Consider the following 57,671-nt stretch of genomic DNA (forward strand, 5'->3'; position numbering starts at 1 on the left):
CGGCGACGGCATGGTTTTGCTGGTTCACCCTAACGGCTCCAAATATTGGCGGCTTCGTTATCGCTTTGGCGGTAAAGAAAAGATGCTGGCGCTGGGCAAATACCCTGAAGTATCGCTGGCTGATGCCAGGGCGTGGCGGGATGAGGCGGGGATGAATAGCGCAAAAGGGTAGTAGCGAGGTAGGGTGATTTCTAAGGCCGCTTCTTTTGTCATTGTCAGTTTTTAGCTGTTTTCGAGTTAATTAAAAGAGCAAGAAAATTTAAATTTACCTTAAGTTTAATTTATTTCTGAAATTGGATGGCGTGATTTTTTGATGTTCCATACAGGCAGATATGAGAAAGGTTTCTAGCGAGGTTTTTTTAATCTTATTCTTGACTATTTTGCTATTTTTTAAATTTAGAATAATAGCTTTTAGATTGATTTATTCGTCTTGTAGGGATTTTCCTACAGCGTTATGAGAAAATTCATATATCAGATGTAGGATATTTCATTTATTATTATACGCCATTTCATTTTTATTGGTTTTGATCAAATAAGATATATCGCTATTAAATTAAAAACATTTAGCACTTAAGTATGACAATCTTTACTTTATGGATACGAAACACCATATTTAACTGTGTTTTGCAGGATAAATATCTATTTAATTTAATTAAAACGATCTTTTAATCGGAAAAATCACAATTTACTAGATAAAAAGATCGTGTATAGTTCGTTCGTGTTGTTCGGGGTGAAATTTAAGGAAAGTTGATAATTCAGAGTATTTAGAAAAATCTGTTAACTATGACATATAGTGTAGGCATAAAGAAAGTCATAAGATGGGTATCTTCTTAATTATCCTCTATTTGTCTGCCTATAAAAAAATATTATCGGTTTTGCTATTCTGTCTTTTTAGAAGGTTTGTACCTTTTAATAATTATTTTGTTTTCTTATTTAATTTTTAATGGCTATTCAATTGCGGTGTTTTCAGCTAAGAATTTGAATTTATCGCACAATCATATCTGTATAAAAATATTATCTAATCAAAGGTCTTTATTATGTCTAATTTCAAGAGAAGTGTATTGGCTACAGCATTTATTTCTTCTGCGTTTATTTCTCAGGCATTTGCTGCCGATGAAGGTAATGGGCGAGTCCATTTTACTGGTACAGTAATTAATGCTCCTTGTTCGATTGCGCCAAATTCTACCGATATTAATGTCGATTTGGGACAGGTATCAAATAAGGTGCTGGAAACCGGCAATAAACATTCCGAGAACGTTAGCTATAACATCGATTTGCAAGATTGCGATCTGAGTGAGCAAACGGCTGGTTCAGTAACTTATCCGGCAATGTCTAAAGTTAGCGTGACCTTCGGTGGGGTTTCCGATGCCTCTGCTGTGGCTTTGCTGGCTAACACCGGTAGCGCGACTGGCGCGGGTATCCGCCTGATCGATGCTAATGGCGCATTACTAAAAGTTGGCGATACCAGCGCTGATATCAATCTGATCTCCGGTATTAACCAAATTGCTTTTGCAGCTCGTGTTGAGGCAACTGGTACAGCAGTGAAGGCCGGTACTATTGTTTCTCAGGCTACCTACGCACTGAACTATAAATAATCTCTTTTTTTATCACGTCGATTTAAGGGGAGGCAACTCCCCTTTGTTCATTTGTGCCAAAAAAGAAACGCTCTAAATCGATATAAATAATTATTTATACGCCATAAGACAGTGATTTATTTATGCAGAGTAATTCTAAAAGAAAAGCAATGATCTTTCGAATGATGCCAATATTATCGTTGGCAGGCATAGGTTTATTCCTGCCTGAGTGTGCTACGGCGGTAGAATTTAATACCAATATTATTGACGCTCAAGACCGTAATAATATTGATCTTTCTCGATTTGAAATTAATGACTATACGCCACCAGGTGATTATCTTCTGGATATTATGGTCAATGGCAGGTTATTACCTGATTCATCTCTGATTACCTATTTGCCTATTGATGAAGGGAGGTCAAGTAAGGTTTGTTTAACGCCTGAATTGGTCAATTCTTTAGGTCTTGCTCCAGCAGTGCGTAATTCAATGGGGTTATGGGATAACGGTCGATGCGTTTCTATCGATGATAAACAAGAAATAACGGAAAGTTACGATAAAGAAAAACAGCATTTGATTATTTCTATTCCGCAAGCCTGGCTAGCGTACAGCGATCCAAATTGGGTTCCGCCATCGCAATGGGATGATGGCGTACCCGGCGCTTTGCTGGATTACAACCTGTTTGGGAACTATTACGCACCTAATTCAGGGAGGAGTACGACAAATATCAGCAGCTACGGTACCGCAGGCGCCAATATGGGGTCTTGGCGTATTAGGGCCGACTACCAATATATTAATAGTGACAATGAAGGTACGCATTACAGTAATTTTGACTGGTCGCAGGTTTATGCTTTTCGTGCTATTTCGTCGATAGGTGCCAAATTTGTCGGTGGGCAGACGTACCTCAGCTCCAGTATTTTTGATTCTTTTCGTTTTTTGGGGGCTTCCCTCGCGACTGATGAGCGGATGTTGCCACCTACGCTGCGTGGCTATGCGCCACAAGTTATGGGAATTGCCCGTACCAATGCGCGTGTCGTTTTGAGCCAGAATGGCAGAACCCTTTATCAGACTAACGTTGCTCCAGGCCCATTTGTTATTCAAGACATTAGTGAAACGGTGCAGGGAAATATTGATGTGAGAGTAGAAGAAGAGGATGGGCATACCACTTCTTTTCAGGTCAGCGCTGCTAGCGTGCCATTTTTAACTCGTAAGGGTTCAGTGCGTTATAAGACCGCTTTGGGGCGGCCAATGCATGGCAGCCATAATGCGCTGGGCGATCCGATTTTCTTTAACGGGGAATTTTCCTGGGGAGCCTTCGACGATATATCGCTATATGGTGGCCTGATTGCCACGTCGCAGGATTACACAGCGGTTGCGATGGGAATGGGGCAAAATTTGCATGAGTTTGGTGCTTTATCCGTTGATGCGACTCACTCACAAGCTCAATTACCTGAGCAGGAAAAACTGAGCGGGGAAAGCTATCGGATCAACTATTCCAAACGTTTTGATCAGACTAATAGCCAAATCACCTTTGCCGGATACCGTTTCTCCGAAAAAAACTTTATGAGCATGAATCAGTATTTGGATCGGCTGAGTGGCAATAACTATCTACAAAATGACAAACAGACTTATACCCTGACGGCCAACCAATATCTGACATGGCCGGATGTCACGATGTATTTATCCGCGACGCATAAAACCTACTGGAATGATGTTTCCAGTAATAACTATGGGATTTCGCTCAGCAAGCTTTTGGATATTGGTCCGTTTCAGGGCATTTCTGCGGCTGTTTCTGCCAATAGAGTGAAATACGAGAACGAAACTGAAAACCAGATTTTCTTCTCTTTTAGTTTGCCAATTGGCGCAGGGCAGAAAATTAGCTATGACGCGCAGCGAGATAAGACGAACGGCTACACGCAAAATATTTCTTACTTTAATAGCCTGGATGCCAAAAATATCTGGCGTGTCAGTGCTGGCGGCGGAAATCCCGAATTGCAGAAGGGTGATGGTGTATTTCGCGGCGGTTACCAGCACCGTTCGCCTTATGGAGAATTTGGTATTGATGGTAGCCATAAAAATAACCAATACAACTCGGTGAATGCCAATTGGTATGGCTCATTAACGGCGACTGCGCAAGGCGTAGCCGCGCATCAGAATCCGTCGGGTAATGAACCCAGACTGATGATTGATACCGGTAATATTTCTGGAGTGTCTTTCAATATTAACTCTACCGTAACTAACGGTTTTGGTTTGGCCGTTGCCAATGGAGTGACAAGCTACCAGCAATCGGATGTTCGGGTTGATATGCAAAGTTTGTCTGATGATATCGAAGTGTATAACACAGTGATTCAGAAAACCCTGACCGAAGGTGCGATTGGCTACCGAAAGATTCGGGTGGTGAGAGGTCAGCAACTGATGGCAGTCATTCGTTTATCCGACGGTAGTTATCCGCCATTGGGTTCTTCGGTAGTAGCAGATAAAACCGGCGCTGAAATCGGAATAGTTGGAGAGAACGGGCTGGCTTATCTGGCCGGATTGGAAGAAGCGGCACAGTTAACCGTGCAATGGGGGAAAAATCAGTGTCGTCTGACATTGCCAGAGAATAAGGGTATCAACTCCGGAAAAATTTTACTGCCTTGCCAGTAACCCAATGATTAATTGACCTTCAGATTGACCTGAATGGCTCAGGCAATTGGGCAATAGAGAGTACAGAACTGACAAAATTTAAAGTGAGTATTAATGATGAATTTAGAAAAAAAAATGAGACGTATGACGGCTAGTCAGTCTAAAAACATGTTGGTGGTGCTGGCGTTAATGCTGCTCGGCACTATGAATAGTCAGGCGGCAATAAATTTGGACCGGACACGGATTGTTTTCGATAGTAGCGATAAATCGGTCAGCATTATTCTTGAAAATAAGAGTAAAACTTCCCCTTATCTGGCTCAGTCCTGGCTGGAAGATGCGAAAGGGAAAAAGATTGAGCGTCCTCTCGTCGCCTTGCCGCCGATGCAACGTATTGATGCAGGTCAAAAAAGTCAGGTTCGTATTATGAAATTGCCTGATGCCAGCACGCTTGCTACGGATCGCGAAACGTTATTCTATTTTAACGTGCGTGAAGTTCCGCCAAAAAGTGAAATGGCTAACGTGGTTCAGATTGCTATTCAGAATCGGGTAAAACTCTTTTATAGACCAACGGCGATTAAAGCGGATTATAAAGAGTCCTGGCAGGACAAACTTCAGCTTACTAAACAACGTGAAAGTCTGAAAATCTATAACCCGACGCCTTATTACGTGACGCTGGGATATTTGAGTCAGGATAATCGAGGTAATTTCCCCGGTTTTGATAGTGTGATGATTGCGCCTTTCAATACTGAAATCGTGAAAACTCCGGGCTATAGCGGAGATCATTATAGCTTGGGATATATGGATGATTTTGGCGGCTTGGTGTTGCGCATATTTAATTGCTCATCGGTTGAGTGCCAGATCCAGCCTGCGGAAAAGAATAAATAATGTTTATTGCCGTTTCGTTAATGGCCAAGGATAAATAATGATTCCTTTTTTTCTAGCTAAATTGCGCCGCTTCTATGGCTCGCTGGTTCTTTTGAGCGCAACTTTGTTACTGGCTCCAACGGCATATGCCCTTGATTGTGTAGAAGCGGGCACCGGCATGGTTATAAAACCGGCAATTCCGATTGGTGCATTGGCAATTCCATCCAATGTCGCTGCGGGAACTAAGGTCTGGGAATCTAATGATATTACGGTGACGGCTTACTGCGATAATGTGCTGGGAAGTGTCCGGGATCAAGTATGGTTTTATTTTAACCCGTTGAATAACGCATTAGGTCAGGGTTTGCAGTTAGGCGTGAGTTATTTAGGTCAGGAGTTAGAAACTAACGGTAAGGGAATAAATACCAATACGGCACCTATCGTTAAAGGGCAGAGCGTAACCGTGACCGTGACCTTCAGACTTTATATTAAAGTGACAGGAAACCCGCCCTCCAGCGGCACTTATCCCGGGGCTAATACTTTTACGGTTTTCCAGTTGGATGGCTCCAATGGGCTTAACCTTACTCCAGCAGCGAAGAATCTAAGATATTCTCTATCTGGATTAAGTTCGACGCGCTTTATTGCCTGCGGTGCGGATTTAGTGGTTTATCCGGAATCACAGGTCGTTAGTTTTGGTTCGTTTAATAAATCGCTGTTATCAACGACGGGAAATGGGATTAGCGCGCCATTTGCAATTACTTCAGTGAAGCAAGGCTGTTTGTCCAACTTTTCTATTCAGGCACAGTTTTCAACTACCAATCCGTTAATTGGTGATAATGCCATCGATATGCAAAATGGTTCTAAATTGACCATTTATGATGATGCTAATCAAGCGGTAGTATTTAACCGTTATGCTGATTTTGCCGTGATGAATGATGTGAATCAGGTAACGAAAAATTATACCGCTAGCCTGAATGCCATTCCGGGGCAAGCCATAAAATTGGGGCAGTTTGATGCGACGGCAATAGTTAAGATTAACTATTACTAGGTTGAGACAGGCAAGTGAAGACTGAAAAGATGCAGCCAGACGAGGCTGCATTTATGGTGCACCCAGATTAATTGATCAGGAATGATTTACCTTGCTGGAGTACTAAATCACAGGCTTTAGTTTTAATTTTTTCAGTGAGTTGGGCAGTGCCCAGATTATTGAGATCCAGACTTTTACCTTCGCCGGTTTTCAGTAATCCCCCCAGGCCTTCCTGATAGTCCTGACTTTTGGCATTTTCCGTACTGGTAATGCCCAATTTACTCATCAGCTGATCTTTAATTGCCGAAGTGCCATTGGCCGATAAAACGTTATTTTGAACGCAGTATTGCAAAATACCTGCGGCATTCGTCATGGTACTCGCGCTGAGTGCTTTATCGCCGCCGTTAAGCAGCCCGGTAAGCGAAGATAATGATGAAGAGCTATCCCCCGATTTACTGTACTCGTCCGCTGCATTTTTTACCGAGTCGAATAAACTGTTGGCTTGAGCACTACCGGTTACCAGAGTGCTGGAAAAGGCCAAAGCCAGTAATAGACGATGGGTGTTATTCATAGAAACTCCTGTTTCACATTGTGGGCTATAGCCAAAAGCCTGAAGCACTGAAGCAGTTAGATAGACCGTTAGTCGTTAACTTCACGGGCAGCATAACGTAAAAATATAACTTAGGAGAGCGTGTGATTTTAGCTCTACTGCATATTTACAGATTTAGAATCCGCATATCAGGTTGTCCGAAAGCTGATAACTTATCGGGTTGGATAATAGAAACACACTGAGAATCATCGGAAATCTACCCCTGAGTGACACATTATGGGATGATCATGACAACAACATAATTTAGGGGACGTTATGGCTTCGCTGAAAGATGTGGCTAATTTGGCTTCGGTATCATTAATGACTGTTTCTCGGGCGATTAATAACCCGGAGCAATTGCGGCCTGAAACCTATCAGCGAGTGGCGCAGGCCATCGAAGCTCTTAATTATGTGCCTGATTTTTCTGCGCGGAAAATGCGAGGTAACACCACGAAAACCTCGACGTTAGGAGTTTTGGCTTTCGATACGGCCACGACGCCATTTTCCGTTGAAATGCTGCTTTCGATTGAGCTGACGGCGCGAGAGTGCGGCTGGAATAGTTTTCTGGTGAACCAAACTTCAGCGGAAGACAGTGAACGCGCTGTTAATCAACTGCTTTCCCAGCGTCCAGATGGCATTATTTTTACCACTATGGGGTTACGCAGTATCCAGATCCCAGCGCGCTTAATGGATAAAAAGTTAGTGCTTGCTAACTGCGTGAGCGACAATTCGGATGTGGCCAGCTATATTCCAGACGATTTTTGGGGACAATATCAGGCGATAAAACGACTGATTGAACGTGGGTATCGCCGCCCTTTGTGTTTTTATCTGCCTGAAAATACGCTCGCTGCTCAGGCTCGTCGCGCTGGCGCTGAAAAAGCGTGGCAGGATGCCGGTCTGCCTTTAAGTGATTTACGTCAGGAACACATGATTTGGGGGGATGAGCATTACCCGGATGTCGTTACACTGCTAAATGCACACTGTCCTAATGGAAAACTAGATTTTGATATTTTGGTTTGCGGCAATGATCGTATCGCTTTTCTCGCTTATCAGGTGCTATTAGCCAAAGGCATTAAAATCCCGCAGCAAGTTGGGGTGCTCGGTTATGACAATATGGTCGGTATCGGTGGGCTATTTTTACCTCCGCTGACTACGGTGCAATTGCCGCATAATGAAATCGGCCGTGCCGCTGCTTTGCATTTAATCCAAGGCAGAACGGACAGCGAAATTCATAAAATTCCGTGTCCTCTGCTAGAAAGATCCTCTCTCTGACTTTCCAATTAAACCGACTGCGGTATTCATCCGCAGCCGTTTAATCCTAAATTTTTCAACCTGTTTTTAGCGTCCAGTATTGCCCACTCGCCAGCAAGGCCTGGCCATTATCTGCAAAAAGTGAAAGCTGGCGCAGGCCTTCACTTGGATAAATTCGACTGGTCAGGCTAGCTTCGCCATTATTTACAAACACCTCTATTGATGATTTATCGATAAATATTCTAAATGATAAGGTGTCGCCAGCGGGGATTTCGACGCTGCGATAGCCGGAAAGACGGTGCTGCGGATAATGGCGATTGAGGATCAACCGTTGAGCCTGGTTGTCGATAAAGACAGATACGCCTTCATCTGCGCCCTCAATTCCCCCCAAACGTAGGCCGAAGCGTTCGGCGTTGCTATCGTTGAGATTCCATTGCAACTGGATTTCCAGCGCGCTGGCCTCGTCGACTATTTGTCGGGTAGCGTTTTCCAATGGCAACTTTTCTAACTCTACGTGCTGGCGACGCAGCGTTTCCAGCTCAGATATGGGCTGCATCCATAACTTCCCATTATCCTTAATACTTAATTCTCGCGGTAAAGTCAGGCAACCGGCCCAATATTCCGCTTTAGAAGGCATATTGGATTCCCACATATCCATCCATCCAATAACAATTCGGCGACCATCTTTTGCTGTGAATGATTGCGGTGCATAAAAATCATGTCCCAGATCCAGCTCGACAAAAGGTTGGGCACGATGAAAGACCGTGCCGGGTCGCCAGGAACCGCGTAAATAACCGCTCTGGAACCGATTCCGGAAACGGTAGCCTTCGGCTTTTATACCTTGCGGGGAAAACATTAAAACCTGCTCCCCTCCCAGAGTGAAGAAGTCCGGGCACTCCCACATATAGCCCTCGCCGGTATCCGCTTTGGCTAGAACCTGTTGAAAAGTCCATTGGTGCAGCGTTTCGCCGCGGTATAGCAACACATGTCCGCAATCGACATGATCTCGCGCACCAATCACCATCCACCAAACGCCGTCTTGTTTCCATACCTTGGGATCGCGAAAATGCATGATGCCGTTCGGTGGAGTCAGGATAACGCCCTGTTTTTCAAAATTGATTCCATCTTGACTGGTTGCTAGACATTGCACTTCGCGAATAGCGCCATCATCTCCCGGTTGATTGAGCCAAACGTGACCGGTATAAATCAGGGTCAGCGTGCCATTATCATCTACCGCGCAGCCGCTGAAACAGCCGTCTTTATCCCACTCATCGCCCGGCGACAGTGCGATCGGCTGGTGTTGCCAATTCACCATATCGGTGCTGGTGGCGTGCCCCCAGTGCATGGGCCCCCAGTTTTCGTCATAGGGATGATGCTGGTAAAAGGCGTGATAAAGGCCGTTATGATAAATCAGTCCGTTGGGATCATTCATCCAACCCGCCGGAGGAGCCAGATGATAATTGGGGTAAAAAGCGTCCCCGACCTGAGGAATTAATTGTTGCAGCGCATGGTTAGCGCGATCCAGTTGCGTTTTCATAATCATTCACTTGGTTGATAAGTTAAGAGATAAGTGCTGGTTTCGGGGATCAGCGCGTAGCAGGAAGCAGGAAAGCAGAGTCAGGCCCAGCACCATGCCGCCCATGATCATGTAAGTTGCAGCGAAGCCGCGTAGGTCATAGCTATGTCCCGCCAATGGCGACAACACGCTGGCGCAAACCTGAGTGACAAATTGGAAACCCACCAGATATAAAGTGGCGGAGAGGCGTGGATCGAACTGGCTGGTGATGTATTTGAACATGGCGATCAATAGGATCGGCAGTTCAACGGCGTGTAGCAGTTTCATTAGGGAAATGGTGACGGCATCATCAGCTAATCCTGAACCGATAATTCGCAGCGACATGATCATACCGCTTAGTAGCAGAGCTTGTTTGGCACCAATGCGATTAACCAAGAAGGGAGCCAAAAACATGCCGCCTGCTTCCAGGAATACCTGTAGTGAATTCAGAAAACCGTACATTTCATTGCCATGGCGCGGATCTGAAAATAGAGAAGAGAAATAGACCGGGAATTGTTGGTCATAAACGTTATAAATACTGACGCCCATAACAAATACGACCAAAGCCCAAAAACGTGGCGTTTTAAGCAGGCCTAGAGCATCTGATAGGGTTAATGCGCTAGATTTGCCATATTCCAACTGATTGAGGGCATCGGTTTTAACTTCCCGAAGACAGAGTAATAACAGCAGAAAGACCACTGCCGATGAGGATGCCATCCAAAAATTGATATTAGGATTAATGTTAAACAGCATTCCGGCAAAGAAAGTGGCGCAGGCCCAGCCTAAAGATCCCCACATGCGTGCTTTGCCAAATTCAAAGCCGACAATACGGCTAACGCGTTCGGTATAGGATTCCAGTGCGCCGATGCCCGCGAAGAAAGTGGCTCCTATATATAATCCGCCCACAATTGCGCCAGCCAGCATGTTAAGTCGCAATAACGGAGCATAGATAAAGATGAAGAAGGGGCCGCTGAGCAGCAATAAGCCGCCAATCGCCCACAACAGATTTTTCCGTAGCCCTAATTTATCCTGAATAAAGCCGTATAGCGGTTGGGCGCATAACGCAGTGAGCGCGATGGCTGAAAATGTAGTGCCCGTTTCTGCGCCTTTTAAACCGACACTTTGATTTAACCATATGGAAAATAAAGAGAATGCCGAAGACCAGGTGAAGAAAAAAGTAAACAGCAGTCCGCTCAAAATCAGATATTGGTTACGAATGTTGCCTTTCATAGCAGTACCCTGATGGCTTTGTATGGCGCTATTGTTAACGTTAACTTTTCATCATGAGAAGCTAGCGTCTTCTTTATTTGCGATGTTAATCACAAATGTTAACGTTAACATTAATGGGTTGTGAGCTGGATACCATAAATTAATTGGTGGACAAGAAAGCAGAGGAATACAGGAAAAAGAGATGTTGATTTGTTTTGGCGATGGTTATTAGCATATTGATATGCAAAAACGATTGCCATAGGGTAAATGGCTGATATAGCATAATTGCCCTTATCTTTTGTTGCCTAAAATGGCGCATCCCATGATGAATACGTCAAATAAGACACAATCCCTCGATGGGCAACGTTCAGCCTCATTATCTTCGTCAACACTTCCCGATGCTGTCCGGAATAAAGAAAGTGTTCAACGTATCCTGGTTATCAAACTGCGGCATTTTGGTGATGTTCTTTTAACCACCCCGTTGTTAAATACGCTGCGAGAAAACTATCCGAATGCGTTGATAGATGTGCTGCTTTATGGTGGAACAGAAGCGATGCTGGCGGCAAATAGCACCGTTAATCATGCTTATATCGTCGATCGAGATTTAAAGCATGCTGGTCTCAAGGCACAAATTTGTGGCGAAAAAGCGTTGTTTAGCGATCTGAAAAAACAGCGATATGATCTGATCCTCAATTTATCCGATCAATGGCGCGCCGGCGTTTATTGCCGTTTATTACAGCCTAAATTCAGTATCAGTATTCGTTTTCCTAAACGGGATAACGGGCTGTGGCGCTACTGTCATTCCCGACTGGTGGATATTCCGCGGGCAGAAGAACAGCATACGGTATTAAATAATCTGGCGATTCTTGAGCCGCTTGGGATTGAGAATATCAGTACTCAAGTCACGATGGCATTCAGTCAGGCTAATATCGATCGGGTCGTCGAGATCCGCCAACAGAATCAACTTGATAGCTATGTGCTGATTCAACCTTCTGCCCGTTGGCGATTCAAGACATGGTCTGCCAGTCATTTCAGTCAATTGATCGATTCACTGACTCAGCAAGGTCAGAAGATCTTGCTGACCGGGGGACGCGACTCCGCCGAGTTGGATTATATTGCCGAAATTATTGGCGGCTGCGCTCAGCCTGAGAAGATTATTAATCTGGCGGGGACGTTGGATTTACCTGAATTAGCTGTATTAATTGATCAGGCAAAACTATTTATTGGGGTAGATTCGGTAGCGATGCATATGGCCGCAGCTCTGCAAACGCCAGCCGTGGTGCTGTTTGGCCCAAGTAATCTGCAACAGTGGTATCCTTGGCAGGCGCCACATACATTGATATGGGCAGGGAACTATCGGACGCTTCCTCAGCCAAATGAAATTGATACAGATACAACCGAGCGTTATCTGGACGCTATTCCGGTGAATGAAGTGAAAATTGCGGTTGATGCCTGGCTTAACGGCTCAGATCATTAATCCATGGCCATTCATTCTCCCCTTAACCCGTCTGAATTGAGAGTACCATGACGACAACATTAAGCTCTCCGGAGGTTCGCTCCCCGGAAATATCTTTGGCCAATCGCTTAAGCGGTTTACTGGCCGGCTTTGCTGCTTTTCTGCTAGGGGTAGCTCTGCCGACTGCCACTTCTTTCGTGAATATTGCGTTGGTTCTGATTATTATTTGTTTGATTATTCAGCGCGACAGGCTGCAATTCAAAGTGTTGGCAACCAACCCAATTGTTTATTTACCCGCGGTGATGTTCTTGCTGCTGGCGGCGTCATTATTATTCCATCATAACGATTACGGTTCTGAGATGGTGGGTAAAATGAAGAAGCTGCTGTATGTACTACCGCTGGCTTTATTTTTCCTGCATCAGAATCGTTTGATTAAGCTATTTGGTGCCGGTTTCCTGCTGGCAAACGCGGTTATATTGGCAGGTTCACTATTGGTTGGCGTATTGCACGTACCGCTAGGCATGATCGACCCGGCGAATCCGACGATATTTAAACTGCAAATTACCCAAAACTTCTTTATGGCATTAGCGGCGGTATTGTGGCTGATGCTGGCGTTTAAAAGCAGCGGTTGGAAGCGTTTGGGATATGGCGTTCTGGTTGCAGGTGCTTGCTATAGCGTGCTGTTTTTAGTACTGGGTCGTACCGGTTATGTGGCTCTGGTCGTAGGGTTAGGATCTTGGCTATTTTTCTCATTGGGAAACCGCCAACGTCTTGGTCTGGTGGCTTTAGGCATTATTGCATTTGCTATTATCGCGCTGGTTCCTAACCGGGCAACTGATCGTATTATGCTGGGCGTTAATGAAATTAAAGCCTGCATGGCATCAACTTCCGGCGATGAATATCAGGCTTGTAACTCTTCTATGGGGCAGCGTTCCGCCTTTGCTATGGAGGCTGCACGACTGATTAAGCAGGCACCTATTATGGGCAACGGTGCGGGCGGTTTCTTCTATTCGAATCCGGAAACTGGCTATAAGATCAATAACCCGCATAACCAATATCTGCTGGAAACTATTCAGTCTGGTATTTTGGGCGTGGTGATATTTTTGGCCTGGGTAGTGTGCTGTTTCCGTGCAGCCTGGCAGCAGGAGCCGAAGTTACGCAATCTGCTGCTGGCATTACTCTGTAGCTATATGGCCTGTAATTTCTTTAACTCCTTCCTGCTAGATTATTCAGAAGGCCATCTGTTCATGATACTGGCTGCGATACTGGCGGGATATTCGGTATCAGCGAAGCAAAAAAGGCCTCAGACGCTATAAGTTAGCCCTGGCTGATCGACGATAAAACGGCTCTTTATTGGAGCCGTTTTGCGTTGTCGCTCTCCTAACCTATGGCTGGCTTCTGGCAACCTGCAAACTTGTCTGAGAGGGACTCAATCTGTTTTGTCGTGGATTCTGGCGGTCAAAATAGTCAGATATGCACTTTATCTGATTAGCTCGTAACTGCAAGCCAGGGGTAACTGAGCGCCCGTTTTTAGCAGTAATAAACCCAATTATATATTTCCCATTCAAATCATAAATCTCAGAATCTAGAAACCATTTTATTCTCATTCTACTCAGCCACGTTAAATAACCCGGAGCAGCGTTTTTTTTTCTTATTGGGTAAATAATCGCCATTATGGGTACAGCACCGGATTAACTACTCTGTTAATAAGGCTGCTCTTAGCAGGCATAGCGCACAGGTTTAATTCAGGCGTGGGCAGTATCTGGAATGGCATACTAGAACGAGTGCCGAAGTGGCGCTGTAGCTGGATCTGAGAGGTTTGATGCGGTGAGTTTGTAGATGCAGGTTTGCATTTATAGTGCAGAATTTTGGTGAGTAGAATAATAACTTGGTAGTATGAAATTTGTACTGTAAATAAGACTGTTTGATGACATATCTGAAGCTAACGGAATTACATTATATTCTGTCTCCGCTGTCTGTATATGGATTATTTTCTCAGAAAAAATAGAGGTTTGATCAGCTTAAAGTGTAATAGTTGAGTAGCTTTAGGAAAATATAGATAATTCATTAAATAATGCTAATAATTTATACAAAATAAACAGTAAAAAAATTAACAAGCCATCACGATCTCTATATTATCGGTTTTTTATTTGATTTTTTGTGAATAAAAAACAGGTGAAAAATAATTTAATTTACTTTTTTCTATCAAGATGGCGATATTTAAATGAATGAATCATGACTAAGCATTGGTGATGGATATATTGATAAATAATAATTAGTTTGTTTTCTGTACAGCCGAGTGAAAATGAATTTGTGGAAAATAAATACTCATTTTTTAGTTTATATATTTTAATTAGACGTTTGCGGTGGGTTTTTATGCTGCTTGATTTGCTTTTGACCGACTCCAATGTTGTGAGAATCTAATGCATAGAAAATGAGTATTTATTATTTATAAGTGGATAAATGTAACTTAAAGCACTTAACATGATAATAACATGTGTTATTGGTGTGCGGTTTTTTTCGAATTAACAGTCACTATCTGTTATAGGAATAATCCTATTATTGCCTGACTCTATTCATTTGCTCTTGGCAATAGAATGCTTATGAATATAGGAGTTTTAAGCAGGATGTTTTTATTTTTAAACACTCATAATAAGATTGAGTCTGTAGTGTGGTTATCACTACATTTTTAACGTTAAAACCTCAGGGATAGCAAGGATTAACAAAAATTTATTTTCCATGGTTTGTTTTTTATTAATTTATTGATTTTATTGTATTTTTATCATTTTGCTTTACCGATCTAACTATTAATCATAGATGGTGTAATACCTAATATCAAGGCGGGGTTTATTTGTTTTGAATTGGCAGAGTTATCTGATTCTTTGTCATTAAAATTTAATGCGCGGTGATTATAAGGAAATCAAAACACTGTGGTGAAATTGGCTAATAAATTTAATGTGATGCGTAATTCGTTGATTGATAGTAATCATAAATCATGATGTGGATCACTTTTGGCCATTTGTAATATGTGTGATAATTTTTTCAATGATTTACATTTTGAAAAATCCAGCCTACTTTCGGGATATTACGCAATAGTTTTAAATCTGACTATGATAAAGATGTATTTCTATTCCTGAGCTGGTTCAGGTTGATTCTGCTGATCGCCTAAACAGAATCTACATTTATTAACCTATCCAACGTCATTGAGAGAATCATGGCAAACTCATCAGCGAATAAACTATCGTTACCCGCACTGACTTCTCTTGTAGTTGGTTCGATGATTGGCGCGGGTATTTTCTCCCTGCCAGCGACATTCGGACGAGCAACGGGTGGATTCGGCGCCATTATTGCCTGGTGTATCGCCGGTGGCGGTATGTTAATGCTGGCTTTCGTTTTTCAAACGTTAGCGCAGCGCAAACCTAATCTGGATTCCGGCGTATTCATTTACGCTAAAGAAGGTTTTGGAGATTATCTAGGATTCGCCTCAGCCCTGGGTTTTTGGGCCGGTACCTGTATTGGTAATGTCTCTTATTTTGTGTTGATCAAATCTACCCTAGGCGCGTTTTTCCCAATATTCGGTGACGGTAATACTATTCCGGCGGTATTAGTCGCCTCGGTGATCTTGTGGGGCTTCCATATTCTGGTATTACGCGGAGTTAAAGAAGCCGCAGCGATAAATACCATTGCCACCTTCGCGAAAATTATCCCAATCTTTATCTTTGTTATCGTTCTGATTTTTGCCTTTAAAGGCGATGTCTTTGCGCTGAACTTCTGGGGAACGCCGGATGTCGTTAAAGGGGCTGATTTATCTCATCTTAATGATTATGGCTACGTTGGCCACGCGGCGGCGGCAATGAGCACCGTGGTAGCCGAGCCTGAATCACTATTCTCGCAGGTGCGCAGTACCATGCTGGTCACGGTATTTGTGTTCCTGGGCATTGAGGGTGCCAGCGTTTATTCACGTTACGCTAAAGAACGCAGTCACGTTGGTATTGCGACGGTTTTAGGCTTTATTGGCGTGCTGTGTCTGCTGGTATTAATCACCATGCTGTCTTACGGCGTCATGCTGCGACCTGATTTAGCCGCTCTGCGTCAACCCTCCATGGCCGGTGTATTAGAAGCCATAGTAGGACGCTGGGGCGCAATATTTATCAGCGTCGGACTGATTATTTCCGTGCTCGGTGCTTATTTATCCTGGTCATTGCTGGCGGCCGAAGTGCTTTTTTCTGCGGCCAAAAGTAACAGTATGCCAAGAATATTTGCGACGGAAAATAGTAATGCAGTACCCTCCGCTGCGGTGTGGCTGACCAATATTTTTGTGCAAATATTCTTAGTTCTGACGCTATTTACCGATTATGCCTTCCAACTGGCACTGGAGTTAACCAGTTCTCTAACTTTGATTCCTTATCTGCTCGTGGGTGCTTACGGTCTGAAATTAGCCTGGACCGGCGAAACCTACGAAACCAATGCTAAAGGCCATCGAAAAGATCTGATTTTTGCATTGATCGCCACCTTCTACGCGGCGCTGATGTTGTACGCCGGTGGCATGAAATATCTGCTGTTGTCCGCCATTATTTACGGTCCAGGTACCATCCTGTTCATTATGGCGAAACGCGAGCAGCATCAGAAAGTCTTTAATGGCGCTGAAAAAATCTTGTTTGCCATCGTGATTATCGCAGCGGCGGTCGCGCTGTATAGCATTTTCACCGGAATCATCACCATATAATTTACTGGAGCTATTATGTCGGATAAGAAAACCAAGAAGTCAGGCGCTTACGGCGTACATTCAGAGGTTGGTACTTTACGCAAAGTTCTGGTTTGCGCGCCGGGTAAAGCCCATAACCGTCTGACACCAAGTAACTGTGACGAATTATTATTTGATGATGTTTTGTGGGTAGAAAGAGCCAAGCGCGACCATTTCGATTTCATGACCAAAATGCGTGAAAGAGGCGTGGACGTAGTAGAAATGCACAATCTCCTGACTGAGACCCTGCATAATCCGGTGGCAAAAAAATGGATTTTGGATCAGCAAATTGTACCTAATGAAGTTTCGTTAGGCATTTTGCATGAAACCCGCAGTTTCCTCGAAGGTTTGGATCCGCGAACGCTGGCTGAGTTTCTGATTGGCGGTTTATCTACGCGTGAATTACACGAAGTGGGTAAGTGCGACAAAGAAGAATTGAAGCTGATTCGTGAAGCCGTCGGTATTACCGAGTATTTACTGCCGCCGTTGCCAAACACTTTATACACCCGCGATACCACCTGTTGGATATACGGCGGCGTGACGTTAAATCCGCTGTACTGGCCTGCTCGCCATGAAGAAACCATCCTGACTACGGCGATTTATAAATTCCATCCTGATTTCGCCAATGCCGATATCAATGTGTGGTGGGGGGATCCGACTCAGCACCACGGTTCAGCCACGCTGGAAGGCGGCGATGTGATGCCGATTGGGAATAAAACCGTCCTGATTGGTATGAGCGAGCGAACTTCCCATCAGGCGATTACGCAACTGGCAGCTTCACTGTTTTCCAATAAGAAATCTGGGGTTGAGCGCGTGATGATTGCGGCGATGCCGAAGCTGCGCGCTGCCATGCATCTGGATACGGTTTTCACCTTCTGCGATCGCGATGTGGTGACGCTTTACCCGGCGATTGTTAATCAGATCCAGACTTTCTCACTACGTCCGGATGATGGCCCGACTGGCATGAAGCTGAGCCGAGATAAAGGCACCTTTGTTGACGCGGTAGCCGGTGCGCTCAATCTGAAAAAACTACGAGTTGTGGAAACTGAGGGCAACGATTACGACACTGAGCGCCAGCAGTGGGACAGCGGCAATAATATGGTCGCCATCTCTCCGGGCGTGGTCATGGCGTATGATCGCAATACCAAAACCAACACTCAGCTGCGTAAAGAAGGGGTGGAAGTGATTGAAATTGTGGGCAGTGAATTAGGCCGTGGTCGCGGGGGCGGTCACTGTATGACTTGCCCGCTTATCCGCGATGCCGTTGATTTTTAATTGCTGATAACCGCCAGCTGCGGAACGGTTCTCGCCAGCTGGCGACAGTGCTCTTAAAAAATAGTCGAGAGTGGACAGTGTTATCACGCTGGTTTGCTGTCGGCTATCTGTATTTAAAATCGCCGAGTGTTTTGGGCGACGTAATAGATTTTTAGAAAAGGACGGCACTGTGAAATACGTTTATACGGTACTTTTTCTGTTAATTGTCACATTAACCACTCTTTTTGCCTTTCAGAACAGCGGCGCCGTTCAGGTATCGCTACTCTTTAATGAGATAACCTTGCCCTTGTCCGTGCTGATCGTCCTGATTTACTTTTTGGGCATGTTGACTGGCGGAGTTCTGCTAACGCTGATGAATAAGCTGATTCGCAAAGTGATAAAAAAAACCGATAACAAAACCGATAGCAAGAACGCAGTCAATGGGCGCTGAGATAAGGGATAAACAGAATGTAAATCTGATGATGTTAGGCCGTTTGTTTCTGTCGTTGCGAAGCTATCTGCGGCTAATCCTAACCACAATGTCATCATATTTTCACTTTTTAACCCGATTTTTGCTGGTGCGTTTCAACCGCTGTTGCGCAATTGCAACCCCAATATTTGATTGAACGAGATCTTTATAGTGAAGACAAAAATTGTAGTGACTCTGTTGGCAACGCTGTTATTGGCTGGCTGCGATAAACCTGCGCCTGAAGTGATGGAAAGCGTGCGCCCGGTAAAAATATTTACGGTTGAAGACAGCGGCCAGAACGGCGTGCGTTATTTCCCGGCGCGATTGCAGGCTGGGGATGAAACGCAACTGTCATTTAAACGTGCGGGACAGCTTCAGCAATTACTGGTGCGAGAAGGTGAACAGGTTAAGAAAGGGCAGAATATTGCGATGTTGAATAACACCGATCTGACCTTGAGAGTACGGGATCGCCAATCGGCGTTTAATCTGGCTCGCGATCAGTTCAATCGTTTTAATACCTTGCAAGGGCGCAATGCCATTTCTCGCGCTGAGCTGGATATTCGCCGAGCCGAGCTGGAATCCGCTCAGGCAGCGCTGGATATCGCTCGCAAAGAGCTGAGTGATGCCACCATCAGCGCGCCTTTTGACGGTGTGATTGCTAACGTTAGCGCGCGTAATCATCAGGTCATGGCCCCGGGGCAGGTGGTTGCGACCTTGAGCGCACTGGATACGCTGGACGTGGTATTTAGCGTGCCGGAACGTTTATTTACCGCATTGGATATTGGTAACAAGGATTATCACCCTACGGTGCGTTTAAACCATTTACCGGATCGGGAATTCCTGGCCGAATATAAAGAGCACACTACCTCCACCAGCGCTGGCTCCATGACTTTCCAGGTGACGCTGACCATGAAACGTCCGCCGGACTTACCGCTGTTGTCTGGCATCAGCGGTAGCGTTCGTATCAATACGCATAAATTAACTGGTTCGACGAACGCATCGATTATTGTGCCGGTAGAAGCGGTATTTAATCCCGATAGCACCCAGCTCAATGATGCGCGAGTTTGGGTAGTTAAAGAGGATAAAGGCCAGCTCCACGTTGAAGAACGGGAAGTGCAGGTCGGGCAGCTGATGGCCAACGGTATCCGGATTACTTCGGGTTTGAACGACGGTGAGCAGATTGTTGCCGCCGGTACCAGCGAGCTTCGTCCACAGCAGTTGGTGCGGGCGTGGGTCCGTGAGCGGGGTCTGTAATGAAGCTAACGGACAATTTCATCAACAATAACACGCGAATCTGGCTAACGATTCTGTTGCTAGGAATTGGCGGACTTATTGCCTATCTGAATATCGGCCGTTTGGAAGATCCGGCTTTTACCATTAAAACCGCGGTGGTAGTCACTCGCTACGAAGGAGCCTCGGCGCAGCAGGTGGAAGAGGAGGTGACGCTGCCGCTGGAGAATGCCATCCAGGAGCTGTCTTACGTCGATAACGTCAGGTCAATCTCCAGCGCCGGTTTATCGCAAATTACCGTCAACGTAGGTTCCCAATACGGGCCGAACGAACTGCCGCAAATCTGGGATGAGTTACGCCGAAAAATCAGTGATAACAGCGCCCGTTTGCCTCCTGGGGCCGGTACGCCGCTGGTTAATGACGATTTTGGCGATGTATATGGTTTCTTCTTCTCGCTATCGGGAGAGGGCTACACCAATCAGGATTTACGTAATTTTGGCGAGCAATTACGCCGCGAGTTGGTACTGGTTAACGGCGTTGGGAAAGTCGCTATTGCCGGCATTTTACCGGAAGAAATTCAGATTGATATTTCGCGGGCGCAGATGACCGCCGCCGGTATTACTCCGCAGCATTTATCGGATTTGCTGAGTCGCCAGAACGTGGTTTCCAACTCCGGGCAACTGTTGGTTGGCAGCGAATCGATCCGCCTGCATCCAACCGGTGAATTTAATAGCGTGCAGGAATTGGGAAACTTATTGGTCAGCCAGCCGGGCAGCCCGAAAAGCGTCTATTTGCGTGATATTGCCACCGTGACTCAGGGAGTGACTCATTCGCCTACAAATATTTATCGTGCGAATGGTCAGCCTGCATTGGGGGTGGGGATTTCTTTTGCGCCTAACGTCAACGTCGTCACGGTGGGGAATGCCGTTAAATTGCGGTTAGCGCAGCTAGAGCCTGAACGGCCATCCGGCATGCACATCAGTATTTTTTACGATCAGTCTCATGAAGTGGAAGGCGCGGTAAACGGCTTTATCCTCAACTTCCTGCTGGCGTTACTGATCGTGGTCGTTACCTTATTAATCTTTATGGGCGCGCGCAGCGGCATTGTTATCGCGCTCTCTCTGGCACTGAACGTGCTGGGGACATTATTGATTATGTGGTTGTTTAATATTGAATTGCAGCGTATCTCCCTTGGTGCATTAATTATCGCCCTCAGTATGTTGGTGGATAATGCCATCGTGGTGGTGGAGGGAGTGCTGGTTGGGCGCCAGCGGGGAGATAATATTTTCACCGCGATCAGTAAAGTGGTGAAGCGCTCGATGTTCCCGTTGCTGGGCGCCACGATCATCGCGATTCTGGCCTTTGCACCTATTGGTTTATCAAATGATTCCACCGGCGAATATTGCCGCTCGCTGTTTGAAGTATTACTGATTTCGTTAATGCTGAGTTGGTTCACGGCGCTGACCTTAACCCCGGTATTCGCCAAATGGGCCTTCCAAAACCAAAAATCGGCTCCGGTTGATGAAGATAAGCCGGTTAAGCAGCCTTATGACGGCTGGTTATTCCGTAACTATCGGGTGGTGTTGAATAAGCTATTGCAGCATCGCAGCATCACGCTGGTGGTACTGACTGCGATGCTGGTGGCGTCTATTTACGGCTTTGGTAGCGTGCGGCAGAGCTTTTTCCCGCCTTCGAATACGCCGATCTTTTTTGTCGACTTATGGCTGCCGTATGGCACGGATATTAGCTATACCGAAAGCATCGCGGCGGAAGTAGAAAAGCATATCAAGGAGCAGGAGGGCGTTACCGATACCGTTGGCACTATTGGTCAGGGCGCGATGCGCTTTATGCTGACCTATAACGGCGAGCGGCAATATGCTAACTATGCGCAAATTATGGTGCGTACCGATCGGTTGAATCGCATTCCCGGATTGATCGAAGAAACCGAACAATTTATGCAGGATGAATACCCGCAGGTGAATGCGCGGTTGAAGCGCATCATGTTCGGGCCATCCAATAACAGCGCGATCGAAGCGCGATTTAACGGGCCAGATCCGGACGTATTGCGATCTCTGGCTACGCAGGCCGAAAAAGTGATTGTGGCCGATCCTCTGGCTGATGGCGCGCGTCATGATTGGCAGGATCGCAGCAAAATGATCCGTCCGCAATTCTCAGACTATCTGGGGCGTGAACTGGGCGTAGATAAGCGTGAAGTGGATAGCACTCTGCGGATGAGCTTTGGCGGCTTGCCGGTCGGGTTGTATCGGGATGGTACGCGGTTGATGCCGATTGTCCTTCGGACACCGGACGCCGAGCGGTTGAACGCAGAAAGGCTCAACGATGTCATGGTATGGAGCCAAGCGCGTCAGGCGTTTATTCCTATCGATAACGTTGTCACCAGCTTTGAAACCGAATGGGAAGATCCGCTCATTATGCGTTTGGATCGTAAACGCACGTTAACGGTGCAAACCGATCCAACATCGGAAGGCGGGGAAACTTCCGCCGAGTTGTTACAGCGGATCAGGCCGAATATCGAAGCGATCAAACTGCCGTCGGGCTATGAACTGGAGTGGGGAGGCGATTACGAAAGTACGAAAGAGGCACAGCAGGGGATCTTCACCAGCTTGCCAATCGCCTTCATTATCATGTTTGTCGTTACAGTGCTGATGTTTAGCTCGGTACGTAACGCTTTGGCTATCTGGCTAACGGTGCCTTTAGCTTTGATTGGCGTGACCGTTGGTTTCCTATTAACCGGAATTCCTTTTGGTTTTATGGCGTTACTTGGTCTATTAAGTCTGAGCGGTATGTTGATTCGTAACGGGATCGTATTGGTAGAAGAAATTAGCCTACAGCGACAGGAAAAACCGCTGCGGGATGCCATTATTGATGCCTCGACCGCCCGTTTACGGCCAATTATGCTCACGGCCTTTACCACGGTTCTGGGGCTGGCGCCGCTGCTGAGCGATGCGTTCTTCCAAAGTATGGCGGTGGTGATTATGTTCGGTCTGGGTTTTGCAACGGTACTGACTTTACTGGTATTGCCGGTGATTTACAGCTGTATGAATCCAGAGCCAAAACCGCAGCCGACTACCGAGTAATGTATTTTTTCAGCTAAAAAACCGTCCGATGGACGGTTTTTTTTCGGCTGTGGTCAGAACCTTGTTTATAAAAACGCTTTTTTATCGTTCCTCGATTTTCCCATCTGTGCGCCAGCTCTCTTATTAACTGAATTAACAACCCTCTTTGTTTCACAATGAAACTCGAATTTCCATTGGTGGTTTCATAATGGAACGTTTTCCCTGCCGGTTACTCAACGGTTTTTCTCGCTCTATAGTGGTTTTAGCCAAAGTAAAACCGTCTCCCGCCAAAGACCGATGCTGACCCGAGACGCCACCTTCTAAAATACATTTACGCTTCAGGAGCCAGATATGCTTAAAGTCATTCAATCTCCGTCTAAATATATACAAGGCGCTAACGCACTTCAGTCTATTGGTGAGTTCGCTAAGCTATTGGCAAATAACTATTTCGTCATCGCCGATGACTTCGTCATGAAACTCACGTCGGATACCGTTGGCAGCAGCCTGCAGGTCAGCGATGTTAAATATCACTTCAGCCAGTTCCGCGGCGAATGCTCTCGTAAGGAAATTGAACGCCTGACCGTAGAGCTGAAAAAACACGGTTGTAACGGAGTGATCGGTATCGGCGGCGGTAAAACCCTGGATACGGCGAAAGCCATCGCCCACTATCAACATATTCCGGTGGTCGTAGTGCCAACTATTGCCTCAACCGATGCGCCAACCAGCGCCCTGTCGGTGATTTATACCGAAGAAGGGGAGTTTGCTGAATATCTTATTTATCCAAAAAATCCGGATATTGTTCTGATGGACAGCGCGATTATCGCCAAAGCACCGGTGCGTTTATTAGTTGCCGGTATGGGGGATGCGCTTTCTACCTATTTTGAAGCACAAGCCTGTTTTGATGCCAAAGCTATCAGTATGGCGGGCGGAGCCTCAACGCTAGCCGCCGTGACGTTGGCGCGTTTGTGCTACGACACGCTGCTGACGGAAGGTTACAAAGCTAAGCTGGCCGTAGAAGCCGGTGTGGTTACCGAAGCGGTAGAACGCATTATTGAAGCCAACACTTACCTGAGCGGCATTGGTTTTGAAAGCAGCGGTCTGGCGGCGGCGCATGCCATTCATAACGGTTTTACCGTACTGGAAGAGTGCCACCACCTGTATCACGGCGAGAAGGTGGCTTTCGGTACGCTGACACAGTTGGTGCTGCAAAACAGCAGCATGGAGCAAATTGAAACCGTACTCGATTTTTGTCAGCAATTGGGGTTACCCATCACGCTGGGCGAAATGGGCGTTCATCAGGATATCGAAAAGAAAATCCGCGCAGTGGCCGAAGCCAGCTGTGCCGAGGGTGAAACCATCCACAATATGCCGTTTGCCGTTACGCCGGACAGTGTTTACGCGGCGATTTTGGTTGCCGATAGGCTGGGGCGCGCTTTCCTCAACTAAGTTGAATTCATTGTGATAACGAACCGGGCCGCCTGTGGGTCGCTCGGTTCTGCCCCACACGGGTAAACGAGCCTCTTTATGGAGCACAGCATGAAAAAACTGATTAATAGCGTTGAAAGCGTTTTACAGGAACAAATTCAAGGTTTAGTGGAAGCGCATCCGGAACTGACTCTGCATCAGGAACCGCTGTTTATTACTCGCCGAGATGCGCCGGTACAAGGCAAAGTGGCGCTGATGTCCGGTGGCGGCAGCGGTCATGAACCGATGCACTGCGGCTTTATTGGTGCAGGAATGCTGGACGGTGCCTGTCCCGGTGAGATTTTTACTTCGCCAACGCCGGATCAAATGTTCGAGTGCGGTCAGGCTATCGACGGCGGGAAAGGCGTGTTAATGCTGATAAAGAACTACACCGGCGACATTCTTAATTTTGAAACCGCAGCCGAACTGCTGCACAGCGAAGGCACCGCCGTCGCCACGCTGGTGATTGATGACGATGTCGCGGTAAAAGACAGCCTGTACACCGCCGGACGCCGTGGCGTCGCTAATACGGTGCTGATCGAAAAATTATTAGGTGCTGCCGCCGAACGCGGTGATTCACTGGATGAATGCGTGGCGTTAGGACAAAAAATCAATAATCAGGGACATTCCATCGGGATTGCCTTGGGAGCCTGTACGGTGCCTGCGGCGGGTAAACCGTCCTTTATTTTGGCTGAAAATGAAATGGAGTTTGGCGTGGGTATCCACGGCGAGCCGGGCATTGAACGCCGTTCCTTTACCTCCCTGGATAGCACCGTTGACGCAATGTTCCAGACGTTGATCGAACACGGACAGTATCAACGCACGTTGCGCCACTGGGATCGCCAGCTGGGCGATTGGCAGGAAACTCGTCAGAGCAAACAGCCGTTGGCGGCAGGGGATAGAGTCGTGGTGCTGGTGAATAATCTGGGCGCTACGCCGCTGTCTGAGCTGTACGGCGTTTGGCATCGGTTAGCCGCGCGCTGCGCCGAGTTTGGTTTGAAAGTCGAACGTAAACTGATTGGCTCTTACTGTACTTCGCTGGATATGCAGGGTATGTCGATTACGTTGCTAAAAGTGGATGATGAATTACTCACGCTGTGGGACGCACCGGTCAATACTCCTGCGCTGCGTTGGGGTTGTTAAATGTCGGAGGAAAAAATGGGATTAACCAAACAAGATATCGTCAATTGGCTGCAACTATGCGCCGAGGTTTTTACTCAACAACGGGATTTCCTCACTCAGCTAGACACTGAAATTGGCGATGGTGATCACGGGCTGAACATGAATCGCGGTTTTAACAAAGTGGTCGAAAAGCTCCCTTCGGTGGCAGACAAAGATATTGGGTTCATCCTGAAAAACACCGGTATGACGTTGTTATCCAGCGTAGGTGGAGCCAGTGGCCCGCTGTTTGGCACGTTCTTTATCCGAGCGGCGCAGAGTACTAATGCTAAACAAAGCCTCGATCTTTCCGCTCTGTGCCAAATGTTTAAGGACGGCGTTGAGGGCGTAGTGATGCGCGGTAAGGCAGAACCCGGTGATAAAACCATGTGCGATGTCTGGTGGGCTGTTGTGGATCAGTTGGAAAAGTCCAATCAGCAAGGTTTATCAGTGGTGGACGCATTGCAACAAACGGTGGAACGCTCGCAGCAGGCGCTGGCCAGCACCATTACCATGCAGGCGCGTAAAGGCCGTGCCAGTTATCTCGGTGAACGCAGTATTGGCCATCAGGACCCCGGCGCGACTTCGGCCATGCTAATGATGCAGGCGTTATTGCAGGTAACCAGCCGTTAGCCATGCGCGTTCCATGAACTGCTTGCCATAAAGTATCAAAAGTGTGTCCGTCAGGCCGGTGCGATAACCGCAGGGCAGTATCAGATTCCAGGAGGAAAGATGGTCAATATCGTTGTAGTTTCCCATAGTGCGTTACTGGCTCAGGGCGTTGCCGAGCTGGCGCAGCAAATGGCGCAGGGCGGATGTCGGTTGGCTCTGGCCGCAGGGGTGGACGACGTGGATCATCCCATCGGCACTGACGCCATTAAAGTGATGGAAGCCATTGAGTCAGTTTACGATCCCGCCGGGGTATTGGTGTTGATGGATCTTGGTAGCGCCGTGCTGAGCGCTGAAACCGCGTTGGACCTACTCGATCCGGAGATGGCGGCCAATGTGTTGCTGTGCGCGGCTCCTTTGGTAGAAGGCACGCTAGCGGCGGTAGTCGCGGCATCGGCAGGCTCATCATTACAACAGGTTCGTGCCGAAGCTATGGGCGCGCTGGTGGCGAAAAGTGGCCAATTAGGCGAAGAAATCCAGTCGGAAGAATCTGGCTCTGCGACGGGATTCGGCGATGATGCGCAAAGCGTCAGCTGGCGAGTGCAAAATCCCAACGGTTTACACGTTCGCCCAGCGGCAAAGTTGGTGGAGGCTTTGGCACCTTTTGACGCCGAGCTACTGCTGGAAAAGAGCGGTAAATGCGTGAACCCACGTAGCCTGAATCAACTGGCGATTTTGCAAGTACGTAAAGGGGATACCATTCGCCTGCTAGCTCGCGGAGCTCAGGCCGAATTGGCGCTGGCTGCGTTTGAACACTTGGCTCAGCAGCATTTTGGTGAATCAGTCGCGAACGGGGATAACGCGGAACTAGCGGGAATTATGGTGCCAAACGGAGTCGTTCGTGGGCCAATACTCCAGCTTCCTCCTGCGATGACGGCGTTTATTCCCCGCACTATCAGTGCCGAACAAGTAGCGGACGAACAGCAACGTTTACAACGGGCGCTGATCCAAACTGCGACAGATTTGGAATCTCTGGCTGCGCAGGTGGGAGAAACGCTTGGTGAAGAATTTGGGGAAATATTCAGCGCTCATCAGCTCCTAATCAGCGATGAAGAGCTGCAGCAGGCGGTCAATCAGCGGATGGCTCAAGAACGTGTTTGCGCCGAGTCCGCCCTGCAAAGTGAGTTGATGGCAATGGCCGCGGATTATCAGGCGCTGGATGATGAATACCTGCGGGTTCGCGAGCTGGATATTCGCGATATTCTTAATCGGGCGCTGGGACATCTGACCGGTTTGCCGTTGGTTTCGTTGCACATTGGTGGTAGCGCGTTGCTGGTGGCGGATGAGCTAATGCCATCGGCGTTGGCCGGGCTGCGCCGACAGCAAGTAAAAGGTATTTGCCTGAGTCAGGGGAGCACGGTGTCACACAGCGCGATCCTGTCCCGCGCCTTGGGGATTCCAATGGCGGTGGGGATGAGCGGCTGTTTGGATGCCACTCATACAGGCATGATGGCTGAACTGGATACAGCCAGTGGCGTGTTAAAAATCAAGGGGTAAGCTACCGGAGCGAAGGAGACTCGCCATCAAAGTAGCTATATTCCAGCAAAATAATATGTTCTCAGCGATATGAGAAAAGGAGCCAGAATTGGCTCCTTTTCTCTGCTTAACTATCAAGATATTAAACCGTTTCTCCGCCTTTAAACTGTCCGATATCCAGCCGGTGCAGCTTCACTTTACGCCACAGTGTGGTGCGGCCAATGCCCAGCAAGGTTGCCATTTCATTAAGCTGACCCTGACACACCAGCGCGGCGCGAATTATCGCCTGCCGTTCTAGCTCTTGCAGTGATAGCACGGGCTGCGGCTGCGGGGCGTCCGGTTCAAGAAGCAATTTTTCACCCAGCAAATGCTCAGGTAAGTCATTGAGACGAATTCGGTTATTGCGACAGGACATCGCAGCGCGTTCGACAACGCTTTTCAGCTCCTGATCGTTGCCCGGCCACGGATACTGATTGAGCTGGCGATTAACGTCTTCATCGGTCTGATACTGGCAGTGAAAATGCTGCCCTAAATCCCGCAGGGTATGGTGTACCAGCAGTTGAATATCCTGTTGGCGCTGGCGTAACGGCGGGATATGTAGTTCGAAAGACTGAAGGGTATAGAACAACTGGCGGCGAAAACGCCCCTGTTTGACTAGCAGCGGCAAATCCGCGCCAGTGGCGGCAATAATCCGCACATCCACCGGAATCACCCGATTGGAATTGACGCGCATCAGAATGCCGGTTTTAACGATCTGCAGCAGCGCGGACTGCATTTCCGGCGACAGGTATTCCACCTGCTCCAGATATAATGTGCCACCGTTGGCTAACTCGAATTTACTCGGTTGTCCGGCCTCGCCTTCGCTGGCATCGCTGCCGAGGAATTCTCGTGCCATTAAGCTTTGCGGCAATGCCTGACAGTTCAAAGCGATATAAGGGCCATCGGATCGTTCGCTGGCGTTATGAATCGCCTGCCCTAGTCGCTGTTTTCCCACGCCTTCTTCACCGTGTAGCAAGATAGGATGCTGGCCTTTAGCTGCCTGTTTGCCGTAACGAACCAAACGGCGCATTTCCAGAGAGCTAACCGGCATCTCATCGAAGGTATGGCTGGCCCGGCCCAATTGGTTGTGTACCATTTGGCGCAGCAGTTCCTGTGGATGCAACAATGCGATAAAGCCGCAACGATCGCCGTCGGGTATGGGTTTTAGCGTGAGTAACGCCGGAATAAACTGCTGTTGGTTCTCAAACGTCACCTCTACGTGGCTGAGAGGACTGCGCTGCTGAATTGCGTGGGTCAGCAGAGCGGGAAGCGTCAGTAACTGGTTGACCGGTTTTCCCAGACTATTGGTTGCATCCAGCCGCAAAATGGCGGCGGCGCGCCGATTGAGATACAGCAGGCAGCCACGCTGATCCCAGGCCATCACGCCGTCCTCCACGCCGTCCAGCAGGGCGTTTAACTCATTCAAATGGCGATTGGTTTCTGCCAGCAAGCTGTCCGCATGCAGGGAATTACCGATTTCCCGCGCAATAGCCAACGTCAGCGGTAAATCACTGGCGGCTTTTTCCGTTAGCAAACAGCCCAACACGATCACGGCTCGCTGTCGCCCGCTGTTGTCGTATACCGGCGTTGCGCAGAAATGCCACGGATGTAGCGCCAGCTTAAAGTGCTGACTGCCGCTGACCTGCATTGGGTTACCTTCGGCTATTGCTAGCGCCGGAGCGTTAGTACCGATCAAACCTTCGGCCCAGTAGCTACCGGCGGTAAAACCTAATTCACTGAGCTGGCGCAGCGTTTTCGGATGACCGCATTGCCACAGGGTACAGCCGCTTTCATCCAGAATAAGCAAGCTGCACTCGCGGGATTCCATATATTCATACGCATCTTCCAGCGCCGCTTGTCCCAGAACCAACAGATCGTTTTTACGCTGGCATATCGAGCTGAACGTTGCGCCAGCCGCCCGATGCGGAATTCGCCAAGTGGCGGGTTGCATCAGTTTATGACAGCGTTGCCAGGAATCATTCAGTGCGGGCGTAACCGCCGGCGCCTGAGAGTTGTAAGCTGATTCAGTAGGAAGCGGGGCAGACTTTGGGGCCAAAATAGATTTACCTCAACCAGACAGTGATCTCCAAAAACCGAGAATCACTATTAACTCTGATTATTGTCTAAATTGCTGTGAAGCCGCAGGCAAATGCGGCTGTCACTTTATTCGCAGCGAATTGACTGAGGGAATAGTGAGCTTTCAACCTATCAAGCTTTAGAGTCTGGATGACGCCAGTGAATTTGCCCCGGCAGAATCAGCCGCTGCTGTTCTAACGGTTGCTCGGCGATCAGAGCGGTAACCATCTCGAAGCTATGACGCGCTAGCCCTTGGCAGTCCTGAGCGATGGTATCGATTTTTAGCGGCAGGCAGTCAAACAGGTAATGATCGTCAAAGCTGCACAGGTGAATATCGCTATCCATCAATTGATATTGGTTCAGGTAACGCAGCACCCCTTCCAGCAGGCCACAGGCGGCGGTAAATACCGCTTTCGGTGGTCGGCCCAATTGAGCGCAAAGTTGAGCGATCATTTCATAGCCGGAGCTAGGCAGATAATTGCCGTTGAGTATCCATTCCGGGCGACATTCTACGCCAGCGCGCTGTAAACCCTGCTGAAATCCGCTCAGGCGGTCGCGCGTCGGTGAAATTCGCGGCTGGCCGCCGAGGAAATAAAACTCATCCTGATGTTGCTGCGCCACTTTCTCCACCAGCGTGGCGGTAGAGGTAATAGAATCGGTGATTACCAGTGGAAGATCCGATTCGCCGATCAGCCGATCCATTTGTATCACCGGCAGCCGAGTGTTGATCTTTTGGTATTCGCTATCGTTCAGCTGGCTGGAGGCGACGATCAAACCGTCAACCTGACGCTGCACCAGACTGTTCACCGCCATCATTTCCTGGCTAGGATTTTCATCGGTGCAGGCGATAAGCAGTTGTAACCCGGCTTCGCGACACAGCATTTCCAGCTCGCGGGAAATCAGGGCAAAACCATGATTGGTCATTTCAGGCACCACCAGACCCAGAGTATGGCTGCGGGTCGATCGCAAAGAACGAGCGTGGAAACTTGGCTGGTAATTGTGTTCGTTGGCCAGAGCGATAATGCGATCCCGGGTTTCGTCAGAAACACGATATTCCTTACTGCGACCATTCAGAACCAGGCTGGCGGTCGATTTAGACACACCAGCCAGTTTAGCTATATCGTTAATAGTAACACGTTTACTGTTTTTCACTGACTGCATCTGCCACCGGGAAAGATGCCCTTATTCTAACATGGGTGACAGTAACAACCAGTGCCGCAGGTGCAGTTCACCCTTGCCGCTGAAAATTGCCTGTGGTTCAGGCTGAGGGAAATAGCTGGAAGTCATGACGCCTTCACCATTGTTGATAAAGATTTCCACGCTACAGCGGTCGAAAAGCAGCTGTAACTGATGCACAGAACCGCGCCAGTAGCGGAACTCTCGCTCGCCTGTACGCAGATTATTGCGACTAAGAGTCAGGCGCTCGCCGTCCCACTCCAGCGTCATGGTGTCGGCCAGTTGTAGGGTGAACTCGCCGCTGATTTCCAACTGGATTTCCGCATTGTCGATGCGAAACGGTGGTGCGGCATCGGCGCTTCCTTTCCACTGGAAAAGAACGGTGCGTAGTGCGGTTAATTCACGGGCTGGTTGCTGAATAATTTTGCCATTACGCAGCGACAGCTCGCGCGGACTGCTCATCGTGTGAATCCAGCCGTAATTCACCGTTGGCTGATATAACTCATCCTGATTCGGAATGCCCATCCAGCCAAACAGTAAACGGCGGCCATCCGCTGCCAGCGTGGTTTGTGGGGCGTAGAATTCGAATCCGGCGTCCAGCTCGTGGAAAGCACCGTGGTTAAACTGGCCTTGCTGATAATCGAGTTTTCCGCAGACATAACCGGCCTGATAAGTATTGCGATAACGTTCGGCCTCCGCTGCCAGCCCTTGCGGACAGAAGATCAGCACATCTTCGTCGCCAAGCGTAAACAGATCCGGACATTCCCACATATAACCGAAGTCATTCAAACCATTGATACCAGAACCAGCGATTTCACCCAGACTTTGCCATTGATGCAGATCCGGCGAACGGAACAGCAACACTTTGCCTTTCAGCTCAAGATCCTGTGCGCCCAGCACCATGTACCACTGACCGTCGTGCTGCCAAACTTTCGGATCGCGCACATGGCCGGTATAGCCAGCAGGTAGGCTCAGTACTGGCCCCAGCTTATCGAATTCTCCGCGCGCATTCTCTCGCGCCAGACATTGAAATGCGGTGCGGCTACCATCTGGATATTTCACATTACCGGTATACATCAGGTGAATGCGTTCGTCGTGGATCACCGCAGAGCCAGAGTAACAGCCGTGGCTTTCATATTCTTCGCTCGGTGCCAGCGCCAGAGGCTGATGTTCCCAGTGAATCAAATCCGCACTGCGCCAGTGTCCCCAATATTTACTGCCGTGGGCGCAGGCCAGCGGATTCCATTGATAAAATAAATGATAGTAGCCAGCGTGATAGATAAAACCGTTAGGATCGTTCAGCAGCCCGATGCACGGAGCCAAATGCCAGCCGGGCCGATGTGGATCCCGCGCGGCCCGAACCTGACCGGACATCACCGCCAACGTGAGTTGTTTGAGTAAACTGGCTTCTTGCATTATTCACTGTCCGTTTTGTATTTCAGCAGCAGCGAGATGATAAAGGCCGAGCTGAAAGCGATAACCAAACCAATCAGATAGCTGACAATGGCACTGCTTTGAACGATAGCCAAACCGGGAATGCCGGTTAAACCAACGGCGGTCATACCGACGTGATTGGCAACCACCCAAGCACCGCCCAGAGCGCCGCCGGCTAGTGCGGCCAGAAACGGCTTCACAAAGCGCAGGTTAATACCAAAGATTGCCGCTTCGGTAATACCTAGCATGGCAGAGAAGGCCGACGGCACTGCTATAGCCTTGATTTTGACATCTTTGGTTTTGAAGTACACCGCCAGACAGGCACCGCCCTGAGCAACGTTAGCCATCGACCAAATCGGCAGCAGAAAGTTAACGCCAATGTTTGGGTTACCCAGTAATCCGGCCTCAATCGCGTGGAAACTATGATGGATACCGGTAATCACTATCACCGAATACAGGCCGCCGAACAGCAATCCGGCAAACCAGCCTGCGTGGGTGATCAAAGTGCTGAGGATCATTGAAATACCGTCGCCGAGTACCCGACCTGCCGGGCCGATGAACAGCAGTGCGATAAAACCGGAAATCACCACGGTGAGGAAGGGCGTCAGGATCAAATCCAGCGCGTTAGGCACCACTTTTCGCAGCCGTTTTTCCACCATGCTCATAAACCAGACCGCCAGTAACACCGGAAACACGGTGCCCTGATAGCCGATCATGGCGATTTCTAATCCGAAAAAATTCATGGTGTGGAAGCCGCCCGCAACGCCCCAGGCGTTGGTCAGTGCCGGATGAGTGAGAATCCCGCCCAACGTGGCACCCAAATAAGGGTTTCCGCCGAACTCTTTCGCGGCGGTAAAGCCAATCAGAATCGGCAAAATGATGAAGGCGGCGGAGCTGAACATATCCAGCATGATAAAGATGGCGTTGTCGGCGTCGGCCCAGCCATAGGTTTTCACCATCCCCAACAGACCCATTAATAGGCCAGAGGCGACGATAGCCGGAATAATTGGCACAAAAATATTCGACAGTAAACGAGCGACCCGTTGGAACGGATTGAGTTTTTTTGCGGCCAGATCGGCTGCTTCAGATTTACTGGATTCGTTTACGCCGGTTTGTCGGATAAATTCCGCGTGAACCTTATTGACCAAACCGGTGCCGAAAATAACCTGAATTTGACCGGCGTTACTGAAGCAACCTTTTACGCCATCCAGTTTTTCGATGGCGGATTTTTGTACCAGATTATCATCTGCCAATACCAGCCGCAGACGGGTGGCACAGTGGGCGGCACTGACGATATTTTCCTTGCCTCCCAGCAGCGGGAGCAGAGCCGAAACGGTCTCAGTCATGTTCATTTTTTTCCCTCATTCTATCCAGCAAAGCCGCGTTCAGATTCGCATAGCGGCCTTTCTCGTAGCGATACATTGTTATTTATATACAGGGTGACTTTATGGTATGTCCGCCGTCATTGCGGTTCGACGGCCAGTTATTATCAGAACCAGGTTTCCATTTGCACACCAAAGTTCCATTGGCCACCGGCGGTAAAATCATTTTTACCGAAAGCATCCTGCTGAGAGTAGTTATCCAGATCTTTGCTCCAGTCCATATAGGTAGCGAAAACGCGCAGTTCCGGACGACTGAAGAAATTCCCAATATCACCGGCTTTAAAGGTTGGTGCGAAGGTCAATTTATAGAAACCGCCGCTGACATCTTTATAGTTGTTGTAGCCCCGTGGGTCTAAATTCATATATTGGTAGGTGCCTTCGTAGGCCAGCGCAAAGTTTTCGGTAATTTCCTGAATAAAGCGGGCGTTGAATGTCACCCATTTATAGCTGTCACCTTGAACATAACGATCTTCACTCTGCTGAGCCATAATCGCCGGTGCCAGACTCCAGTTCTTGCTGAGCGGCGTGGTGCCGTAGGTGGCGATACGCCAGGTATCGGCGCTTTCGTTGAGATTGCCGTCGGAGCCAAGGCCTTTTACTTCGGCACCTAAGCCGTGGCCGTAAAGCACCGCGATTTTAGCTGTTCCTTCGCGCAGGCCGTAGAAGCTGTCGCCGTGGTAGGCCAGCATAGCGTGGAAGCCTTTCTCCGCTGCGTTATCGCTGGCGACAATGCCGTTGATTTTCCGCTGATCGTTATCCTTGGCACGCAGGCCACTTAGCATGAACTGGAATGGGCCAGCGAAGTTATTGGCAGTGAAAATGTAGTTCTGGATGTCATCATCGATGCCTTCAATGGCACCGAAATTACGACCGTAAAGTGAAAAGTTGCTTTTCAGATCTTCATTCCATTTCACATCGTAAATACCGCCGCCGGTGCCGCCGAGGAATACCACATCGCTATCCAGCCAGTGAATATCAAAGTTATCCCGATCGAAACGTTTACCGGCCCACAGAGTACTGTCCTTGAATATGCCTGTGAAAGTCGGCAGAGAGCCTAATTCCACGAAAGCCTGACGCACATTGAGTTTGCTGTTATTGCCGGTCCAATCGTTATAGTCGCGCTGACCGTCTGCCAGCATCGCTTTAAAGCGAGTCGTTGCGCCGTTTGACAGAGTCTGTTTTTTCTCCAGACTCAGCTCAACGTAAGTATCGGGTTCGTTGCCCAAACGCCCAATATTGCCGCCGGTACTGCCTGCTGGCGTAACGTCCGGGCCGCCTTGGGTACGGGCACCATTACTATTCATCAGCAGCCCGGAACGGGCATAGCCGTGGAACTCAAAGCCACTTTCTGCTGGCGTTTTGCTTTCCAGCTTCTCAGTGCGCTTAGCCACTTCTACTGTTTTTTCTTCCGCCTGCGCGGTGCGTGCTTCTAATTTTTTCGCCTGTTTTTCTGCAATTTCTGCTCGTGCTTCAGCCTGTTGCGCCCGGCGCTCTGCCTGGTGTAAGCGTTGTTCCAACGCATTTAAGCGCGCTTCAATGTCACTGGTGGAAGCTGCCGTAACGCTGGTGGCCGAGCATGAGAGAATAAGTCCAATAGTTACAGCGAGATAGCTAGGTTTTATCATCATTTTTATATCACTCGATATGTGATTCGTTGTTATTTGCTAAACAGCTAAACCGGTTTTTCATGGCTAACATAATGGAGTTAACCCTGAGTTAGCAAAACATTTTGCTAACCCGTTTCAGCCATTGTGATCCAGCTTACAAATCGATCGTTTCAAACGGAGCTGGCCGGGTTTTTAGCCATAAAAAAGCGCGCCGGGATCGGCGCGCTGGAGAAGTCACTCAATCAGAGGGGGGTTAAAGCGAGGTCATTACCTGAATACCGCAGACTCCTGTGGTGCTGAATGTTCGGTTTCATCGGCGGCGACCCATTTATAAATATCACCGCGCTTTTTGCTGGCATATTTGATTTTTACCCAAGTTTTATCGGTGTTTTCCAGAACGGTTAAATCCACGATCGCGACTTGATCGCCTTTCACCAGATACATCGCTGATTTCTGAGCTTTGTTCGGTGCATTATACAGACGTAACTTTTCATTTTTCACTGTATAAACATAGGGTTCACCTTCAATCCCAATAGCCTGTTGGCTGATTTTCTTACCTTGAGGATCGTAGTATCGTTCGAAAAAAGCGAAGGTTGAAATGTCGTGATCGGGAGCAACGCCCATGTTTAATTCCATATCCGAGGCCAGATAAAGCTTCCCTTGATCATCGTATTTAAATTTGTCGCTATACCAGACTGGGCCGCCACGGCAGGATGAAATGATGGTTTTGTTTTTCTCATCCAGCGTCACATCGGAAAACTGGCCGCAGGCGCCAGGATTATTCGGTTTTAGTGCTTTAAATTGGCCTGCTTCAGGCTGCCAGAGGTAGATGAAAGTCTCAAAATTCACCATGCCGACCGGCACATCGATGGCGATATCGTTATAACCATCGAAGTTGAAATCAGTGAAACTGGCTCCCGGATTTTTACCATCATCAATAAATTCAAAACCGCCCAGTTCCTGAGTTTTTCCGGAGGGTAACAGCACCTCGAAACGCCCGCCGTCGCTATTTGATCCTTCAAACTGCTCAATAGTTAATTGCCCTTTATGGTCTTTATCAATAACAAAAGGTGTTGGTGTAGCAAAAGCTGCCACGGGTAAGACGCTGAGCAGCAAGACCGCAGACAAAGATTTCACGTTGAGTTCCTTTCAGAAAAGAAAATAGCGGGCAGGTAGGTTCAGACAGGAAATATAGAGTGGGGTTGGAGGAAAGGCAAATAAGCGGTTACTGCCGAATAACTACGATAAAACAGAGAGATCCGGCAGGTATCAGCGGGCTAAACCGGGGTTTTTAAAAAATGAGCCAGTTGGCTGGAGCTTGGCAACGCGGTCATCGCGCCTTTGGCCGTGGTCGCCAGTGCGCCGCAGGCTTGAGCCTGAGCGATTGCAGCGGGAAGATCTGTGCCTTTGGCCCAGTCTGGCTGGTCAGCCAGGGCGGCCAGCAGCCCGGCGACGAAGGCATCTCCTGCGCCAGTAGTATCTACCGGAGTGACTTTGCGGCTCGGATATTGCTGCAAATCCGTGCGATTATGCAGCCATACGCCATCAGCCCCCAGCGTAACCAACAGCAGTTTGCACGGGAAGTGTGCCATTATTTGCTCTATAGCTAGGGTGGTTTCATCGGTTCCGCTGATAAATGCCAGTTCTTCCAGCGACAGTTTGACTACGTCCGCCAATTGTAGCGCCTGATGCAGGCACGGCAGCAATTCCTCCGGATTTTGCCAAATATCTTCCCGAATATTAGGATCGAAGCTGACCCAACCGCCGGCGGCTTTGATACGCTTCATCGCTTCAAATGCGGTGCTTCGACTGGGTTCACGGCTGAGCGCAATGGAGCAAACGTGAAGCCACTGATGGGCTTCAAATTCCGGTAAATCATCGGGTTGTAGGAATAAATCGGCGCTTGGATTGACCATAAAAGTAAAGGATCGCTCGCCGTTTCGATCTAAATCCACCACCACGGTTGAGGTGTGATGGTGAGGATCTTGCGTCATGTAGCGGGTATCGACATTTTCCTGCTGCAATATCTGCTGCATAAAGCGGCCAAAGCTATCGTTGCCCACTCGGCCAATAAAGGCGCTTTTACCGCCTAAACGGGCAATTCCCACGGCGACGTTTGCCGGTGCTCCGCCGGGACATTTAAGGTAACTATTTGAATTATCAGGCACCAGATCAACCACGGCATCGCCTAAAACCCACACTGAATTCTTCATGATGATCCTCAAATTTATCCGATCCTATTGGTGGCTAAAATTAGAAGAATCGGTTTAGCAAAGCAACAAAATTCCTGAAGTAATCAGAAAAAGTGAGTCATAACGTGATCTAATCGATTTTATTGCAGTGAGAAATATTGGGTAGTTTAAAAACAAAAGATATGGATTATCATTAGCGTTCGAATCTTATTATGCATTTATCAAGGATATATCATGTCCGTTAGTCTTCTCCGCGCAGCCCGCTGGCTATTGGCTTCGCTGGCGATCCTTATGTCCTGGTCTGCGTTGGCTGCACCTATTGTGGTTACCGATGTGGCGGGGCGTGAAGTGACATTGCCTCAGCCCGCCGCCAAAGTCATGTTGGCTGACGCCAGAGCCTTGCTGGCGCTGAATATTTTGCATCCGCAAACGCCGCTAAAAAATATTATTGCTTGGGATAATTCGCTAAAAGTCAAAGCGCCAGATCTGGTAGAGGCTTACGCGAAGACATTCCCTGAAATCAATAAGATTCCTATTTTTGAAAACCCCTACGTTTCTGATTTTAGCGTGGAACAAGCGGTAGTTTTCAGGCCAGATCTAATAATTTTTGATATTGGCTTGCTGGAAAAACTGAAAAGCAGCGGCGTGTTAGGGCAGTTGGAAAAAGCCGGACTGCCGGTATTAATCATCGATTTCCGTCAGCAGCCGCTCACCAATACGGTGCCAAGTATGAGATTACTCGGCAAAGTCTTTGGCGAAGAGGCGAACGCTGAATCCTTTATTCAGTTCTATCAGCAACGTTTGGATTTGGTTCGTGAGCGGGTTGCGGCCTTAAAACCAGAGCAGCGCCCCAGCGTGTTTATCGAACGCAGCGCCGGAATGAAAGGCGATGATTGTTGCAGCACTTTTGGGAAAGGCAGTTTCGGACAATTTATCGATGTTGCAGGCGGTAATAACGTTGGAAGCAAGCTGTTTCCGGCAATGGGCGGAGACGTTAACGTCGAGCAACTGATTGCCAGTAACCCGGATTTTTATCTGATGACCGGCGCTGACTGGAGTCGCGGGCACCGAGGTACTTTAGCGGTTCCGCTAGGTTATAGCACCGATGAAGCTACCACGCAGGCGCGTCTGAAACACCTGATGAATCGCACCGGCATCAGCGTGCTGCAATCGGTCAAAGATAAGAAGGTTATGGCGATTTATCATCAGTTTTACGATACGCCGTTCAACGTGATTGCCGTTGAAGCCATTGCTAAATTCCTGCATCCGGAGCTATTTAGCGATCTTGACCCTCTGGCAGATATCAAGATGTTGCATCAAAAATACACCGCGCTGGATTACAGCGGCGTGTTTTGGGTTCAGGCTAAATAATTCCTGCCACGCTCATTTCTCCTGCTAATCCTCCCCTTACGGGAGGATATTTCTGAGCCTGTTCTATTGAGGCAATATTATTTGCCATTTTGAATATTCGCTCTGCTCAAATGGCTTGTGCGCGTCATGTTTGTTTGTGGTTTTTTACGTAAACCTTTGCCGGCCAAGACTTCGACTGAAATAAACTCTGATTCGATTTATTGCCAATATCGATTTACTTGGTAAGCAGAATCATTAAGATTAGCGTTTCTAAAAAATACATTCATATACATTTCCTTTCGGAATAAACCTCATATGTTTACTTTTACTCGTCTTTCCTTGCTAGCTGCATCCATTGCGCTGGCATTGCCTACCTACGCCGCGGATAAAAAAACTCAGGCTGATGATAACCAGCCAACGGCCAATCAGGATGCACCCGCCACGGGTAAAAGCGACACGCTTTCGGTAGTGGGAAACTGGTTGGATAACACCGATAACAGTACGGTTGTGCTGAATCATCCGGGGGCGCGAACCATCGTCACCCAGCAGCGTTTGCAGGAAAAAGGTGCGCAGACTATCGGTGATTCACTGCGCGGTATTCCTGGTGTTCAGGTGCGCGAAAGCAACGGTACTGGCGGTAGCGATATTTCTCTTAACGTTGGCGTTCGTGGTTTAACTTCGCGTTTGTCACCGCGTTCCACCATTTTGCAGGATGGCATTCCGCTGGCGGTGGCTCCTTACGGACAGCCACAGCTCTCTATGGCGCCGTTATCCATCGGAAATCTACAGTCTATCGACGTGATTCGCGGCGGCGGTGCGGTACGTTATGGGCCGCAGAACGTCGGTGGAATTATTAACTTCAATACCAAAGCGATTCCTAAAGAGTTTAGCGGCGCGGTGAGCGCGCAGACTCAGGGCGCTAGCCACGGCGGCCTGAAAACCCTATCCAGCGCTTCTTTAGGCGGGACGGCGGATAACGGCTTCGGCGCGGCGTTGATGTACTCTGGTTTACACGGCCAGGGGTATCGCGATAGTAACGACAATACCGACATCGACGATTTTCTGCTGAAAACTCGTTATGAAATCACGCCTAATGATGAGCTGTTGGCCAACTTCCATTATTACGAAGCCCACGCCGGTATGCCAGGCGGCCTGACCAGTGCGCAATATGCGCAAAACCCCTTCCAGTCGACTCGACCATTCGATCAGTTCGATGGCCGTCGCCGCGATATGTCTTTCAAATATAAGCATCAGGAAGAAGATAAGCAGTTTGAATTACTGACTTATTTCACCAAAAGCTTCCGCGGTAGCAATATTGAATCTGAAGGCACTGGCAATAATGTGGGTAAAAAACGGATGGTTGCCTATCCGCGCAATTACACCACTTGGGCCATTGAGCCGAGTTATTCCCAATTATTCCGTTTAGGCAGCACTTCCCATGAGGTGACGGTAGGCTATCGTTATCTGAATGAAACCATGGACGAGAAAGCATATCGTTCTGTCTGGTATGCACCGAGTTCAGCGTCTTCTACACCGGCGACGCCGGATTACTACCAACACACCTCTGGCGGCACTGAAGCCCACGCGGTGTATATCGATGATGCGGTAAACGTTGGCAACTGGACAATCACTCCGGGCCTGCGTTATGAAAAAATCAGCACTAACGTCGATGATTCTTTCTCACAAACTTCTCGTGAGAAGCATTACAGCGAGCCACTGCCATCCCTGAACCTGATGTATCATCTGTCTGATGAATGGAAGCTGTTTGCTAACGCGAATACCTCTTTTGGCAGTATGCAGTACTTCCAACTGAGCAAAGGTGGCAACGGTAACGCGCCCGCGCCGGGTCTGACCGCAGAGAAGGCGCATACCTACGAGATTGGTACTCGCTTCGACGACACACTTCTCACCGGAGAAGTGACGCTGTTCTACATTGATTTCGATAACCAACTGCAATACATCAGCAACGATATCGGCTGGACCAATCTGGGCGCGACCAAACATCAAGGGATTGAAATGGCGTTCAGTTACGATTTGAGTGAATTGAACCCGACGCTGGACGGTGTGAGCGTTTATACCAGCTATACCTACACCAAAGCGACGACCGAAGGCGGCGCGTTTGCGGGTAAAGATCTACCGTTCTATTCCCGCCAGGTATATACCGTTGGAACCCGTTACCAGACCGGAAACTGGACTTGGAATCTGGATAGCTATGCGCAATCTAAACAGCGTTCACCGGGGAGCGGCCCGATTTATATTACCGAAGAAAGCGCCGACGGCCAGTTTGGTAATATTCCGGGTTATATGGTGTGGAATACTCGCGCCGAATATAATTTCGGGCCACAGTGGTCAAATCTGACGTTAGGCGCTGGGGTAAAAAACCTATTTGACCAACGTTATTTCACTCGTTCAAATGATAACAATTCCGGCAAATATGTCGGCGAGCCGCGCACCTTCTTCGTGCAAGGTTCTGTAGCTTTCTAAAGCCGTTCACCCGGCCAAATACTGGCCGGGTTTCTGATAGTGTTTCGAGCAATTTTTCCTGCTCCGCAATTTCCTTTCGCTATTTCGTGCAGCCATCCTTTCAAAAAAATTATGCCTGAAACAGCAGAAATAACATTCTATAAAAATAGTTACTAAACTAAATTAGCCGCGTTTAGATAGTCAAAATATACCTCGAGCGCGATAAGTTACGTGAATTATTTTCACAATAAACCGACTGATTCATTCCAATAAACTCAACGCATTTTTAATGTACTTATTTAATGGTTTGTATGACTAAATAAATTTTTTATCCCGTTTGGCGTGGTGAAATCCAATGTCTGCGGGGAGCGCTCTGGTATTTAACTGGCAGGGCAAATACATCGCCCCACAGGAAAGAGATAGTCTGGCTGACAACCGATATTTAGTGGACGGATTCCGCGGTAGCGAGCGTATCGCTGGCGAAAGCGACTTTATTGCGACCGTTTTTCTTGGCTTGATACAGTGCTTCATCCGCGGCTTTCAGCGAAGCTGGCAAATCCAAGGGTTGCAGCGGTGAAATGCCGGCGCTGAGCGTGACCGTAGTGGATACTTTATGATTGAAAACGTGGGGAATATCCAGCCCTAGTACGCGCTGGCGAACGCGCTCCGCCAGCTGTGAGGCGTATTCTTCGCTAACGTGGGTCAGCAATACCAGAAACTCTTCTCCACCGAAGCGCACCACGATATCTCGTGAACGCACAGCATCGCGAATGGCTGCAGCAACCCGCACCAAAGCCTGATCGCCCATGGTATGACCGTAGTTGTCGTTATAGGCCTTGAAATGGTCAATATCCAGCAACAAAACATAATGATTACCCGGCGACTGCGTTAGCAGGCTTTCCAGCTTACTTTCCAGGCCGCGTCGGTTATAAAGATTAGTTAATGGGTCTATCATGCTTAAATCACTGAATTTTTCTCGTTCATTATATAAATGGGCGACCAATTTTCGGGTGAATTCATCGCTGCGGCGCAGCATAAGATGATGTAAGCAAAAACCAATGAGTGGCAGCATAACAGTGAATATAATGCGGAAAATATTCTGGAAATCGTCCAGAAAAATCACGGCAATCGCCGCTGGCGCTGAATGTAAACAAAAGGCGATAAAGTTATCGGAAAGCGCGATAGTGCTGATAAAGAAAATTGTAAACAGGCTGATCAATAAGAAGTTATTTTCGTCTCGCCCCAAATATTCATATTTTAGAATGATTTGCCATGTCCACAGAATACCGAGAATAAATGCGAATATATTCAGTTTATTCGCATAATCCTTCGAAAAAAATATGTTAAATAACAATGCACTAATGCTGAGAATAGCAATCAATACCACCGGCAAAGTAAATGCTGGAGTGTAGTGAGCCGGTAATAACATATTAAAAATAGATGAAGACGCATTTAAAAATAAAAAGAGCAGTAAAGAGAGCCGATGCTTACTTTTCAATAGCTGATCGTAGGAATGGCCGTTCATATTAAATTCACTCTGTGTATGTAATGCTGTCCGCAGACAAATAAACAATATCCTCATGCCGCCTGATTTAAGGGGCACGATAAATAGTTTTTCTTTGAAATTATTCTTATTTAAATCTTTTTAAGATTTTTCTTAATACAAAATTACCATCTTTGGATCGGCATGTCATCATGATGTCGAGCTGCTACGCAAAATGATGCACTTAACTACAGAGTGTTATATGATATTGGTTATCATTATCACTTGGTGTGGGGGTATTATCATGATTGGAGCGACAATAGCAGCCTGCCGGTCGTGGAGGCTGAACGATTTCTTACTGAGTCGAATGGCCAGCGGATGGGGTGTTTTACTGCCTTGTGCGCTTTTACCTTTGCTGGGTTGGGGGGATTTTAGCGTGACCGAACTGCGTGGCATTATTGTCGCCGCGATGTTGGCAACGTTGAGTATGCTGTACCACCCGCGCCTGCGCCATTTTCTGTTGATTCCTTCCTGCCTGGCAATGGCTGGCGGTCTACTCGCAGTTTTGACACATCTATGAATACGGGCTGAATGACGGCGTATTTAGGGCAAAATAGGGAAGTTTTTTTGGGAAGATAACCAAGTGCTTTCGAGCGAGTACCGCTAAGTGAGCTATAGCCACATGCTATATCACTTGCACATACCAAGAAGGGAGAAAACCGAGGAATTCAATCAGTGTGGTGCGAAGGGAGGGACTTGAACCCTCACGTCCGTAAGAACACTAACACCTGAAGCTAGCGCGTCTACCAATTCCGCCACCATCGCACATCTGATTGTTTTTACTGCTTTAATTTATGTCACCAGCTTGGTGCGAAGGGAGGGACTTGAACCCTCACGTCCGTAAGAACACTAACACCTGAAGCTAGCGCGTCTACCAATTCCGCCACCATCGCATGATGCTGTGTAACATAAATCTTGTGATTGTTTGGTGCGAAGGGAGGGACTTGAACCCTCACGTCCGTAAGAACACTAACACCTGAAGCTAGCGCGTCTACCAATTCCGCCACCATCGCGTACCATGTTCATCACTTTTGTGATGCAACCACGGGGGCGAATTCTAGAGATTTTCCTGTTCAGGTCAATACTTATTTCCCTTTATCGGGACGGTTGCTGTAAAAAACAGCATATCCGCAGTTATTCGGCTGATTCATTGAGATATCGGGCTTTTCAGCGCTATTTTTCGTCAGCATTACTGATGAGTTCATCGGAAATTAAAAGCTTTCTCATCAATAAGAAGCCTGAAATATGTGAGAGAGTTCGGGTTGAAAGGCGGGCAAAGTACGGAATAAGTGAGTAAACGGTGTTTACGCCATGCGGCAGCGGCTATGCGCTGCAACATGACGTGCTGATCTTGAAAATTTCAACGTTAGCGTATTCAAACGCCAAATTATTACAGTATCAGATTATTAACGTTTGGCTTTTGCGCGGGGAGCGCGGCCAACGGTCGCCTGATAAACCTTAAAACGACCATTTTGTGCCAGTACTTCATGGCTGCCAAACGCGGCATCCAGCAGCGCCGGATAAGGCAGGAAAGAGTTAGCCACAATGCGCAGCTTGCCACCAACGTGCAAATGACCGGTTGCACCACGAATGAGCATTTCTGCCGCGTGGAAACTGGTTTGTAACCCATCATGGAACGGCGGGTTGGAAATGATCATATCGAAACGCCCCTGAATGTCAGAGTAAACGTTACTCGCGATCACTTCAGCTTCGATTTCGTTGGCAGCCAAGGTTGCCCGGCTGGCTTCAATGGCCGCTGCGCTAACGTCGCTCAGAGTCCATTTAATCTTCGGTGACTGTTTGGATAATACCGAAGCCAATACGCCTGCACCGCAGCCGACGTCCAGCACGCGACCTTTAAAAGGTTCGTTGAAGGTGGAGAGCAGCAGGTAGCTGCCGGAATCCAGCGCGTCTTTACTGAACACGCCCGGCAGGGTTTTGATGGTGACATCATCAACCTGATAGCTATGCCACCAGCCTTCCGGATCAAATTCAGGCTGTTTATCTAAACGCGCATGGTACAAACCGCAGCGGCGCGCGCTGTCGATTTTGGTCAACGTGGCAAAATCACTCAGCATTTCTTCTGCGCTACGTACGCCACAGCGGTTTTCACCGACGATAAAAATATCGGTGCCGATTGGCAGCATAGACAGCAGATTAGCCAGTTGGAACTGAGCTTCTTGCTTGCTTTTTGGCCAGTAGTAAATCAGCGTATCACTTTGCGCCAGAAAATCGGCGTCAGCCAGCAGACCGAATTGAACATTGTCTTCCAGCGTATTGCTCAGTAATTGCCAGTGGTGATATTGGTTAGTGTGAACACGCACCTCGGCGGCTTCGAACTGCGCCGGTAACGCGTCCTGTAGGTCGCCTGCAAAAATCACGCGGCGTTGAATAAACTCATCACTATGGCGCAGCATCACTTCACTGGCTGGGGTTAATGCGGACATCAGTCGTTGGCTCCTTAATAATATGATCGGGGATTATAGAGGTTTGTTGGCGCATATTCGATGTGTTTGCTAGCATAGCGCCGAAACACGGGTATCTTGACAGGAAATAGCATGGCATCAAGACGAGACTGGCTATTGCAGCAGCTTGGCATTACGCAGTGGACGCTACGCCGTCCCGCCGTGTTGCAAGGCGAAATTGCAGTAAGTTTACCCGAGGATATTCGCCTGCTTATTGTGGCGGAAACGCTCCCCGGTCAGGACGATCCTTTGCTGTGTGATATCGTGCGCAGCCTTGGCCTGAGTGCCGCTCAGATATATAGCCTGACGCCGGATCAGGTGGCGATGCTGCCGGAAGATACGCAGTGTAATAGTTGGCGATTGGGTATCAGCGAGCCGCTTGCGCTGGCCGGTGCACAATTACACAGCCCGGCGTTGACCGAGCTTTATCAAGATGCGGGCGCGAAGCGCGCACTTTGGCAGCAGATTTGTCACCATGAAGCAGATTTCTATCCTGACGCCAGCCGATCTGGCCACCGCGTATCAGATTGAGCAAGCCAGCCACGAATTTCCGTGGACGGAAAAAACCCTGTTCAGTAATCAGGGCGAACGTTATCTCAACTATAAGCTGACGGTCGATCAGCAAATGGCCGGTTTCGCGATTACGCAAATTGTATTGGACGAAGCCACGCTGTTTAATATCGCCATTGATCCGCAGCATCAGCGCCAAGGCTACGGCCGCTTACTGCTTGAACATTTGATTGAACAGTTGGAGACGCGTGATGTAGTCACACTTTGGCTGGAGGTAAGAGCCTCAAACGCCCGCGCCATCGCGCTGTATGACAGCCTTGGCTTTAATGAAGTATCGGTGCGGCGTAACTACTATCCCAGCGCGAATGGGCGCGAAGATGCCATTATGATGGCGTTACCTTTGGCTTAAAGCCGGTTTCGCTGTCGCAGGTATTTTCATCGATTGTCTATCCCGGTTAAATCAGGGAAAATATCGCGCTATAACACTGATTCTCGCTTTCCTGAATCATGCATGACTCCGAGTGATGCCAGAGCAGGGCGGCCCAAAGTAGAAATATCTAACTATGTCTCCAAGTGAATATGCACAAGAAGTGGCGAAAAGACGTACTTTCGCCATTATTTCCCACCCTGATGCCGGTAAAACCACCATCACTGAAAAAGTGTTGCTGTTCGGACAGGCTATCCAAACCGCCGGTACGGTAAAAGGCCGTGGCTCCAATAACCACGCCAAATCCGACTGGATGGAAATGGAGAAACAGCGCGGTATCTCCATCACCACCTCGGTGATGCAGTTCCCGTATAAGGAATGCCTGGTAAACCTGCTGGACACCCCGGGGCATGAAGACTTCTCCGAAGATACTTACCGTACTCTAACCGCCGTCGACTGCTGTTTGATGGTTATTGATGCGGCAAAAGGGGTAGAAGATCGTACCCGTAAGCTGATGGAAGTGACCCGCCTGCGCGATACGCCGATTCTGACCTTTATGAACAAATTGGATCGTGATATTCGTGATCCGATGGAAGTGCTGGATGAAGTGGAACGCGAACTGAAAATTGCCTGTTCTCCAATCACTTGGCCAATTGGCTGCGGTAAGTTGTTTAAAGGGGTTTACCACCTCTATAAAGATGAAACTTATCTGTACCAGACCGGTAAAGGCCACACCATTCAGGAAGTCCGGATTGTTAAAGGCCTGAATAACCCAGAGCTGGACGTTGCTGTAGGTGAAGATCTGGCCAAACAGTTCCGTCAGGAGCTGGAACTGGTGCAGGGCGCTTCCCATGAGTTCGATCATGAGGCTTTCCTGACCGGTGATTTAACGCCGGTCTTCTTCGGTACCGCATTAGGTAACTTTGGCGTGGATCACATGCTGGACGGCCTGGTTTCCTGGGCTCCGGCACCGATGCCGCGTAAAACCGACGTGCGTGAAGTGGTGGCGTCAGAAGAGAAATTCACCGGTTTCGTATTTAAAATTCAGGCCAATATGGACCCGAAACACCGTGACCGCGTGGCCTTTATGCGTGTAGTTTCCGGCCGATACGTAAAAGGTATGAAACTGCGTCAGGTTCGTACCAAGAAAGACGTTGTGATTTCTGATGCGTTGACTTTTATGGCCGGCGACCGTTCCCATGTGGAGGAGGCTTTTGCTGGCGATATCATCGGCTTGCACAACCACGGAACCATTCAGATTGGTGATACCTTCACTCAAGGTGAAGATATGAAGTTCACCGGTATCCCGAACTTTGCGCCAGAGCTATTCCGTCGTATTCGTCTGCGCGATCCGCTGAAGCAGAAACAATTGTTGAAAGGTCTGGTTCAGCTGTCAGAAGAAGGTGCGGTACAGGTATTCCGCCCAATCTCCAACAACGACCTGATCGTCGGTGCGGTAGGGGTGCTACAGTTTGAGGTGGTATCTTCCCGGCTGAAAAGTGAATACAACGTTGAAGCAGTATACGAATCGGTCAATGTTTCCACCGCCCGTTGGGTTGAGTGCAACGACGTGAAGAAATTCGAAGAGTTCAAACGTAAGAATGAGCTGAATCTGGCGCTGGATGGTGGCGATAATCTGAGCTATATCGCTCCAACCATGGTCAACCTGAATATTACTCAAGAGCGTTATCCGGACGTTATTTTCCGTAAAACTCGCGAGCATTAATCTCAGCTGTATCCCTTATAATTCGGGGCATCCACTGCCCCGAATCTTTAGTTTTCCTCATCATTTATACCTCTAAGATTCATCCTACTAATCTTCCGATGTTGCCCCTTTAGGCGGATTCCTACTGTCTTTTTTTATCTGTGGTCTATATTTATAAGCGTGTTAGGCAATCGTTCAGATAAAAACAGTATTCTGAATCAATCAGTTAAGCTTTTGTTTGTTCATTGCCAAACGACAGGTTTAATTCTGTTAAATCAGTCAGTAAGCGAAAATGTGCTCTGGATTAAGCGTTATTGTCAGTTGTAGCAGGCAGTTTTGCTTCAGTTTGTTAATCCGGACTTTGTTTATGGCTGAATTTAATGGTGTTTTAGGCCGGCATCGCAATTGTGGATTGCAATTGCAGTATGTCTGACCGAGCAAGCTCAATTTTTGCCCGTTTGGAAATATTGAAGCTACAGTAATTGTGAAGTATCCATTGAGTGAGCCACGAAAACGGTGGCGAAACAACTGACACTGACTGGCTTCACACCAAAAAGGAAAAATCGATGAAAAACACTACATTTGCACGTTCAGTGATGGCTGTTGTTTTAGGTTCTGCGTTGGTTAGCGGAAGCGTAATGGCTGAAGACACTTTACTCAATAAAGCATCCAGCACGATAGACAGCACCGGTGCGAAAATCGATAGCTCCATGAAAAAAGTTGATAATTACATGGATGAGAGCGCAACTACGGCTAAAGTTAAAAGTGCATTAGTTGAGGATAAAACTATTAAGAGCGGCGATATCTCGGTGAAAACTGAAAATGGCGTTGTTGTTCTGAGTGGTTTTGTATCCAGCCAGGCTGAAGCCGAGCGTGCGGTTGCTGTCGCAAGCAAGGTAGAAGGCGTGAAATCTGTCAGTGATAAGCTGCATGTAAAAGATCAGAAAACACAATCAGTTGGTGAATATGCCGGTGACGCAACCACGACCAGCAAAGTAAAAGCCAAACTGTTGGCCGATGATATCGTTCCATCGCGCAAAATTACCGTAGAAACCACCGCTGGTGTCGTCCTATTGACGGGCGACGTAGAAAATAAAGCGCAAGCTGAGCGGGCTGAAAGCATCGCGAAAGCCATCGACGGTGTGAAAAGTGTAAAAAACGATCTGAACATTAAGCCTTAATACTTCCACAGACGGTCTGTGGAGTAGCAGGCCGTTCTGAAGAGCTTAAAACCCAGAGTTGACCCGTTAGTCGTTGCTGAAGCGCTCTATGGATGGGGCTTTTTGAAGCTACAAATACCACAGTAAGCGTGTTGTTCAGCACTACAGCGGGTCAATTTTATTGAGATACGGATGGAAGGAGAGGGCTTATGTTTCGTTGGGGCATTATTTTTCTGGTAATAGCGTTGATTGCTGCGGCGCTGGGTTTCGGTGGGTTAGCCGGTACGGCGGCCTGGGCCGCCAAAGTGGTATTCGTCGTCGGTATCATACTCTTCTTAATCAGTTTGTTTACCGGACGTAAACGTCTTTAGCTAGCGTAGGAAGATTTTTACATTCTTGTTTTTATGCTGGAAAGCCGCTGTCATTAACAGCGGCTTTTTAATGGGCCAAATGAAGCTATTTAAGAAACCACCAATAGCGAATTAAGACGACATCATTAGCAAAAAGAGTCTGTTTTTCCGATGTTAATCGGTGATTTACTGGGCGTAAAACTGGCTATCAGCAATGATTCTTTACAAGAAGATTAACGAAAGCGCGTAAGACAAGCTATTCTCGGGGTCTATTGCTACTCACTAAGGATGGATGGTGGGACACAGAATACCTATCACGCTGGGCAATATTGAGCCATTAGCGTACAAACCCTATCAGCCCGGGAAAATGGCGTTGGTATGTGAAGGGGGCGGGCAGCGGGGGATTTTTACCGCCGGGGTGCTGGATGAATTTCAGCGAGCCCGCTTTAATCCATTCGATTTAATGATAGGTACTTCCGCCGGTGCGCAGAATCTATCCGCTTTCATCTGTGACCAGCCGGGCTATGCTCGTCGGGTTATCACGCGTTATACCACCAGTGCGAATTTCTTTAATCCTTTGCGCTTTGTTCGTGGCGGCCACCTGATCGATCTCGATTGGCTGGTCAATATCACCTCTGAGCAATTGCCGCTAGCTATTGATCATGCGGAAAAGCATTTGTCCAATGGACGTGAATTCTTGATGTGCGCCTGCCGCAGCGATGATTTCACGCCGACTTATATCGCGCCCAATAGAGAAAACTGGCTGCCGGCGATTAAAGCCTCCAGCGCCATTCCTGGATTTTATCGTTCAGGGGTGGAAATGGATGGAATCAGTTATCTGGACGGTGGTATCAGCGATGCCATACCGGTGGAGGAAGCTCATCGTCGCGGCGCAGATACCATTGTCGTGATTCGCACAGTGCCTTCGCAAATGTATTACACCCCGCAGTGGATGAAGCGCATGGAGCATTGGTTTAGCGAAAGCAGCCTGCAACAAATGGTGCGAATTATGCAGCAACACGAGCATAGCTATCATCGCATTCAAAAGTTTATTGAAAAGCCGCCGGGGAAATTACGGGTGTTTGAAATTTTCCCACCTAAGCCGCTAGCCAGTAACGCTTTGGGCAGTAAAATAGCTTCGCTAAATCGGGATTATCATTTGGGACGCCGCTGTGGTCGTTATTTTTTAGCAACCGTGGGCCACTGGTTATTGCCTCGAGATAAAAGGCCGGATGATAAGAGTAAGGTGGTTTTCTCTCGTCGTTTAATTAAACCCCGCCATGACATTCAGCCTGAAATTGTAGCCTCGTCATTGCTCTCTGAATCGGGTCACTTTGCTGAAACGGGGAAAATCTTACCCGCCGAGAATATGCCGTTAGCAAAGGGGCTTATTTTACCGGCTAAGCTTAGAAATAAAGTGGCGCAGGTGATTTCTGATTTCACTCCACCGGTCAAAGCAAAAAAATCTAAAGGTGATAAGGCATAATGTCAGGTTCTAACAGCAGCGCAGCTTATTTTATTGATACTCACTGTCATTTCGATTTTCCGCCGTTTAGCGGAGCGGAGGTGGCTAGTCTGACATCGGCTGCGCAGGCGAACGTTCGGCAAATCATTGTACCCGCTGTAGAAGCCGAATATTTCGATCGCATACAGGCTTTAGCTAATGATTATCCGGCGCTGTTTGCCGCTCTGGGAATGCACCCGCTGTATATCGACAGGCATCAGGAGCCGCATCTGACTTTACTGGATCAGCGGCTGTCGCAGAGATCGCCAAAAGTGGTTGCAGTGGGCGAGATTGGGCTGGATCTGTATATGGAAAATCCGCAGTTCTCTCGCCAATTGGCGTTATTACAAGCGCAGCTTAAATTAGCTAAACGGTATGATTTACCAGTGATTTTGCATTCTCGCCGCACTCACGATCAACTGGCCGCGGCGCTGCGTAAAGCCGATCTGCCGCGCACCGGTGTAGTACATGGTTTTGCCGGCAGTCTGGTACAAGCGCAGGCGTTTATTAAATTAGGCTATTACATCGGCGTGGGTGGCACTATTAGCTATGAGCGAGCGCAGAAAACCAGAAAAGTGATGGCCGAGTTACCGCTGGAAGCGCTGTTGCTGGAAACCGATGCGCCGGATATGCCGCTGGCCGGTTTTCAGGGACAACCGAATCGCCCTGAACGCACGGCGGACGTGTTCACTGTGCTGTGTGAATTACGATCCGAACCAGCGGATGTCATTGCGCAGCAGCTTTATGCCAACAGTGTGCGTTTGTTTAATCTTCCTCCGGCGTAATACCTTTCATTTCACCGCGCAGTTGTGCTGACTACCTCCATTCATCCCCGAGACTTAGTCGGCTAAGCTCCCAACCACTCACTCAGCTGCCGCGTGGCTGCAACGAAAAATGAACGGATGGCTAACAACGGGCTGAACGTCATTGAAGCCCCTGAATGAGTTACTTAGCGTGGTAACATCCTAACTACTAATAACGGCTATAATTATGTGAATCTGATCACGTTTCCAGTCATTTGGTTGCTTCTTTGTGTGTTTATTTGTGACAGGGATTGTTTGCGATTTGAGCCATGACGCTATAATCCCCCCGAATTCAAAAAAGAAATATGTGGTCTGAACGCATATTAAATCGTGTCATTCTCCATTTAATACATACACAGGGAACATCAGATGCAACCCATCATGAGTTTGGTCGGGATGGCGGTACTGATATTAATTGCTGTCTTACTCTCGAGTAACTTTAGGGCTATTAATATCCGCACCGTCGTAGGCGCTTTTATTATCCAGATTGGCGTCGGAGCATTGGTTTTGTATGTGCCGATCGGTCGCCGTATTTTGGGCGGAATGTCCGAAGGCGTAGCGAATGTGATCGCCTATGGTAACGAAGGGATTTCATTTATTTTCGGCGGACTGGTCTCCGACAAGATGTTTGAAGTTTTCGGCGGCGGTGGCTTTGTTTTCGCCCTGCGCGTTCTGCCGGTTATCGTCTTTTTCTCCTCACTGATCGCGGTACTTTATTACCTCGGAATCATGCAGCTGGTGATTCGCGTACTGGGTGGCGGCCTGCAAAAACTGCTGGGGACTTCCCGCACTGAATCCCTGTCGGCTACCGCGAATATCTTCGTTGGTCAGACAGAAGCGCCGTTGGTGGTACGTCCGTACATCTCTACCATGACACAATCTGAGCTGTTTGCCGTGATGTGCGGTGGCCTGGCGTCGGTTGCGGGTTCAGTATTGGCGGGTTATGCGCAAATGGGCGTGCCGTTGGAATACCTGATTGCCGCGTCCTTTATGGCCGCGCCAGGTGGCTTGCTGTTTGCCAAATTGATGGTGCCGGAAACTGAAAAAACGCACGATCACGAAGATGCAACCAAGCTGATTCCTGAAGCCGATCGCCCAGCGAACGTCATCGATGCAGCGGCAACCGGTGCGGCTTCCGGTATGCAATTGGCGTTGAACGTGGGTGCAATGCTGTTGGCATTCATCGCGTTAATCGCTTTGTTGAACGGCATTTTAGGCGGTATTGGCGGCTGGTTTGATTATCCGCAGCTCTCGCTGGAATTGATTCTAGGCTGGGTATTCTCGCCAATTGCTTTCCTGATTGGCGTGCCGTGGAGCGAAGCGACGGTGGCGGGTTCCTTTATCGGTCAGAAGATTATCGTCAATGAATTCGTGGCCTTTATGAACTTCGGTCAGTATTTGAAAGCCGATGAGTTGGTTATTGCCGCTGGTTTGCCAGTACTTTCCGATCATACCAAAGCCATTATTTCTTTTGCTCTGTGCGGTTTTGCCAACCTTTCATCCGTGGCAATTCTGTTGGGCGGTCTGGGCAGCATGGCGCCGAATCGCCGTCATGACATTGCTCGTTTCGGTTTGAAAGCGGTGGCAGCAGGGACTTTATCTAATCTGATGAGCGCCACCATTGCCGGTTTCTTCCTGGCTCTGTAATTCATATCGATTTGTAAAATATAATATTCTGCAAAGGTAGATTGTTTGTAGAATAGCGTGCTGGCGGGGACGGTTATCACCCGCCAGCCTGTTTTTCCCTTCCGGTGACTCAGGCCGTTTGTGCGTATTGTCATCACCGTCGTCGCACGGAATTAGATGAATAGGCTATTCTTGATGCGAGAGCGAAAGATAGTCTGCACTTATCGATAAATCAGGTTATTTTGTGACTCAATTCACATATAATTCAGACCTGTTACAAATAACTATTAATTAATGTGAGTATTAACACATCTCATTTGAGCGCTTCATGCTCAAATAGAGACAGCTGGCTTTTCTTGTGGAAAAGCTAAGTGCGGTGAGATGGATCTCAGTTGCCGCTGCGGGAGCAAATCCCAAGGGCGCTATCTTCAAGGAACCAAGTCCGCTCGCCAACGTGTTGAGCTGCATGGCCTGGAATTTCCATAGGAAATTGCCGTCAGTTCATAAATGAATGCTCGGTTTTGGCGCGGTGCCGAAGCTGAAATAGAGTTGGAGAGTTTTATGACCGATTTAACCGCCAGCGCGAAACGTGCGCTCAGTTTGATGGATTTGACCACTCTGAATGACGACGATACCGATCAAAAGGTTATCGATCTTTGTCATCAGGCAAAAACCCCTGCGGGTCATACTGCGGCTGTCTGCATTTATCCTCGTTTTATTCCGATTGCTCGTAAAACGCTACGGGAACAGGGTACCCCTGAGATCCGTATTGCCACAGTGACCAATTTCCCGCATGGCAATGACGATATCGACATTGCTTTGACCGAGACCCGCGCGGCTATTGCCTACGGCGCCGATGAAGTAGACGTGGTGTTCCCATATCGCGCGCTGATGGCTGGTAACGATAAAGTGGGCTTCGAGCTGGTAAAAGTGTGCAAAGAGGCCTGTGCCGCCGCCAACGTATTGCTGAAAGTCATCATCGAAACCGGTGAATTGAAACAGCAACATTTGATCCGTCAGGCTTCTGAAATTGCGATTAAAGCGGGCGCTGATTTCATTAAAACCTCAACCGGGAAAGTACCGGTGAACGCGACGCTGGAAAGTGCGGAAATCATGATTCGCACCATTCACGATTTGGGCGTAGGCAAAGAAGTCGGCTTCAAACCTGCTGGCGGTGTGCGTACTGCAGAAGACGCGGCTGCATTCCTGAAACTGGCGGACGGTATCATGGGCGAAGGTTGGGCGGATGCGCGCCACTTCCGCTTCGGTGCATCCAGCCTGTTAGCCAGCTTGCTGACCACTTTAGGTCATCACAGCACAGCCAAACCCGGCGGTTATTAATTATTGCAGATGCACGACGGGCACTGCGCCCGCCGTGTTGCTATTGCTGAAAAGGCACAATGCGCTTTTCGATTCCCATTCAGGTCAAGCAGGGGGATGCCTTGTTTCTGGCACAAGAAATTATTCGTAAAAAACGCGACGGTCTGCCGTTGAGCGAAGAAGAAATTCGTTTCTTCATCAATGGTATTCGCGACAATGTTGTTTCCGAAGGGCAGATCGCCGCTTTGGCGATGACCATTTATTTTCATGATATGAGCATGCCTGAACGCGTGGCGCTGACTATGGCGATGCGCGATTCCGGTACCGTGCTGGACTGGAAAAGTCTCAAGCTGAATGGCCCTATTGTGGATAAGCATTCTACCGGTGGCGTTGGCGATGTGACTTCGTTAATGCTCGGCCCAATGGTAGCGGCTTGCGGCGGTTATGTTCCTATGATTTCAGGCCGTGGCCTGGGCCATACCGGCGGTACACTGGATAAGCTGGAGGCCATTCCTGGCTTTGATATTTTCCCGGATGATAATACTTTCCGTAAGATTATTCAGGATGTTGGCGTCGCAATCATCGGCCAGACCAGTTCATTGGCTCCGGCGGATAAACGTTTTTACGCCACTCGCGATATTACTGCGACCGTGGATTCCATTCCGCTGATTACCGCTTCTATTCTGGCGAAGAAACTGGCGGAAGGCCTGGATGCGCTGGTGATGGACGTTAAAGTCGGTTCTGGTGCCTTTATGCCAACCTATCAACTGTCCGCAGATTTGGCGCAGGCGATTGTCGGCGTTGCCAACGGCGCGGGTTGTAAAACAACGGCTCTGCTGACTGATATGAATCAGGTGCTGGCATCCAGCGCCGGTAACGGTGTGGAAGTTCGTGAAGCCGTACGCTTCCTGACCGGTGAATATCGCAATCCGCGCTTGCTGGAAGTGACGATGGCGCTGTGCGTCGAAATGTTGCTTTCCGGCGGGTTGGCGAACTCCGAAACCGATGCGCGCGCTAAGCTACAGGCGGTATTGGATAACGGTAAAGCGGCAGAAGTCTTTGGTCGCATGATTGCGGCTCAGAAAGGCCCGACTGATTTCGTTGAACGTTACGACAGCTATTTGCCGGTGGCGATGCTGAGCAAACCGGTCTTTGCAGAAAAACCGGGCATTATCACCGCGATGGATACCCGCGCGCTGGGGATGTCTGTGGTAGCGCTGGGCGGCGGTCGTCGCCGTGCTACCGATTCAATCGACTACAGCGTTGGCCTGACCGATATGGCGCGTCTGGGCGATAAAATGGATAGCGAACGTCCGTTGGCAGTGATTCATGCCAACAATGAAAGTGACTGGCAGCAGGCGGCTGATGCAGTACGCGCGGCCATGACGCTGGGTGACAAAGCGTTAGAACAAACGCCGGTGGTTTATCGTCGGATTACCGAATAAGCTTTCTTTATTCACTACGAATTTGGCGCAGTAAGGCATGTTGGCCGTACTGCTCCCACAGCGTGAGTTCACGCAGGAGAAAATGATGAAACGTACATTTATTATGGTATTAGACTCATTTGGTATCGGTGCTAGCGCTGATGCTGGCAAGTTTAACGATGAAGGTGCCAACACCCTCGGCCACATCGCTGAAGCCTGTGCCCGCGGTGATGCTGATATTGGACGTAAAGGCCCGCTGACGTTGCCGAACCTGAGCCGTTTAGGGCTGGGTAAAGCCGCTGAAGAATCCTGCGGTACTTTCCCTGTGGGTCTGGATAAAGATGCTGACATCATTGGTGCCTATGCTTACGCCAGCGAATTATCTTCCGGTAAAGACACTCCGTCAGGCCATTGGGAAATTGCAGGTGTGCCAGTTCTGTTTGATTGGGGCTATTTCAGCGACGTTGAGAACAGTTTCCCGCAGGAATTGCTGGATAAACTGGTTAAGCGCGCCAACCTGCCGGGCTACCTAGGCAACTGCCATTCATCCGGTACTGTAATTTTGGATCAGTTGGGCGAAGAACATATGAAAACCGGCAAGCCGATTTTCTATACCTCTGCTGACTCGGTTTTCCAGATTGCTTGCCACGAAGAAACTTTCGGACTGGATCGTCTGTATGAGCTGTGTGAAATCGCTCGCGAAGAGTTAACCGAAGGCGGCTACAACATTGGTCGCGTTATCGCTCGTCCGTTTATCGGCGACAAACCGGGTAACTTCCAGCGTACTGGTAACCGCCACGATCTGGCCGTTGAACCGCCAGCGCCAACCATTTTGAAAAAGCTGGTTGATGAGAAACAGGGTGAGGTGGTTTCTATCGGCAAAATCGCCGATATCTACGCACACGTGGGCATCACTCACAAAGTCAAAGCTACCGGTATTGATGCTTTGTTCGACGCTACTTTGGAAGAAATGAAGAAAGCGGGCGATAACACCATCGTCTTTACCAACTTCGTGGATTTCGACTCTTCTTACGGCCACCGCCGCGATGTGGCAGGTTATGCCGCCGCGCTGGAACTGTTCGATCGCCGCTTGCCAGAATTGCTGGAATTGGTGAAAGATGACGACATTATCATCTTCACCGCTGACCACGGTTGCGATCCAACCTGGCCGGGTACCGATCACACCCGTGAGCACATTCCAGTGCTGGTTTACGGTCCCAAAGTGAAACCGGGTTCTCTCGGTCATCGCGATACTTTCGCTGACATCGGTCAGACCGTCGCGAAATATTTTGATTTGTCACCGATGGATTACGGCAAACCAATGTTTTGATTATCTGCGTCGGACCGTTTATGGCGGTCGACCGGTGATTTTATTTAATATTTTTGATTTATAAGGAAAATAATTATGGCTACGCCACATATCAATGCTGA

The 57,671-nt window shown here is 48.3% G+C and carries 43 protein-coding genes, 3 tRNA genes and 1 pseudogene (1 of these 47 running past the window's edge); 32 read left to right on the top strand and 15 right to left on the bottom strand.

All coding sequences use genetic code 11. The features are described 5' to 3' along the window. From ACQ4OC_RS07115 to ACQ4OC_RS07135, 5 genes and pseudogenes are all read left to right on the top strand, one after another. Positions 1–169, top strand: a pseudogene (locus ACQ4OC_RS07115) (Arm DNA-binding domain-containing protein); the annotation flags it as partial. 868 nt (positions 170–1,037) lie between these two features. Continuing rightward, positions 1,038–1,595, top strand: coding sequence for a fimbrial protein (locus ACQ4OC_RS07120; protein ID WP_064516220.1), 558 nt, complete (start codon positions 1,038–1,040; stop codon positions 1,593–1,595). 161 nt (positions 1,596–1,756) lie between these two features. Continuing rightward, positions 1,757–4,216, top strand: a complete 2,460-nt coding sequence (locus ACQ4OC_RS07125) for a fimbria/pilus outer membrane usher protein (protein ID WP_430971047.1) — start codon at positions 1,757–1,759, stop codon at positions 4,214–4,216. Positions 4,217–4,363: 147 nt separating this feature from the next. Continuing rightward, positions 4,364–5,080: a fimbrial biogenesis chaperone gene (locus tag ACQ4OC_RS07130; RefSeq protein WP_235601038.1), complete on the top strand. Its 717-nt coding sequence runs from the start codon at positions 4,364–4,366 to the stop codon at positions 5,078–5,080. Between the two features lie 37 nt (positions 5,081–5,117). Then, positions 5,118–6,104, top strand: a complete 987-nt coding sequence (locus ACQ4OC_RS07135; protein WP_120805163.1) for a fimbrial protein — start codon at positions 5,118–5,120, stop codon at positions 6,102–6,104. A gap of 67 nt (positions 6,105–6,171) precedes the next feature. On the opposite strand, the gene ACQ4OC_RS07140 is transcribed toward ACQ4OC_RS07135, so the two are convergent. After that, complete coding sequence (locus tag ACQ4OC_RS07140) at positions 6,172–6,654, bottom strand: DUF2501 domain-containing protein (protein WP_064516227.1); 483 nt, start codon at positions 6,652–6,654, stop codon at positions 6,172–6,174. Between the two features lie 294 nt (positions 6,655–6,948). On the opposite strand from ACQ4OC_RS07140, the gene ACQ4OC_RS07145 reads away from it, so the two are divergent. Next, positions 6,949–7,944: a LacI family DNA-binding transcriptional regulator gene (locus ACQ4OC_RS07145; protein WP_064516229.1), complete on the top strand. Its 996-nt coding sequence runs from the start codon at positions 6,949–6,951 to the stop codon at positions 7,942–7,944. Positions 7,945–7,999: 55 nt separating this feature from the next. On the opposite strand, the gene ACQ4OC_RS07150 is transcribed toward ACQ4OC_RS07145, so the two are convergent. Further along, complete coding sequence (locus ACQ4OC_RS07150; protein WP_205582766.1) at positions 8,000–9,463, bottom strand: glycoside hydrolase family 32 protein; 1,464 nt, start codon at positions 9,461–9,463, stop codon at positions 8,000–8,002. 3 nt (positions 9,464–9,466) lie between these two features. Next, complete coding sequence (locus ACQ4OC_RS07155; RefSeq protein ID WP_064516231.1) at positions 9,467–10,708, bottom strand: MFS transporter; 1,242 nt, start codon at positions 10,706–10,708, stop codon at positions 9,467–9,469. Between the two features lie 301 nt (positions 10,709–11,009). Here ACQ4OC_RS07155 and rfaQ point away from each other — a divergent pair, with 301 nt between their 5' ends. From rfaQ to dhaM, 11 genes are all read left to right on the top strand, one after another. Then, on the top strand, positions 11,010–12,164 hold the full coding sequence (gene rfaQ, locus ACQ4OC_RS07160) for a putative lipopolysaccharide heptosyltransferase III (protein ID WP_430971048.1): 1,155 nt from the start codon (positions 11,010–11,012) through the stop codon (positions 12,162–12,164). A gap of 47 nt (positions 12,165–12,211) precedes the next feature. Continuing rightward, on the top strand, positions 12,212–13,459 hold the full coding sequence (locus ACQ4OC_RS07165; protein ID WP_064516236.1) for an O-antigen ligase family protein: 1,248 nt from the start codon (positions 12,212–12,214) through the stop codon (positions 13,457–13,459). A gap of 1,898 nt (positions 13,460–15,357) precedes the next feature. After that, positions 15,358–16,869 carry a basic amino acid/polyamine antiporter gene (locus tag ACQ4OC_RS07170; protein WP_064516238.1) on the top strand — a complete coding sequence of 504 codons (1,512 nt, stop codon included), beginning with the start codon at positions 15,358–15,360 and terminating at the stop codon, positions 16,867–16,869. A gap of 15 nt (positions 16,870–16,884) precedes the next feature. Continuing rightward, positions 16,885–18,162 (top strand): arginine deiminase, encoded by a 1,278-nt coding sequence (gene arcA / locus ACQ4OC_RS07175; protein ID WP_064516240.1) that lies wholly within the window; start codon positions 16,885–16,887, stop codon positions 18,160–18,162. Positions 18,163–18,331: 169 nt separating this feature from the next. After that, positions 18,332–18,592, top strand: a complete 261-nt coding sequence (locus ACQ4OC_RS07180; RefSeq protein ID WP_064516242.1) for a lipopolysaccharide assembly protein LapA domain-containing protein — start codon at positions 18,332–18,334, stop codon at positions 18,590–18,592. A gap of 189 nt (positions 18,593–18,781) precedes the next feature. Beyond that, positions 18,782–19,864 (top strand): efflux RND transporter periplasmic adaptor subunit, encoded by a 1,083-nt coding sequence (locus ACQ4OC_RS07185; protein ID WP_064516244.1) that lies wholly within the window; start codon positions 18,782–18,784, stop codon positions 19,862–19,864. Beyond that, positions 19,864–22,938 (top strand): efflux RND transporter permease subunit, encoded by a 3,075-nt coding sequence (locus tag ACQ4OC_RS07190; RefSeq protein ID WP_064516247.1) that lies wholly within the window; start codon positions 19,864–19,866, stop codon positions 22,936–22,938. Before ACQ4OC_RS07185 ends, ACQ4OC_RS07190 begins: the two co-directional genes overlap by 1 nt. 330 nt (positions 22,939–23,268) lie before the next feature. Beyond that, entirely contained in the window at positions 23,269–24,363 is a 1,095-nt protein-coding gene (locus ACQ4OC_RS07195; protein WP_064516249.1) for a glycerol dehydrogenase, read from the top strand. A gap of 90 nt (positions 24,364–24,453) precedes the next feature. After that, positions 24,454–25,524 carry a dihydroxyacetone kinase subunit DhaK gene (gene dhaK, locus ACQ4OC_RS07200; RefSeq protein WP_064516251.1) on the top strand — a complete coding sequence of 357 codons (1,071 nt, stop codon included), beginning with the start codon at positions 24,454–24,456 and terminating at the stop codon, positions 25,522–25,524. 15 nt (positions 25,525–25,539) lie between these two features. Next, positions 25,540–26,172, top strand: coding sequence for a dihydroxyacetone kinase subunit DhaL (gene dhaL / locus ACQ4OC_RS07205; protein ID WP_430971094.1), 633 nt, complete (start codon positions 25,540–25,542; stop codon positions 26,170–26,172). A gap of 99 nt (positions 26,173–26,271) precedes the next feature. Continuing rightward, positions 26,272–27,705, top strand: a complete 1,434-nt coding sequence (dhaM, locus tag ACQ4OC_RS07210; RefSeq protein ID WP_120805167.1) for a dihydroxyacetone kinase phosphoryl donor subunit DhaM — start codon at positions 26,272–26,274, stop codon at positions 27,703–27,705. Between the two features lie 121 nt (positions 27,706–27,826). On the opposite strand, the gene dhaR is transcribed toward dhaM, so the two are convergent. The 7 genes from dhaR to ACQ4OC_RS07245 form a co-directional block, all read right to left on the bottom strand. Continuing rightward, positions 27,827–29,779 carry a dihydroxyacetone kinase operon transcriptional regulator DhaR gene (dhaR, locus tag ACQ4OC_RS07215; protein ID WP_064516255.1) on the bottom strand — a complete coding sequence of 651 codons (1,953 nt, stop codon included), beginning with the start codon at positions 29,777–29,779 and terminating at the stop codon, positions 27,827–27,829. A 152-nt stretch (positions 29,780–29,931) separates the two neighbouring features. Further along, positions 29,932–30,951, bottom strand: a complete 1,020-nt coding sequence (locus ACQ4OC_RS07220) for a LacI family DNA-binding transcriptional regulator (RefSeq protein ID WP_430971049.1) — start codon at positions 30,949–30,951, stop codon at positions 29,932–29,934. A gap of 30 nt (positions 30,952–30,981) precedes the next feature. After that, on the bottom strand, positions 30,982–32,391 hold the full coding sequence (locus tag ACQ4OC_RS07225; protein WP_064516259.1) for a sucrose-6-phosphate hydrolase: 1,410 nt from the start codon (positions 32,389–32,391) through the stop codon (positions 30,982–30,984). Beyond that, positions 32,391–33,761: a sucrose-specific PTS transporter subunit IIBC gene (locus ACQ4OC_RS07230; RefSeq protein WP_120805169.1), complete on the bottom strand. Its 1,371-nt coding sequence runs from the start codon at positions 33,759–33,761 to the stop codon at positions 32,391–32,393. The genes ACQ4OC_RS07225 and ACQ4OC_RS07230 overlap by 1 nt, the downstream gene beginning before the upstream one ends. Positions 33,762–33,898: 137 nt before the next feature. After that, a complete protein-coding gene (locus ACQ4OC_RS07235) occupies positions 33,899–35,419 on the bottom strand; it encodes a carbohydrate porin (RefSeq protein ID WP_084414336.1) in 1,521 nt (506 codons plus the stop codon). A 246-nt stretch (positions 35,420–35,665) separates the two neighbouring features. Continuing rightward, complete coding sequence (locus ACQ4OC_RS07240; protein ID WP_064516263.1) at positions 35,666–36,535, bottom strand: SH3 domain-containing protein; 870 nt, start codon at positions 36,533–36,535, stop codon at positions 35,666–35,668. 140 nt (positions 36,536–36,675) lie between these two features. Further along, a complete protein-coding gene (locus ACQ4OC_RS07245; RefSeq protein WP_430971050.1) occupies positions 36,676–37,611 on the bottom strand; it encodes an aminoimidazole riboside kinase in 936 nt (311 codons plus the stop codon). Between the two features lie 213 nt (positions 37,612–37,824). Between ACQ4OC_RS07245 and ACQ4OC_RS07250 the strand changes: the two genes are divergently transcribed. Together ACQ4OC_RS07250 and ACQ4OC_RS07255 are read left to right on the top strand one after the other, a co-directional pair. Continuing rightward, positions 37,825–38,961, top strand: coding sequence for an ABC transporter substrate-binding protein (locus tag ACQ4OC_RS07250; protein ID WP_064516267.1), 1,137 nt, complete (start codon positions 37,825–37,827; stop codon positions 38,959–38,961). A 294-nt stretch (positions 38,962–39,255) separates the two neighbouring features. Further along, positions 39,256–41,424: a TonB-dependent receptor family protein gene (locus tag ACQ4OC_RS07255; protein WP_120805173.1), complete on the top strand. Its 2,169-nt coding sequence runs from the start codon at positions 39,256–39,258 to the stop codon at positions 41,422–41,424. Between the two features lie 421 nt (positions 41,425–41,845). Here the strand turns inward: ACQ4OC_RS07255 and ACQ4OC_RS07260 are convergent, their stop codons facing one another. Then, positions 41,846–42,928: a GGDEF domain-containing protein gene (locus ACQ4OC_RS07260; protein WP_064516271.1), complete on the bottom strand. Its 1,083-nt coding sequence runs from the start codon at positions 42,926–42,928 to the stop codon at positions 41,846–41,848. A gap of 262 nt (positions 42,929–43,190) precedes the next feature. On the opposite strand from ACQ4OC_RS07260, the gene ACQ4OC_RS07265 reads away from it, so the two are divergent. Further along, a complete protein-coding gene (locus ACQ4OC_RS07265) occupies positions 43,191–43,466 on the top strand; it encodes a DUF1435 family protein (RefSeq protein WP_064516273.1) in 276 nt (91 codons plus the stop codon). Positions 43,467–43,624: 158 nt separating this feature from the next. Here the strand turns inward: ACQ4OC_RS07265 and ACQ4OC_RS07270 are convergent. The 4 genes from ACQ4OC_RS07270 to rsmC form a co-directional block, all read right to left on the bottom strand. Then, a tRNA-Leu gene (locus ACQ4OC_RS07270) sits at positions 43,625–43,711 on the bottom strand. Positions 43,712–43,752: 41 nt separating this feature from the next. Next, positions 43,753–43,839, bottom strand: a tRNA-Leu gene (locus ACQ4OC_RS07275). A gap of 33 nt (positions 43,840–43,872) precedes the next feature. Beyond that, positions 43,873–43,959: transfer RNA gene (locus ACQ4OC_RS07280), tRNA-Leu, on the bottom strand. Positions 43,960–44,352: 393 nt separating this feature from the next. Then, positions 44,353–45,393: a 16S rRNA (guanine(1207)-N(2))-methyltransferase RsmC gene (gene rsmC / locus ACQ4OC_RS07285; RefSeq protein ID WP_064516275.1), complete on the bottom strand. Its 1,041-nt coding sequence runs from the start codon at positions 45,391–45,393 to the stop codon at positions 44,353–44,355. Positions 45,394–45,504: 111 nt separating this feature from the next. On the opposite strand from rsmC, the gene ACQ4OC_RS07290 reads away from it, so the two are divergent. The 12 genes from ACQ4OC_RS07290 to deoD all read left to right on the top strand — a co-directional run. Next, positions 45,505–45,942, top strand: a complete 438-nt coding sequence (locus tag ACQ4OC_RS07290) for a DNA polymerase III subunit psi (protein ID WP_064516277.1) — start codon at positions 45,505–45,507, stop codon at positions 45,940–45,942. Next, on the top strand, positions 45,887–46,330 hold the full coding sequence (gene rimI, locus ACQ4OC_RS07295; RefSeq protein WP_064516279.1) for a ribosomal protein S18-alanine N-acetyltransferase: 444 nt from the start codon (positions 45,887–45,889) through the stop codon (positions 46,328–46,330). The genes ACQ4OC_RS07290 and rimI overlap by 56 nt, the downstream gene beginning before the upstream one ends. A 154-nt stretch (positions 46,331–46,484) precedes the next feature. Then, positions 46,485–48,074, top strand: coding sequence for a peptide chain release factor 3 (prfC, locus tag ACQ4OC_RS07300; protein WP_064516281.1), 1,590 nt, complete (start codon positions 46,485–46,487; stop codon positions 48,072–48,074). A gap of 545 nt (positions 48,075–48,619) precedes the next feature. Beyond that, positions 48,620–49,234 carry a molecular chaperone OsmY gene (gene osmY / locus ACQ4OC_RS07305; protein ID WP_064516283.1) on the top strand — a complete coding sequence of 205 codons (615 nt, stop codon included), beginning with the start codon at positions 48,620–48,622 and terminating at the stop codon, positions 49,232–49,234. Between the two features lie 188 nt (positions 49,235–49,422). Next, positions 49,423–49,584, top strand: a complete 162-nt coding sequence (locus ACQ4OC_RS07310; protein WP_004389381.1) for a DUF1328 domain-containing protein — start codon at positions 49,423–49,425, stop codon at positions 49,582–49,584. 271 nt (positions 49,585–49,855) lie between these two features. Beyond that, positions 49,856–51,049: a patatin-like phospholipase family protein gene (locus ACQ4OC_RS07315; RefSeq protein WP_120805179.1), complete on the top strand. Its 1,194-nt coding sequence runs from the start codon at positions 49,856–49,858 to the stop codon at positions 51,047–51,049. Continuing rightward, a complete protein-coding gene (locus tag ACQ4OC_RS07320; RefSeq protein ID WP_064516288.1) occupies positions 51,049–51,852 on the top strand; it encodes a TatD family hydrolase in 804 nt (267 codons plus the stop codon). Before ACQ4OC_RS07315 ends, ACQ4OC_RS07320 begins: the two co-directional genes overlap by 1 nt. Before the next feature lie 399 nt (positions 51,853–52,251). After that, positions 52,252–53,517 carry a NupC/NupG family nucleoside CNT transporter gene (locus ACQ4OC_RS07325; RefSeq protein WP_179207938.1) on the top strand — a complete coding sequence of 422 codons (1,266 nt, stop codon included), beginning with the start codon at positions 52,252–52,254 and terminating at the stop codon, positions 53,515–53,517. Between the two features lie 540 nt (positions 53,518–54,057). Continuing rightward, positions 54,058–54,837 carry a deoxyribose-phosphate aldolase gene (gene deoC, locus ACQ4OC_RS07330; protein WP_064518433.1) on the top strand — a complete coding sequence of 260 codons (780 nt, stop codon included), beginning with the start codon at positions 54,058–54,060 and terminating at the stop codon, positions 54,835–54,837. A 101-nt stretch (positions 54,838–54,938) separates the two neighbouring features. Next, a complete protein-coding gene (gene deoA / locus ACQ4OC_RS07335; protein WP_064518435.1) occupies positions 54,939–56,261 on the top strand; it encodes a thymidine phosphorylase in 1,323 nt (440 codons plus the stop codon). An 85-nt stretch (positions 56,262–56,346) separates the two neighbouring features. Continuing rightward, positions 56,347–57,570, top strand: coding sequence for a phosphopentomutase (gene deoB / locus ACQ4OC_RS07340; RefSeq protein WP_120805396.1), 1,224 nt, complete (start codon positions 56,347–56,349; stop codon positions 57,568–57,570). Between the two features lie 75 nt (positions 57,571–57,645). After that, positions 57,646–57,671 carry the 5' end (the start) of a purine-nucleoside phosphorylase gene (gene deoD / locus ACQ4OC_RS07345; protein WP_049599015.1) on the top strand. The gene runs 694 nt beyond the window's last position, so only the first 26 of its 720 coding nucleotides appear in the window; the start codon lies at positions 57,646–57,648; the stop codon falls past the right edge of the window.

It is taken from the genome of Yersinia sp. J1 (assembly GCF_050586585.1).
Taxonomy (GTDB): domain Bacteria; phylum Pseudomonadota; class Gammaproteobacteria; order Enterobacterales; family Enterobacteriaceae; genus Yersinia; species Yersinia entomophaga.

Excerpts from the sequence above, each read along its gene's own strand:
- ACQ4OC_RS07195 (WP_064516249.1), top strand. The coding sequence starts at position 23,269 with ATGCTTAAAGTCATTCAATCTCCGTCTAAATATATACAAGGCGCTAAC.
- ACQ4OC_RS07230 (WP_120805169.1), bottom strand. The coding sequence starts at position 33,761 with ATGAACATGACTGAGACCGTTTCGGCTCTGCTCCCGCTGCTGGGAGGC.
- ACQ4OC_RS07155 (WP_064516231.1), bottom strand. The coding sequence starts at position 10,708 with ATGAAAGGCAACATTCGTAACCAATATCTGATTTTGAGCGGACTGCTG.
- ACQ4OC_RS07145 (WP_064516229.1), top strand. The coding sequence starts at position 6,949 with ATGGCTTCGCTGAAAGATGTGGCTAATTTGGCTTCGGTATCATTAATG.
- ACQ4OC_RS07255 (WP_120805173.1), top strand. The coding sequence starts at position 39,256 with ATGTTTACTTTTACTCGTCTTTCCTTGCTAGCTGCATCCATTGCGCTG.
- ACQ4OC_RS07265 (WP_064516273.1), top strand. The coding sequence starts at position 43,191 with ATGATTGGAGCGACAATAGCAGCCTGCCGGTCGTGGAGGCTGAACGAT.
- rimI (WP_064516279.1), top strand. The coding sequence starts at position 45,887 with ATGAAGCAGATTTCTATCCTGACGCCAGCCGATCTGGCCACCGCGTAT.
- ACQ4OC_RS07125 (WP_430971047.1), top strand. The coding sequence starts at position 1,757 with ATGATGCCAATATTATCGTTGGCAGGCATAGGTTTATTCCTGCCTGAG.
- ACQ4OC_RS07165 (WP_064516236.1), top strand. The coding sequence starts at position 12,212 with ATGACGACAACATTAAGCTCTCCGGAGGTTCGCTCCCCGGAAATATCT.
- ACQ4OC_RS07130 (WP_235601038.1), top strand. The coding sequence starts at position 4,364 with ATGTTGGTGGTGCTGGCGTTAATGCTGCTCGGCACTATGAATAGTCAG.
- rfaQ (WP_430971048.1), top strand. The coding sequence starts at position 11,010 with ATGATGAATACGTCAAATAAGACACAATCCCTCGATGGGCAACGTTCA.
- osmY (WP_064516283.1), top strand. The coding sequence starts at position 48,620 with ATGAAAAACACTACATTTGCACGTTCAGTGATGGCTGTTGTTTTAGGT.
- prfC (WP_064516281.1), top strand. The coding sequence starts at position 46,485 with ATGTCTCCAAGTGAATATGCACAAGAAGTGGCGAAAAGACGTACTTTC.
- ACQ4OC_RS07325 (WP_179207938.1), top strand. The coding sequence starts at position 52,252 with ATGAGTTTGGTCGGGATGGCGGTACTGATATTAATTGCTGTCTTACTC.
- rsmC (WP_064516275.1), bottom strand. The coding sequence starts at position 45,393 with ATGTCCGCATTAACCCCAGCCAGTGAAGTGATGCTGCGCCATAGTGAT.
- ACQ4OC_RS07310 (WP_004389381.1), top strand. The coding sequence starts at position 49,423 with ATGTTTCGTTGGGGCATTATTTTTCTGGTAATAGCGTTGATTGCTGCG.
- dhaL (WP_430971094.1), top strand. The coding sequence starts at position 25,540 with ATGGGATTAACCAAACAAGATATCGTCAATTGGCTGCAACTATGCGCC.
- ACQ4OC_RS07170 (WP_064516238.1), top strand. The coding sequence starts at position 15,358 with ATGGCAAACTCATCAGCGAATAAACTATCGTTACCCGCACTGACTTCT.
- ACQ4OC_RS07245 (WP_430971050.1), bottom strand. The coding sequence starts at position 37,611 with ATGAAGAATTCAGTGTGGGTTTTAGGCGATGCCGTGGTTGATCTGGTG.
- ACQ4OC_RS07260 (WP_064516271.1), bottom strand. The coding sequence starts at position 42,928 with ATGAACGGCCATTCCTACGATCAGCTATTGAAAAGTAAGCATCGGCTC.
- ACQ4OC_RS07250 (WP_064516267.1), top strand. The coding sequence starts at position 37,825 with ATGTCCGTTAGTCTTCTCCGCGCAGCCCGCTGGCTATTGGCTTCGCTG.
- deoB (WP_120805396.1), top strand. The coding sequence starts at position 56,347 with ATGAAACGTACATTTATTATGGTATTAGACTCATTTGGTATCGGTGCT.
- dhaM (WP_120805167.1), top strand. The coding sequence starts at position 26,272 with ATGGTCAATATCGTTGTAGTTTCCCATAGTGCGTTACTGGCTCAGGGC.
- ACQ4OC_RS07235 (WP_084414336.1), bottom strand. The coding sequence starts at position 35,419 with ATGATGATAAAACCTAGCTATCTCGCTGTAACTATTGGACTTATTCTC.
- ACQ4OC_RS07190 (WP_064516247.1), top strand. The coding sequence starts at position 19,864 with ATGAAGCTAACGGACAATTTCATCAACAATAACACGCGAATCTGGCTA.
- deoC (WP_064518433.1), top strand. The coding sequence starts at position 54,058 with ATGACCGATTTAACCGCCAGCGCGAAACGTGCGCTCAGTTTGATGGAT.
- ACQ4OC_RS07225 (WP_064516259.1), bottom strand. The coding sequence starts at position 32,391 with ATGCAAGAAGCCAGTTTACTCAAACAACTCACGTTGGCGGTGATGTCC.
- arcA (WP_064516240.1), top strand. The coding sequence starts at position 16,885 with ATGTCGGATAAGAAAACCAAGAAGTCAGGCGCTTACGGCGTACATTCA.
- ACQ4OC_RS07120 (WP_064516220.1), top strand. The coding sequence starts at position 1,038 with ATGTCTAATTTCAAGAGAAGTGTATTGGCTACAGCATTTATTTCTTCT.
- ACQ4OC_RS07315 (WP_120805179.1), top strand. The coding sequence starts at position 49,856 with ATGGTGGGACACAGAATACCTATCACGCTGGGCAATATTGAGCCATTA.
- ACQ4OC_RS07290 (WP_064516277.1), top strand. The coding sequence starts at position 45,505 with ATGGCATCAAGACGAGACTGGCTATTGCAGCAGCTTGGCATTACGCAG.
- dhaK (WP_064516251.1), top strand. The coding sequence starts at position 24,454 with ATGAAAAAACTGATTAATAGCGTTGAAAGCGTTTTACAGGAACAAATT.
- ACQ4OC_RS07140 (WP_064516227.1), bottom strand. The coding sequence starts at position 6,654 with ATGAATAACACCCATCGTCTATTACTGGCTTTGGCCTTTTCCAGCACT.
- ACQ4OC_RS07320 (WP_064516288.1), top strand. The coding sequence starts at position 51,049 with ATGTCAGGTTCTAACAGCAGCGCAGCTTATTTTATTGATACTCACTGT.
- ACQ4OC_RS07135 (WP_120805163.1), top strand. The coding sequence starts at position 5,118 with ATGATTCCTTTTTTTCTAGCTAAATTGCGCCGCTTCTATGGCTCGCTG.